At 43.8% G+C, this 45,803-nt stretch carries 37 protein-coding genes; 12 read left to right on the top strand and 25 right to left on the bottom strand.

Going from position 1 to position 45,803, the window contains the following annotated elements; translation table 11 throughout:
* Positions 1-140: 140 nt before the first annotated feature.
* Both sfsA and TY87_RS20980 read right to left on the bottom strand, forming a co-directional pair.
* On the bottom strand, positions 141-860 hold the full coding sequence (gene sfsA, locus TY87_RS20985) for a DNA/RNA nuclease SfsA (RefSeq protein WP_100188547.1): 720 nt from the start codon (positions 858-860) through the stop codon (positions 141-143).
* A 170-nt stretch (positions 861-1,030) separates the two neighbouring features.
* Positions 1,031-2,239 (bottom strand): MFS transporter, encoded by a 1,209-nt coding sequence (locus TY87_RS20980; protein ID WP_100188546.1) that lies wholly within the window; start codon positions 2,237-2,239, stop codon positions 1,031-1,033.
* Between the two features lie 101 nt (positions 2,240-2,340).
* Here TY87_RS20980 and TY87_RS20975 point away from each other — a divergent pair, with 101 nt between their 5' ends.
* Complete coding sequence (locus tag TY87_RS20975) at positions 2,341-3,300, top strand: AraC family transcriptional regulator (RefSeq protein WP_100188545.1); 960 nt, start codon at positions 2,341-2,343, stop codon at positions 3,298-3,300.
* 327 nt (positions 3,301-3,627) lie between these two features.
* Here TY87_RS20975 and guaA read toward each other — a convergent pair whose 3' ends face one another.
* Positions 3,628-5,205, bottom strand: a complete 1,578-nt coding sequence (gene guaA / locus TY87_RS20970) for a glutamine-hydrolyzing GMP synthase (RefSeq protein WP_100188544.1) — start codon at positions 5,203-5,205, stop codon at positions 3,628-3,630.
* Between the two features lie 128 nt (positions 5,206-5,333).
* Positions 5,334-6,800, bottom strand: coding sequence for an IMP dehydrogenase (gene guaB / locus TY87_RS20965; RefSeq protein WP_072841991.1), 1,467 nt, complete (start codon positions 6,798-6,800; stop codon positions 5,334-5,336).
* Positions 6,801-6,893: 93 nt separating this feature from the next.
* Between guaB and xseA the strand changes: the two genes are divergently transcribed.
* Positions 6,894-8,234, top strand: coding sequence for an exodeoxyribonuclease VII large subunit (gene xseA / locus TY87_RS20960; RefSeq protein ID WP_100188543.1), 1,341 nt, complete (start codon positions 6,894-6,896; stop codon positions 8,232-8,234).
* A gap of 283 nt (positions 8,235-8,517) precedes the next feature.
* Positions 8,518-9,813, top strand: a complete 1,296-nt coding sequence (locus TY87_RS20955) for an MFS transporter (protein WP_198432150.1) — start codon at positions 8,518-8,520, stop codon at positions 9,811-9,813.
* Positions 9,814-9,888: 75 nt separating this feature from the next.
* On the opposite strand, the gene TY87_RS20950 is transcribed toward TY87_RS20955, so the two are convergent.
* Together TY87_RS20950 and TY87_RS20945 are read right to left on the bottom strand one after the other, a co-directional pair.
* Entirely contained in the window at positions 9,889-10,674 is a 786-nt protein-coding gene (locus TY87_RS20950; protein WP_332835627.1) for a sulfite exporter TauE/SafE family protein, read from the bottom strand.
* Between the two features lie 97 nt (positions 10,675-10,771).
* Positions 10,772-12,175 (bottom strand): M20 family metallopeptidase, encoded by a 1,404-nt coding sequence (locus tag TY87_RS20945; RefSeq protein ID WP_100188542.1) that lies wholly within the window; start codon positions 12,173-12,175, stop codon positions 10,772-10,774.
* Positions 12,176-12,282: 107 nt separating this feature from the next.
* Here TY87_RS20945 and TY87_RS20940 point away from each other — a divergent pair, with 107 nt between their 5' ends.
* On the top strand, positions 12,283-13,182 hold the full coding sequence (locus TY87_RS20940) for a LysR family transcriptional regulator (RefSeq protein WP_100188541.1): 900 nt from the start codon (positions 12,283-12,285) through the stop codon (positions 13,180-13,182).
* Between the two features lie 66 nt (positions 13,183-13,248).
* Here the strand turns inward: TY87_RS20940 and TY87_RS20935 are convergent, their stop codons facing one another.
* From TY87_RS20935 to TY87_RS20925, 3 genes are all read right to left on the bottom strand, one after another.
* Entirely contained in the window at positions 13,249-15,177 is a 1,929-nt protein-coding gene (locus TY87_RS20935) for a methyl-accepting chemotaxis protein (RefSeq protein WP_100188540.1), read from the bottom strand.
* A 161-nt stretch (positions 15,178-15,338) separates the two neighbouring features.
* Entirely contained in the window at positions 15,339-16,703 is a 1,365-nt protein-coding gene (locus TY87_RS20930) for a sigma-54-dependent transcriptional regulator (protein ID WP_100188539.1), read from the bottom strand.
* Complete coding sequence (locus TY87_RS20925; RefSeq protein WP_232617204.1) at positions 16,690-18,606, bottom strand: sensor histidine kinase; 1,917 nt, start codon at positions 18,604-18,606, stop codon at positions 16,690-16,692. Before TY87_RS20925 ends, TY87_RS20930 begins: the two co-directional genes overlap by 14 nt.
* A gap of 350 nt (positions 18,607-18,956) precedes the next feature.
* On the opposite strand from TY87_RS20925, the gene TY87_RS20920 reads away from it, so the two are divergent.
* The 3 genes from TY87_RS20920 to TY87_RS22530 are packed head-to-tail and all read left to right on the top strand — an operon-like array spanning position 18,957 to position 21,558.
* The gene (locus tag TY87_RS20920) at positions 18,957-20,411 is read left to right on the top strand and encodes a cytochrome ubiquinol oxidase subunit I (RefSeq protein ID WP_100188537.1); all 1,455 of its coding nucleotides are present in this window, start codon (positions 18,957-18,959) and stop codon (positions 20,409-20,411) included.
* Positions 20,411-21,421 carry a cytochrome d ubiquinol oxidase subunit II gene (gene cydB, locus TY87_RS20915; RefSeq protein WP_072842007.1) on the top strand — a complete coding sequence of 337 codons (1,011 nt, stop codon included), beginning with the start codon at positions 20,411-20,413 and terminating at the stop codon, positions 21,419-21,421. The genes TY87_RS20920 and cydB overlap by 1 nt, the downstream gene beginning before the upstream one ends.
* Positions 21,421-21,558 carry a hypothetical protein gene (locus tag TY87_RS22530; protein ID WP_157789929.1) on the top strand — a complete coding sequence of 46 codons (138 nt, stop codon included), beginning with the start codon at positions 21,421-21,423 and terminating at the stop codon, positions 21,556-21,558. Before cydB ends, TY87_RS22530 begins: the two co-directional genes overlap by 1 nt.
* A gap of 98 nt (positions 21,559-21,656) precedes the next feature.
* On the opposite strand, the gene TY87_RS20910 is transcribed toward TY87_RS22530, so the two are convergent.
* The 5 genes from TY87_RS20910 to TY87_RS20890 form a co-directional block, all read right to left on the bottom strand.
* Positions 21,657-23,606 (bottom strand): TRAP transporter permease, encoded by a 1,950-nt coding sequence (locus TY87_RS20910; protein ID WP_100188536.1) that lies wholly within the window; start codon positions 23,604-23,606, stop codon positions 21,657-21,659.
* 10 nt (positions 23,607-23,616) lie between these two features.
* Entirely contained in the window at positions 23,617-24,555 is a 939-nt protein-coding gene (locus TY87_RS20905) for a TAXI family TRAP transporter solute-binding subunit (protein ID WP_100188535.1), read from the bottom strand.
* A 104-nt stretch (positions 24,556-24,659) separates the two neighbouring features.
* A complete protein-coding gene (locus TY87_RS20900; RefSeq protein WP_100188534.1) occupies positions 24,660-25,769 on the bottom strand; it encodes an ABC transporter substrate-binding protein in 1,110 nt (369 codons plus the stop codon).
* On the bottom strand, positions 25,759-27,189 hold the full coding sequence (locus tag TY87_RS20895; RefSeq protein ID WP_100188533.1) for a sensor histidine kinase: 1,431 nt from the start codon (positions 27,187-27,189) through the stop codon (positions 25,759-25,761). Before TY87_RS20895 ends, TY87_RS20900 begins: the two co-directional genes overlap by 11 nt.
* Positions 27,182-27,853, bottom strand: a complete 672-nt coding sequence (locus tag TY87_RS20890) for a response regulator transcription factor (protein ID WP_100188532.1) — start codon at positions 27,851-27,853, stop codon at positions 27,182-27,184. The genes TY87_RS20895 and TY87_RS20890 overlap by 8 nt, the downstream gene beginning before the upstream one ends.
* A 296-nt stretch (positions 27,854-28,149) precedes the next feature.
* On the opposite strand from TY87_RS20890, the gene TY87_RS20885 reads away from it, so the two are divergent.
* A complete protein-coding gene (locus TY87_RS20885) occupies positions 28,150-29,046 on the top strand; it encodes an EamA family transporter (protein WP_100188531.1) in 897 nt (298 codons plus the stop codon).
* A 25-nt stretch (positions 29,047-29,071) separates the two neighbouring features.
* Here the strand turns inward: TY87_RS20885 and TY87_RS20880 are convergent, their stop codons facing one another.
* The 10 genes from TY87_RS20880 to TY87_RS20835 all read right to left on the bottom strand — a co-directional run bounded on the left by TY87_RS20880 (position 29,072) and on the right by TY87_RS20835 (position 39,419).
* The gene (locus TY87_RS20880; protein WP_100188530.1) at positions 29,072-29,902 is read right to left on the bottom strand and encodes an ion transporter; all 831 of its coding nucleotides are present in this window, start codon (positions 29,900-29,902) and stop codon (positions 29,072-29,074) included.
* A 117-nt stretch (positions 29,903-30,019) separates the two neighbouring features.
* Positions 30,020-30,295, bottom strand: a complete 276-nt coding sequence (locus TY87_RS20875; RefSeq protein WP_072842024.1) for a hypothetical protein — start codon at positions 30,293-30,295, stop codon at positions 30,020-30,022.
* Between the two features lie 87 nt (positions 30,296-30,382).
* Positions 30,383-30,949: a mechanosensitive ion channel domain-containing protein gene (locus TY87_RS20870; protein ID WP_100188529.1), complete on the bottom strand. Its 567-nt coding sequence runs from the start codon at positions 30,947-30,949 to the stop codon at positions 30,383-30,385.
* Between the two features lie 21 nt (positions 30,950-30,970).
* The gene (locus TY87_RS20865; protein ID WP_072842028.1) at positions 30,971-31,858 is read right to left on the bottom strand and encodes an AEC family transporter; all 888 of its coding nucleotides are present in this window, start codon (positions 31,856-31,858) and stop codon (positions 30,971-30,973) included.
* A gap of 68 nt (positions 31,859-31,926) precedes the next feature.
* The gene (locus TY87_RS20860; protein WP_100188528.1) at positions 31,927-32,904 is read right to left on the bottom strand and encodes a substrate-binding domain-containing protein; all 978 of its coding nucleotides are present in this window, start codon (positions 32,902-32,904) and stop codon (positions 31,927-31,929) included.
* Between the two features lie 74 nt (positions 32,905-32,978).
* Positions 32,979-33,776 carry an ATP-binding cassette domain-containing protein gene (locus tag TY87_RS20855; protein WP_072842030.1) on the bottom strand — a complete coding sequence of 266 codons (798 nt, stop codon included), beginning with the start codon at positions 33,774-33,776 and terminating at the stop codon, positions 32,979-32,981.
* On the bottom strand, positions 33,776-34,858 hold the full coding sequence (locus TY87_RS20850) for an ABC transporter permease (protein ID WP_100188527.1): 1,083 nt from the start codon (positions 34,856-34,858) through the stop codon (positions 33,776-33,778). Before TY87_RS20850 ends, TY87_RS20855 begins: the two co-directional genes overlap by 1 nt.
* A 111-nt stretch (positions 34,859-34,969) precedes the next feature.
* Positions 34,970-36,001 carry a sugar ABC transporter substrate-binding protein gene (locus tag TY87_RS20845; RefSeq protein ID WP_100188526.1) on the bottom strand — a complete coding sequence of 344 codons (1,032 nt, stop codon included), beginning with the start codon at positions 35,999-36,001 and terminating at the stop codon, positions 34,970-34,972.
* A 154-nt stretch (positions 36,002-36,155) separates the two neighbouring features.
* The gene (locus TY87_RS20840; protein ID WP_100188525.1) at positions 36,156-38,684 is read right to left on the bottom strand and encodes a PAS-domain containing protein; all 2,529 of its coding nucleotides are present in this window, start codon (positions 38,682-38,684) and stop codon (positions 36,156-36,158) included.
* Positions 38,685-39,419 (bottom strand): response regulator, encoded by a 735-nt coding sequence (locus tag TY87_RS20835; protein WP_100188524.1) that lies wholly within the window; start codon positions 39,417-39,419, stop codon positions 38,685-38,687. It lies immediately after the preceding gene.
* A 122-nt stretch (positions 39,420-39,541) separates the two neighbouring features.
* Here TY87_RS20835 and TY87_RS20830 point away from each other — a divergent pair, with 122 nt between their 5' ends.
* On the top strand, positions 39,542-39,856 hold the full coding sequence (locus TY87_RS20830) for a 2Fe-2S iron-sulfur cluster-binding protein (protein ID WP_232617202.1): 315 nt from the start codon (positions 39,542-39,544) through the stop codon (positions 39,854-39,856).
* Between the two features lie 47 nt (positions 39,857-39,903).
* Positions 39,904-42,432 carry an ATP-dependent helicase HrpB gene (gene hrpB / locus TY87_RS20825; protein ID WP_100188523.1) on the top strand — a complete coding sequence of 843 codons (2,529 nt, stop codon included), beginning with the start codon at positions 39,904-39,906 and terminating at the stop codon, positions 42,430-42,432.
* Here hrpB and TY87_RS20820 read toward each other — a convergent pair.
* The gene (locus tag TY87_RS20820; RefSeq protein WP_100188522.1) at positions 42,418-43,419 is read right to left on the bottom strand and encodes an aminoglycoside phosphotransferase family protein; all 1,002 of its coding nucleotides are present in this window, start codon (positions 43,417-43,419) and stop codon (positions 42,418-42,420) included. The two genes, hrpB and TY87_RS20820, sit on opposite strands and share 15 nt — an antisense overlap.
* Positions 43,420-43,565: 146 nt before the next feature.
* Here TY87_RS20820 and TY87_RS20815 point away from each other — a divergent pair, with 146 nt between their 5' ends.
* Together TY87_RS20815 and TY87_RS22840 are read left to right on the top strand one after the other, a co-directional pair.
* The gene (locus TY87_RS20815) at positions 43,566-45,089 is read left to right on the top strand and encodes an AAA family ATPase (protein WP_100188521.1); all 1,524 of its coding nucleotides are present in this window, start codon (positions 43,566-43,568) and stop codon (positions 45,087-45,089) included.
* Positions 45,090-45,525: 436 nt separating this feature from the next.
* The coding region (locus TY87_RS22840) for a hypothetical protein (RefSeq protein WP_232617201.1) at positions 45,526-45,803 on the top strand (278 nt) is incomplete at its 3' end.

The following is a 45,803-nucleotide window of genomic DNA, read 5'->3' as shown; positions in this document are numbered from 1 at the left end:
TAAGGATCTACAGATTTTGTGCAACCCTTTTCGACATTTTCTTTCAATTTATTTTAAATAAAAGCGCATTCGTTCATAAAACCGTCAAAAACCACTCTTTTTGGTCATAAAGCAACCGCCCCAAGAAAATTCAAACGTAATTAATCTATCAATTCAGGCATAACCACAGGAACTGCACACACAACTTTCATCTCTTGAGAATCGATTGCAACCTGATAGGCAATTACCTCAACCCCTCTCCCGACCACTTCAACAAAAGCCTGCGCATACCTTTTATCGATGTGAGTTGCAGGCGTAACAGAATCAATCCCTGTGTGACTCACACAGAAGAACATTACTGCTCGATGACCCTCTTCGACCATCTTCGCCAACTCATATAGATGCTTACGCCCACGATCCGTCACTGCATCAGGAAAATACCCCAAACCATCTTCTTCTAATAAAGTGACACTCTTCACTTCAACATAGCACTTACGACCATCATTACCTGTAAGCAACCAATCAATACGGCTTTTTTCACCGTATTTCACTTCCGCTTTTTGTTCAGGGTAGTCTGCAAGCTCTTTCACCACCCCATTGGAAATGGCTTCACCAACTAATTTGTTCGGATAGCCAGTATTGATACAAGCCAAATACTTATTATCAACCTCAACTAACTCCCATGTATAAGTAAGCTTACGCTTCGGGTTATCGCTTTTAGATAACCACACACGAGCACCATCTTGTTGGCAGCGTTTCATTGATCCTGTATTTGGACAATGAGCAACAACGACCTCACCATTCGGCAATTCGATATCCGATAAAAAGCGCTTATAACGCTTAAGCAATTTCCCCTCTATTAAGGGAGTTGGAAATTTCACAACAACACTCCAAAACTATTTTAATATTCCATACAAACAAAAACGGCCATCTTTACTATTAAAGAGAGCCGCTTTATCAAGCAATTACCCTAAAGCAAACCAACAAGAGACAACCCTAAACATACTAATTCTAGCCATCTTTAAGCTTGCCTCACTGAGCTGCTGATAAGCTACCTTTCAAATAAATCAGTTCGAACTTGTAAACTTATGAAAAGAGCAGCAAGCAACATAATACTAGCAGCAGTAATAAAAACCCCCATCACACCATTCAGTCCAAAAATAAGCCCCCCTATGGCAGCACCCAATGCAATAGATGACTGCACAGCGGCAACCACCATTCCTCCAGCTGTTTCAGCTTGATCAGGAACGACTCGCGCAACCCAGTTTGACCACGCAACAGGAACACCACCAAATGCCAACCCCCAAAAAGCAACTAACGCCATCACCCCCGCTTCTTGAACAGGAAGCAAGACAATACCGAATGCCGCTATACCTACCAGTGCAGGCATAATGATCAAAGTAGCACGCAAACTACGCTCCATTAATCCACCAGCTAACAACGTCCCAAAGAAATTGGCCACGCCGAATCCTAAAAGCATCAAAGACAAACCGTCTACACTAATATTTGAAACGCTCTCTAAGGCAGGGCGAATATAGGTGAACAAGGCGTACTGACCTGTGTGAGCTAATACACACCCTAGCATTCCCATCGAGATACCCGGACGACCTAATAACTCTAGCACCGATTCACTCCGAACGATTTTACGCGGAGCCATACTCGGTAATGTGAAAAGCTGAAAGATTAGCGTTAACACCCCCACCGCAGCTGCGGCTAGGAAAGCACTCCGCCAACCATATAGTCCTCCTAGATAACTACCAAGAGGAACAGAAACCACAGTCCCAACAGCTATACCGCTGAAGATGATAGAAAGAGCACGGGGAACAAGTTTGGCTGGAACTAAGCGCATAGCAACAGCGGCCGCCATACACCAGAATCCTCCAAGAGCAAATCCTAGCAAGACACGCATTACAAGTAGGAACACTAGATTGGTAGATAAGGCTACCAGTAAATTAGAGGCTATCATCAATACAGTAAAGCCTAATAATACTACTCGCCTATCTAAACTGCGGGTTGGGCGTGGCACTAACAAACCAGCAAACAGAGCAACAACAGCGGTCACTGTAACAGCTTGACCTGCTAGTGCTTCTGAAACACTAAGATCAGATGCCATTGGTGTAAGCAGACTGGCAGGAAGATACTCAGCGGTCAACAAGCCAAACACCCCCATCGCCAAGGAAAATACCGCCATCCATGCTGGACTTGATGGCACTTCGTCAGCCATTCGCGTTGGCGCAGACTCCACCATTTCATTATTCATTTCAAGACTCCTAGACATTAAAAAAACACCTCGAGAGTCTAGAGTTAAAAAATCGGATGATCTATGATTGATAACACCTAATTTTTGACTGAAACCCCTAAATGAAAGAAAATAAACAATTTGCTATATCCTCTGAACTCATCAGCGAACTATTAACTGGCATGCGTTTGCGCGGCGTTCAATACCGTCGCATTCAGACTGGACCTACTTTTGGCTTAGCATTTAATTCAAAACAGGGGCATGCTTACTTTCACTATGTGGCTGTGGGCACAGCTTTACTCAGAACAAATGAAGGCACGCAACACGAACTATCGGCAGGCAGTGCTGTGTTCATACCTCAAGGGCTGGAGCATCAACTAATATCGAGCATACAAATCTCAAGCCAAGAGATCGGCGAGTTTACCTCTGCCCCATTAGGAGATGCCGTTAGTGGTGTAGATACATGCCCAAGCACCCACTCGACACCAAGCGCTATCATTTTCTACGGCTGTATGGAATTCGATCTAGGTGGCATGTATGAGCTCAGAAAACTCATGCCTGACGTGATGGTGGCAGATACACGTGGACAAAAATATCCAGACTTAGTGGGAATATTAGACGCTATGAAACGAGAAATTTGCTCTGGACGTATAGGCTTCGCTGGAATACTCGCCAGATTAGCCGAAGTGGGGGCATCAATGATCGTACGCGGGTGGGTTGAAAATGGCAGTGAGAATGCTTCAGGCCTTATCTGTGCACTACGCGACCCACGTCTCGCCCCTGCAATATTAGCACTACATCGCCAACCGGGTAGACAATGGACTGTTTCAGCGTTAGCAGCTGAGTCTCATATTTCACGATCGATCTTTGCACAACGATTCCAAGACACAATTGGCGTCCCACCGTTGCGCTACGCAACAACTCTACGAATGCACCTTGCCCACCAATGGTTAACTCGTGAAAAGATCTCCATCGACGTTGTAGCTCAACGTCTAGGCTATACTTCCCAAGCTGCTTTTAGTCGAGCTTTCAAACGCATTAATGGACACCCACCAGGCGCTAGTCGACATTTATCCGTATAAATTAAATAAAATCTGCAAATCCTCCACCTACTAACATAGTGACCTCTTAAACTATTAAAATCGTTACTCATACGGATCATAAAAAGTAAAAACGTCCCTACTATTTATCAACTATGGGCCTTATAAGACCTAGCAACAAAGCTAGCCATCTCCTCATTCCGTTTCTTTTTTCTTCTAGGCGTAGTCGAGACACCAAACGTATGCTTATTTGGAGAGCGAGCTTACCGCTCAAGCGCAGGCTTGACCGTTAGATAACAAAAAGCCCGCTAGAAAGCGGGCTTAGGAGAGTTTATTGCTGTTCAGTGCAAGGTGTTACCTAACGCTGAATCATTCCCACTCAATCGTCGCAGGTGGCTTAGACGATACATCGTAAGTCACGCGAGAGATGTGTTCGATTTCGTTGATAATGCGACCAGAAACTGTTTCTAGCAATTCGTAAGGAAGGTGAGCCCAACGAGCTGTCATGAAGTCGATGGTTTCAACGGCACGAAGCGCAACCACGTATTCGTAACGACGACCATCACCCACTACGCCAACAGATTTGACTGGCAAAAAGACAGCGAAAGCTTGGCTTGTTTTATCGTACCAACCAGAGCGACGTAACTCTTCAATGAAGATAGCATCCGCACGACGAAGAATGTCTGCGTATTCTTTTTTCACTTCACCCAAGATACGAACACCAAGACCTGGCCCTGGGAACGGATGACGGTAAACCATGTCGTAAGGAAGACCTAGCTCTAGACCTAACTTACGCACTTCGTCTTTAAACAATTCACGAAGTGGCTCAACCAACTCCATTTTCATATCATCAGGTAGACCACCAACATTGTGGTGGGACTTGATAACATGAGCCTTGCCAGTTTTTGAAGCCGCAGATTCGATTACGTCAGGGTAAATCGTGCCCTGAGCAAGGAAATCAATGCCATCTAATTTAGAAGACTCTTCATCGAAGATCTCGATAAAGGTATTACCAATAACCTTACGTTTTTTCTCAGGATCCGCTTCGCCAGCAAGCTTGCCAAGGAACAAATCTTCCGCATCAACACGGATCACTTTTACGCCCATGTTGTCTGCGAACATTTTCATCACTTGATCGCCTTCGTTCAAACGAAGTAAACCATTGTCTACGAACACACAAGTCAATTGATCGCCAATCGCTTTATGAAGCAAAGCAGCAACGACAGACGAATCCACACCACCAGACAAGGCTAACAATACTTTACGATCACCAACTTGCTCTTGCATACGCTCGATAGCGTCTTGCGCAATGTTCGCAGGGGTCCACAAAGTGTCACAACCACAAATATCCACGATAAAACGGGATAAAATACGGCCACCCTGTAGCGTATGAGTTACTTCTGGGTGAAATTGCACACCGTAAAATTTCTTCGCTTCATTCGCCATCGCCGCGATTGGGCAGCTGTCAGTCGACGCCATCAAGGCGAAATCTTCTGGCATGGCAATAACTTTATCACCGTGACTCATCCAAACATCAAGCAAAGCAACACCATTATTGGCGATATGATCTTGAATACCGTCAAACAACGAAGGACCTTTATGCTTGCGAATTTGTGCGTAACCAAACTCACGAATTTCAGAACCTTGAACTTTACCGCCCAACTGCTCTGCCATAGTCTGCATGCCGTAACAAATACCAAATACCGGCACGCCCAATGTAAATACTGCTTCTGGAGCACGAGGGGAACCTGGCTCAGGAACGGATTCAGGACCACCAGCAAGGATGATACCTTTTGGATTGAAGTCGATAACTTCTTGATTTTCCATATCAAAAGCACGAACTTCACAGTAAACACCGATTTCACGAACGCGACGCGCAATCAGCTGAGTATACTGAGAACCGAAATCAAGAATAAGAATTTTATGAGCGTGGATATCTTGCGACATTATTAGCCATTCCTTTCACTCTACTTAAGAGACAAATCTTTTCGTAGAAGTAATCAATAAATAGTAAGAGCAATAAATAAAGATGGGGCGTGTTGTACGCCCCATCTCAGTGTCAAATTATCTCGCGATTAACCGACGTGATAATTTGGCGCTTCTTTCGTAATAGTCACATCATGAACGTGACTTTCACGCATACCAGCACCCGTAATCTGAGAGAACTGAGTCTTAGTACGCATAGTTTCAATATCAGGTGATCCAGTGTAGCCCATAGAAGAACGAACACCACCCATCAACTGATGAACAACGGCTGCCATTGGGCCTTTTGATGGCACACGACCTTCAATACCTTCTGGAACCAATTTTTCAACACTGCTTGAATCTTGGAAGTAGCGATCGCTTGACCCCTGAGATTGAGACATCGCACCTAGCGAGCCCATGCCACGGTAAGCTTTAAATGAACGACCTTGGAAAAGTACCACTTCACCCGGCGCTTCATCCGTACCTGCAAGCAAGCCACCAACCATGATAACGCTCGCACCAGCTGCAATAGCTTTACTGATATCACCAGAAAAACGCACACCGCCGTCAGCGATAACGGGAATGCCACGAGCATTCATTACTTCAGCAACATTTGCCACCGCACTGATTTGTGGAACGCCCACACCAGCAACGATACGAGTTGTACAAATAGAACCTGGGCCGATACCTACTTTCACGCCATCAGCGCCTGCATCAGCAAGGGCAATCGCCGCATCCGCTGTCGCGATATTACCGCCGATAACTTGAATATGAGGGAAGTTTTCTTTTACCCAACGAACGCGATCAATAACGCCTTTAGAATGACCGTGAGCTGTATCAACAACAATGATATCAACACCAGCATCAGACAAAGCTTTTACTCGATCGCCAGTATCCGCGCCAGTACCAACAGCGGCACCAACACGTAAACGACCTTGATCATCTTTACATGCATTCGGGTAAGTCGTGGCTTTATTAAAATCGGTTACAGTAACCATGCCACGCAATTCAAATTGCTCATTCACAATCAACACTTTCTCAATGCGATTTTCATGTAGCAATTTGCGAATAGAACCAGATGATGCACCTTCAAGCGCTGTAACAAGGCGATCTTTTGGAGTCATAATGTCAGAGACTTTTTTATCGTAGTCTTTAACAAAGCGCACATCTCGACTTGTTACGATACCAACCAAATCAGAACCTTTAACAACAGGTACACTTGAGATGCTATTCGCGGCCGTCAAATCCATTAGCTCTTTAACGCTGGCTTCAGGATTGATGGTAACAAGATCACGAACAATGCCGCTTTCGAATTTTTTAACACGACGCACTTCACGAGCTTGTTCTTCAATGGTCAAGTTTTTGTGCACAATGCCTATGCCACCTTCTTGAGCCAGAGCAATCGCCATGCGATGTTCAGTAACGGTATCCATCGCTGAAGACGTAAGCGGAATATTTAACTCAATATCTTTAGTGATTTTCGTTTTGAGGCTAACATCCTTAGGAAGAACTTCGGAATAGCCGGGGATAAGCAATACGTCGTCAAACGTTAAAGCTTCTTGCACGATTCGTAACATAATGGGGAGTTTCCAATGCCAACAAGGGTGTTAAGATGGCAAGTAATTCTACTCCAATAGTTGCATTCGGTAAATCAAAACCACGAGAGATTGATGAAAAAATTTACAACTTCTGTGTCACAAGAAACGGCTTTTACCGTATCGCAGCTAAATAGACAGATACAACAACTACTTGAAGCCAGTTTACCGTGGATTCTTGTAGAAGGAGAAATATCCAATCTAGCCAAACCGAGTTCAGGACATTGGTATTTTTCTCTTAAAGATGACAAGGCACAAATTCGCTGCGCCATGTTTAAAGGCAAGAACGCGGCTGTACGCTTCAAACCCAAAGATGGTGATATGGTTCGTTTGCGTGCTCGCGTCACTTTTTATGGCCCAAGAGGCGACTGCCAACTCAGCGTCGAAGGCATGGAATCCGCTGGCGAAGGCGCATTACAACAAGCGTTTGAGCGACTAAAAAACAACTTACAAGCCGAAGGCCTGTTCGCACCTGAACACAAAAAACCACTACCAACAAAACCAGAACGTATCGCCATTATCACTTCACCGGTCGGCGCTGCGGTTCGAGATATGATTATTGCCTTTCGTCGACGTTTTCCGTTAACCGAACTAACGATTCTACCCTCTTTGGTACAAGGCCAAGATGCCGCCAAGAACATCTTAAGACAATTACAGCGAGCCGATGGCAGCGGACACTTTGACGCGATTATTCTTGGTCGTGGCGGCGGCTCATTAGAAGATTTATGGAGTTTCAATGACGAAACATTGGCGCGAGCTATTTTCGCAGCCAATACACCTATTGTTTCTGCAGTGGGTCATGAAACAGACTTTACCATTTCTGACTTTGTCGCCGATGTTCGCGCAGCAACACCAACGGCTGCTGCCGAGCTTTTAAGCCCAGATCGCAATCAATTAATTCGACAAATCGAGCAGCAAGAGAAGCAACTCGTTCGACGCATGTCTCGCATTCTCGAACAATGCCAACAACAGCTCGACTTCATGACCAAACGTATTCGCCACCCAAAAGAGCGAATAGAGCAACAACAGAATCAACTTGAACAACTCAAACGCCGTTTGCAACAAAGCATGCAGCGCAAGGTGTTGGAGAAACAAGCCCAAACCGCGAATTTGGCCCATCGACTTGAAAGAAACAGCCCGACTCGCCGTATCGATCAGGACAGACAAAAGCTAAAAGACATCGACGCGCGACTTGCTCGTGCATTAAGCAACACCCTAACCAACAAGCAAACCGCCTTTGCTCGTATTATCGACAAACTGAACCTCGTCAGCCCCCTTAATACCTTAGCTAGAGGTTACGCCATTGCCTCCAAAGACAAGCAAGTGATTCGTTCCATTAAGGACGTTAAAAAAGGTGATGCTATTTCGGTAAGAGTTCAGGATGGCATCATTTCGTGTGATGTAACCGATCGTTAACAGCCCTAAACCAATCAAGTACGATAATGTATCGTGCTTGATTGTACAGCCAAAATATTGGCTTCCTTCTTATAAGAATCTAATGCCAACGCGAAGCATAAATCCCCAAAACTCCCTTTAAAAAAACGCCAACTATCCACCTTTGCCCCAAAACGGACGCTCTGAGCTTTCGAAAAAAAGCAAAGAAGTTTTAATAAATGAATAATTGTGCAAAATCTCATCATTCCCTAGTATCGATTGGAGAGTTACTAGCAAGATAAAAAATACAACGGAGCCACATTAAATGTCGGACACTTATAAGATGGAGAGCACTACAGCCTCCACAAAAAAACTAGCAGATAAAAAATTACTAAAGCTCATTGTTGCCTCCTCTATTGGCAACGCATTGGAATGGTTTGACTTAATCGTCTACGCCTTCTTTGCTCGTACTATTTCAAAATTGTTCTTCCCTACTGATAATGAAACGCTGTCACTTATGCTCGCGCTCTTCACTTTCGCGATGTCATATCTTATTCGCCCGATTGGCGCGATCGTTATCGGCAGCTACGCGGACAAAATCGGCCGCAAAGCTGCAATGCTACTAACGATTTGGCTAATGATGGCAGGAACCTTTTTGATTGCGGCAATGCCAACCTACGAAACCATCGGTTTACTAGCGCCGTTAGGGATTTTGCTCGCTCGACTGTTACAAGGTTTTTCTGCTGGCGGAGAGTTTGGTAGCGCCACTGCAATGCTGGTTGAACATCACCCAGAACGTAAAGGCTTTATCTCTAGCTTCATGTTTGCAAGCCAAGGGCTAAGCGGTTTATTAGGAGCAGGATTTGGCTTGTTGCTGACGACCACATTAACCACGGATCAGCTAGAAAGCTGGGGATGGCGCATTCCTTTCATCTTCGGTTTATTGATTGGTCCTGTGGGTTTATACATCCGCCGACACATTGAAGAGACGGGTGAATTTACCGCATCGAAAGAAGAGAAAGTGCCATTAGTAGAATTGTTTGCGAATAACAAACTCGGCATCCTGTTCAATATCGGCGCCATGATACTGTCTACATCAGTAACCTATTCAATTATTTTCATGCCAACTTATGCCACAAAATATCTAGGCTTAAGTAACTCCATTGGTTACGGCGGCACTCTAATCAGCTATACAGTGCTAATGTTATTAACACCATTTGTTGGGATTTTATCCGACCGTATTGGTCGCACTCGTTTAATGATCGCCGCAGGCGTACTTTTCTTCATTACGGTTTGGCCCGCCTTTTTCATATTGTCTCACCACCCAACATTAATCATGCTGGCCAGCGTTCTATTTTGGTTGAGCGTATTAAAATCCATGTATTTTGGTGGTTTGCCAGCACTGATGTCTGAAATGTTCCCTACTCGTGTTCGAGCTACGGGGATGGCGCTAAGCTACAACATCAGTACGACCTTGTTTGGTAGCTTCACTCCGTTCCTATTAGTCTGGACCATCAGCTCTACAGGTGATCAATTGGCTCCAAGTTATTACCTATTGCTGACCAGTTTGATCAGCTTGCTCGCCCTGTTTGGAATCCGTAGGCACTTCAAGATCAACTAATAAAAGAGCTTATATGACCATATCAAAACGCCGCTTTACGCGGCGTTTTTTTATCTTAAATTTTCATAAATGCCATCAAACTAAGAAGTTCACTCCCACTACAAATAGCAGCAAAGCAAATAGTCGTCTTAACATTATGGGATTCAAACGGTGTGCTAGTTGAGCACCAAAACGAGCAGAAAACATGCTCATCAAGGCGATACCTGCTAACGCAGGTAAATACACAAAACCGATACTGTTAGGTGGTAAATCTAAGTGATTCCAACCAATCACCATAAAGGAAATAGTGCCTGACAAAGCAATAGGTAATCCGCACGCCGCTGAGGTCGCTACCGCTTTTTTGATATCAATTCCCTTCCAAGATAAAAATGGCACCATCAAAGATCCACCACCAATGCCAAAGATTGCCGACACCCAACCAATGACTACGCCAGCCACAGACATCAGCGGTTTCGTTAAGCCTGAGCCTTGGCCTTTAGGGTGCCAATTCGCCGCCATTTGTAGTGACATCAGCAAGGAAAATACACCAATAATTTGCTGCAGATTCGCACCTGGGATATAAGACGCAGTCACGCCACCCAACGCGCTACCAAACAAAATCCCAGCGCTAAGCCAGATAACCATTCGCCATTCTACCGCGCCTTTTTTATGGTGCGCCATCACCGAATTAATCGATGTAAAGAAAATGGCACTGAGTGATGTTCCTACTGCAAGATGCGTCAAAATCTCAGTCGATATGCCTTGTAAGGTAAAACTAAATACCAGCACAGGCACAATAATCAGCCCACCGCCGATACCAAACAGTCCTGCCAATAGTCCAGAGCAGGAACCCAACACTAGGTACAAAAGAAAATCCATCATAGAGTTTATTCACAAAAAATTAGGTCATCATGGACCAATACAAAGAAAAACGGTGGCCTCATTGGGCCACCGTTTCAGACGTAAAAAAACCGCGCCATTATTCAGGCCAATGTTCACCTAAATCCCAAAGCAAACCAGCAGCAGCCAGAAGCCCTTGCTCCACTACGCTTTCAAGAAGATGCTCATCAGGCGCGTGCTGTTTACAGGATGGATAAGAATGTGGCATCCATACCGTAGGCAGCGCCAACACATCTGCGAAACAATGATTTGGAATAGTACCACCTAAATTAGGTAGAACGGTCACCGTTTGCTCTAACGAGGTTTCCATAGAACGCTTAACAAATCCAACCCAAGGATGAGTCGGGTCTAAACGCGTCGCACTGTAACCACCCTCAAAAATCACCTTAACATCACCTAAACCTTTCTCTTCTAAAAAGGTTGATAGGTTAGCAACCAGATTATGCCAGTCTGTTCCCGGCACAATACGCAAGTGACATACAGCTTCAGCAACATCAGGGATCGCACCAATAGGCTTTTGAATATCTCCTGCACCAAGAGCGATTACTTCGAGGGTATTACAACCAAACAATCGCTCGCCAGCGGTAAGCTCTTTCTCGCCCCATTGGTCATTCAATGTTGGATCACCAGCATAACCACCAACCGTTAATTCACGCATCATTTCAGCAGTCAAACCACTTGGCAAAGGCGCTCGTAAGCACTCAGCAGTGATTCGCCCATCGGCTGTCGTCAAGCTAGAAAGAGCATGTTGTAAGCGAGTCACTGGATTAGTGATAACTCCCCCCCAGTTGCCAGAATGGCGTACACCGTTGCCGGTTTCACAACGCAAGCGAAACTGGCAAACGCCACGAGAACCTAAAAAAATAGTCGGCGTTTGAGCATTTAATCTAGGACCATCAGATGCTAAAAACAAATCAGCTTTTAACGATTCTTTTTGCTCATGACAAAAAAGCTCTAACCCTTTAGAGCCAACTTCTTCACTCATTTCGAATAAGATTTTAACGTTGTAACCCAGCTTCCCCTCACGAGCGTTTAATACCGATTCTAGCGCTAGCAGGTTAATCGTGTGCTGCCCTTTGTTATCTGCGGTACCACGGCCAAAAATTTTCTCGCCAATCTGAGACAATTCCCAAGGATGAGTACCTTCTTGCCATAATTCAGCTTGCCCATTGGTGACATCACCATGACCATAAGTTAATAGTGTCGGTAAAGATTCATCTTCAATGCGTTTTGCAATTAATAACGGCGGGCAAGACGCCATCGGATTTGCAAATATCTCACATTCAAAACCCAGCTTAACTAACGTTGGCTGAATTTCATCGGTTAGATACTTCATTAGTTCAGCACTGGCGCTTGGGTTTTGACTTTCACTAGCAAACGCCACGCGACGCGTTAGAGTTTCGATAAACTGACCGTTTTTAATGGTCGAAACGGCCTGTTGTAAGGCTGCTTGACGGCCACTTTGACTCGTTGCTTGGGACATAATCTCTCCAAAATACGCGAATTTATTATGTCATTTAGCTTAAGATGTAATAAGCTTTACAACAATTATCAATTACACAATAAAACCTTCTATAAAATAGAAAGCTTATGAATGATATCTCGTTAAAATACTTTCATGCTGTTGCGAAAACAGGCTCTTTGTCTGCCGCTTCGGAAGAACTCCACGTCGCGGTTTCGGCTATCAGTCGACAAATAACCCAGTTAGAGGAAAAACTTCAGCTAACGTTGTTCGAACGCAAAGCCAGAGGCATGTCTCTAACACCAGCAGGCGATATTCTTTATACCTATTCGCTGCGTAATACGTTGGAATTTAAAAACGTGATGTCAGAAATGAAAGGCATCAGTAATATCCAGCAGCAATCTATCGCTCTGGCTTGCCCGGAAGGCATGGCTTGGGACTTTCTCCCGCATGTAATCGCAAAATTCCGCTTGGAATACCCAAGTGCTCGCTTTTCACTACAAGTTGTCGACTCAAGCAGAGCAACTCAACTGGTTAGAGAAGGCCGAGTAGATGCTGCGTTTACCTTCAATTTGCAACCTGAGCAAGGCGTTGAAGTGTCGCTGCAAGTGCCTTCTCCGATCGTCGCCTTATTATCCAAAAATCACCCGCTAGCCAGCCAGCAAGACATTAGCGTAAGGGATTTAACCGAATACCCTATTGCCACATCCGGATCAGGAACAACACTCAGTTACTTATTTGATATAGCTTGTCATATTGAAGGTGTACAAATCATCCCAGCCTTGTCTAGCGACTCTGCGGGTTCTATTTATACCTTTGCGAGCGAAAGTGAAAACGCTATCGCCCTTTGTGGGGAGTTAACGGTTGCGAGACGGGCAAAACGAGATGGTCTAGTTATACGGCCAATGCGCGAACCGTCGTTAGCTCAGCGCAGCCTGCAGGTGCAAATTATGTCGAGAAGAAAGCTCCCTGTTATCGTAAGGTATTTTCTAACTCACCTCACCGAGTCACTTAAAAACCAAGGCTAGCGCCACGCATAAGTAAATTGGAACCAAACCTAATAAACTAGGCTTGGTTCCAATCATTAGCTTGCATCACGTTACTTTGAACAGCTCTACTTTATCTTTCAAATGTCTCATTTCATCGCCAATGGCATTAGTTGCCGCTCGACTTTGATGGAACAATTCTACTGTCTGCTCACTTTGTGCAGCCAACATAGAGAGATGCTGGTTGATATCCTCAACGGAAGCATTCTGGATTCCGGCACGTTCAGCCACTTGCTCGTTCATATCAAACAATTGCTGCAAGAATGCATCAAGCGCGATGACTTTTTCCGATACCAATTTTTGACTGCCTAACGTCTGAATGCTTTTTTCACACGCCACGTCCATTTGTGAGGTGACTTGAGTCGATGCGGCTCGCAACTGCGAAATAATGCTTTGAATTTCATTAGTCGATTCACTCGTACGCTGGGAAAGCATGCGAACCTCATCAGATACAACGGCGAAACCTCGGCCATGTTCGCCAGCACGAGCGGCTTCTATGGCAGCATTTAGAGCTAATAAATTAGTTTGTTCTGATATGGAACTAATAACATTCAATACTGAAACAATCTTCTCAATATTTCCGTTTAGCTCAGTTAGGCTCGTTTTGCTTTGCATCATATCGACTTCTAAAGCTTCTAAGAAAACTAAGCTACTCTGAACTTCTTTGTTGGCTTGCTGAAGTTCGGCATTACTCAGATCCGACATTTCTCCCGCTCTTGTTGCCAAATCTTTTACCTGAGCACTTTGCTCAGTAATATCTTGAGTAGAAATAAAGATCTGCTCTACTGATTGTTTCTCAGCCTCAGAGGCCTGGGAAAGCTCGTCCACTTGCTGATTCAAGCCTTCAATCGCGCTATCAGTTGTCTTAACCGCATCATTCACGGTAATCAGAGAGCCTTTTAATGTCAGTAGTAAAGAGTTAATCGCATCGGCTAATGCACCGATTTCAGCCTTATCAGAGCTCTTAATTTGATAGTTGAGATCCAAATTATCCGATACATAACGAACATCCTTGCCAATAGCGACAATAGGACGAGTCAGAGAGCCAATCACGAAATGAAGAATGAGCAGAGAAATTAAAATAAAAACGATAGAGTAGAGAAACGCATTCTGTAGCTGCGTATAAATCGGCGCCATAATTTGCTGTTTCGGCACGGCTAGCATGATAAATCTATCTAACACTGGCACCCACAATGAGCCAAGGTAATAAACCTGCCCATTAATCGTTATATCATCAATGACAACGTCGGTTTTATTGCTAAGCAAGCTAGAAATATGGCTTTTATCGATTATCTCCATAAATGCAGAATCACCTTTTGCTTGAATCACGCCATCACTTGTTACCAACATGGCACGACCTTGCTGACCAACATTTAGCTTCTTAATCATATTAATAAGCTTATCAGCTTTAATCCCTAAACCCGCTACCGAAAAAGGTTTATTGGTATTCGGATCCATAGCATCACTACGATAGTTAATAAACAGCATTTGATGCTCGTACTGTAAATTCAGCTCATAATCGTGACCTGTGGCCAAAAAATTCGGATAGAACTCTTTGTACGGATAGTCTTTTAACAAGGTTTTAAAAAATGCTTTTTCATAACCAAAATATTCCAGCCCATTTTCACCATTTACAACATAAAAGGTCGAATCACTGCCCGCGATTTCCTTAACGGATTTCAATTTGTTTTCGATGAAAGAAAGCTGATTATCAGCTGCACCATTACGAACCCAATCTTCAACGAAGTTGTCGTTTGTCATGAGATGAGAGGCTGTAATTAAAGGGGTAATTTCTGTACTGATTTGCGAGGCTAGATTACTGAGATGGGTTGGTAAAACTTCTTTTTTTAACTGCTCTAGCTCTGTGTCCAGTGTGGAAAGAGCCTGAGTACTGACTGAGACAACTGTGCTGGCAACAAGCAACACAGCAAGAACAGAGAACATGCGACTTCTAATGGATAGACTTTGCCACTTCATAATAACATCCTTATTATTCTTTCTTATTGTAAATTTATCGTCAGATACTACACCGCAGTTAATGACAAAAACAAAACAATTTTCTTACTATAAATAACAAAGCTATTAATAATCGAAAACATTGATAGTCATCAAGAAAAACAAAATTCATCTTTGAGGCCTCACAAGCCATATCTCTCAATTTTTTTAATCAGCCCTTGCCGAGAAATACCCAGTTGCTTGGCGGCTTGGGTGCGGTTGCCTTGGCTTTTTTCTAAGGCTTGGTTAATTAATCGAATTTCAAGGTCTCGAACTTGTTCATCTAATGAGGCGTCGCTCGTTAGTAAGCTTGCCATGGTTTGACGAACAGGTTCTCCACTTGGGTATAACAGCTGGATATCTTCCATGGTGATTCGGCCTTGTGGACAAATAGATGCGACGCTTTCTAGGGCGTTTTTCAATTCACGCACGTTACCCGGCCATGACTGATCTCGGAACCATTGCACAGCTTCCGGACTGAGTTGTAATTGTTTAGCTTGCTGACTTTGCAAACGCTGTAGAAATGACTGTAGCAATACGGGGACGTCTTCTAGCCGTTCAGCAAGGGATTGCGTTTCAATGTTCACGCCCTTAATTCGATAATACAAATCTTCTCGGAAGCTACCTTCTCGGACTTTTTCAAGTAAGTCGGCGTTGGTCGCGGAAATCACACGGATGTCGATGTATTTCTGCTCTCGGCCACCGACAGGGAAGAAGGTGCCCTCTTGCAGCACTCGCAGCAGTTTCACCTGCATCGCCAACGGCATTTCGCCGATTTCATCCAAGAACAAGGTGCCGCCATCGGCTAAACTTAATAGACCAACTTTGTCTTTTTCCGCCCCAGTAAAAGCGCCTTTCACGTAACCAAACAACTCGCTTTCCAATAAATCCGCAGGAATAGCGCCGCAATGCACAGAAACAAACGGCTTGGCAGCGCGATGACTCAAGTCGTGCAAGGTGCGAGAAATGACTTCTTTACCGGTTCCCGATGGGCCAGTAACCAAGACCCGTACATCCGTCGGTGCGATTCGTTCCACCAGCGCCCTGACCTTTTGCGAACTCATCGAATGACCGATATACGCAGACGCACCTTGGGAGGAATTACTAACTTGTTTTAGCTGAGTGAGCTCTCGCTCTAAGGTGGTTTTGGTGATTGCTCGACGCACCACAACCGCTAACATATCTGGATCAATCGGCTTAGCAATAAAATCCCATGCGCCAAGTTCAATGGCTTTAAGTGCTAAATCCCGATCCGCATGACCAGTAATAATAATCACCGGACGACCAGCAAAATCGTCCATAGCATCCAAGGTTACTTGCGGATCAAAATGCGGCGGCATGGACAAGTCTAATAACACCAAATCCGCATCAAACGACGCCAACGCTTTTCGCGCTTCGTCTAGGCTACCTGCTGTTTTGACATGGTAATCTTGATTCGCTAACCAGCGGCTAGCCAATTCACGAAAAGCTGGTTCGTCGTCAACCAGTAATATTTTATTTTGTGTCATGAAATTCTCTATTTGAAATCGCAGCGCCAGAAAAGTGGCGAGGTAAAATAAGCTCGAAGGTCACTGGCCAAGCCGAATCAGACAGATGTCTAATCTTTCCGTCATGAGCATCGACAATACGACGCACAATCGCTAAACCAAGACCACTGCCGCCTGCTCGCTTAGTCACAAATGGTTGGAACAAAGCCTCACCTTGCAGACTGGAGTCGATTGCTGGCCCGTTGTTATGCACTTGGATGACTATCTGTTGATCTTGTTCTTTGGCTTCAATGGATAACTTTCCATCTGGCATATTGCGCAAAAAAGATACGGCGTTATCGATCAGATTAATAAACACCTGTTGTAATCGTTGTGGGTCTGCATCCAGTTCTATCGTTTCATCGATATCAAGTTCAAACGCCACGCCTTCTAGCTGAGCTTGCGCCAGAATACTCGCTATTAAAGATCGCAACGGCGTGGCGACAACTTGCAAAGTCAAGCCACCGGAATACACCAACATATCACTCACCAAACGATCCGCACGTTTTAGCTGAGTCTGAATATGCTGACGCGTCTCGGCTGGTGCGTCATAGGCGGCCATAGAAATAATGTTCAGAGGATTACGCAACTCGTGAGCCATCGCCGCAGACAAACTGCCCAGTTCGACCAGATGCTGTTCGTCCATGCGTTTTCGTTCCGCCACCGCCAAGGCCAACGACCTTTCAAGCAAACCACAGCTGGTCGAAAACAAGGAAGCAAACACTTCCGCTGTTAAACGCATACCAGGACTGGCATCTTCCCAACCGATCAAAACAAAGTGCCAATCAGAATCTGATCGAGATACTCGAATTGCCAAAGCGTCATTCTGTTCCTTAACGGGATAAGCAGAACTTTTCAGTTGTATTGCCACGCTACGTCTAATTTGTAGCGAAAGTAAGCGTTCACCAATAGCAATCAGTTGCGGCCAATCTTGCGCTTCTTTTAATTGCGTTGACCACGTATCCAACACAGCTTCATTCAAGGAGGCTCCGGGATAAATAAGACGTGACACCAAGCGACTCAGAGGCTGATAAATGACAGCTGCGACAACCAAGATAAACAAGGAATACAACCAAAGCTGCCAACTGGGAACATTTGCTAACGCCTGTAAACCTATGCGTCCAGACACAACGCTGATCACCGCGATGACACAGAGAATCACCAGCATCATGGCAACCCAAAGTAAGGCCCGATTGGCGAACGCATTCACCGATAAAATCTGATAGCGCACCACCGCGTAGACCAACAACAGCAAATAAGTTGGCAGCAGTAACATAGGGTAAGGAAACCAACTTATGCCAAATGAGGGAAATACAAAGCTGGTCGCCAACAACAAGCCCCAAGCTCCAACACCAAACATGGCGAGAATGGAGCGTTTCTTGTTACCAGAATGTCGATACCAACCAAATAACAGCACGCCATGAGCCAGCATGCCGATCAACACTGTATAGGCGAGGTTCCATGTCCCCGCCTCGGTAAAGATAAAAAATGAACGCGTGTCGAGCGTACTGATAGCATCGCCCGCACCAATCCACCAGCTCTGTAAAACCACCGCAAAACTGGTCAGATAAAACCAAGGTACCGCTTGATATAAGCGTTCTAGCATCGGCTCTTTAACCGAGCCAGAGTTCACAAAACGAATCGCAAAGTGTAAGAAGAAGGTCGGCATAAACGGGTTAGCAAGAATGATATGAATACCAATTTGCTCGTAGCCTTGGAACAAAACCACATGCCCGAAGCACCAAATCGCCATCATGATGGCGAAACCTGCCAAGGCTTGCAGATCACTTTGCTTTCTCGCTCGCCACAATAACCAAACAGCTACCAATACGCCGCACACGCTCGTCACCAGCATGGCAACTTCAAACATCAATGAAAGCGTCAAAATCGTAAACCTCGTTTACACCTAAAAGTGAGAAAATCGTAAACCTTTTTTACACCTCAAGCAAAGATATAATTTTTTCCTTTAAAATCAAATACATAAATCCCATTAATAGTTGGCCTGTCCTTTGCTCTACTAAAAGCAATCTTTGATCCATATCAAACTATTATCAACTTATAGGACAAGCATCATGAATACTGGCTTTTTAATGACCGAAATCATCGCGCTTTTTAGCATTGTAGGCTTAGCGCTACTACCTCTGGCTTTGCAGCAAATGCGTACGCTAAGAGTTAAGAGAAACGCCTAACCTTATCTATATCTCTTAACGCTTATTGATACCCAAGGGAGCCATTATGGACCTCGACGTCGCCATCTTATCTCGCATACAGTTTGCTTTTACTGTGAGCTTTCACATTATTTTCCCCAGCATCACCATTGGTTTGGCGACGCTGATTGCCATTTGGGAAGGCTTATGGCTTAAAACCCACAACCCTTACTATTTGCAGCTAGCCAAGTTTTGGATCAAACCCTTTGCGATTACATTCGGCATGGGCGTGGTTTCTGGCATCGTCTTGTCCTATGAATTTGGTACCAACTTCTCCAAATTCTCGGAGATTACCGGCGCGGTGCTTGGGCCATTGATGGCCTACGAAGTACTGACCGCTTTCTTTATGGAAGCCGGTTTTCTTGGCGTCATGCTGTTCGGTTGGCAACGTGTTGGTCGCAAGCTGCATTTCTTCGCGACGCTCACCGTTATGATAGGTACTTGGATTTCAGCGTTTTGGATCATTGTGGCGAACTCTTGGATGCAAACACCAACAGGCTACAAGATCATCAATGGCAAGTTTGAAGTCGAAAGCTGGATGGAAGTGATCTTCAATCCATCTATGCCATATCGCCTTACTCACATGGTAGTTGCGTCATTAATTACCGCGACTTTCGTGGTCGCTGGTATTAGTGCTTATTACTTATTGAAAAAGAAAAACATTCCTTTTGCGAAAAAAGGCTTGTCCATGTGCATGTGGTTTGCCTTGGTACTAACACCACTACAAGCCTGGATTGGTGATATGCATGGTTTGAACGTAAGAGAACATCAGCCAACTAAATTGGCGGCGATGGAAGGTATTTGGCCAGCGGAAGAAGAAAACGTTCCGTTATTGTTATTCGCTATGCCGAATATGCAAACCGAGTCGAACGATTATGAAGTCGGTATTCCAAACCTAGGTAGCTTGATCCTGACTCACTCTTGGGATGGCGCTGTGCAAGGCTTAAAAGCCGTACCACCAGAAGACAGACCGAATGTACCGTTAGTGTTTTGGTCTTTCCGTGTCATGGTGGGTATTGGATTTGGCATGATGGGTATCGCGGCACTAGCGCTCTTGTTACGCCGTAAAGGCCGCCTATATGAAAACAAAGCCTTCCTGTCTCTCGTAACATTATTTACACCTATGGGTGTCATTGCAGTACTGGCAGGTTGGTATGTGGTCGAAATCGGTCGTCAGCCTTGGATTGTCTACAACCTTGTTAGAACATCCGAGATTGTATCGCCACTTCCTCCAGAACGTGTGCTGTTTACCTTAACCATGTTTGTCATCATTTACAGTCTGCTGATCGGTGTTTATCTCTACTTCATGCGTAAGCTGATTAAGAAAGGACCGCCATCAATGGAAACACTAGAGCAGCAACTTATTGGTATGAAAGCGCCGGGCTATGCATTGGCTTGGGTGAAGTCGCTGAAAACGAAAGAACAGCATTCGACAGAACCGAAAGCAAAATATCAACCAACAATAGAACAAGGAGATAAATGATGGATTTGGCTCTTTTCTACTTCCTTGTCTTAGGCTTTGCCATTTTTATGTACGTGTTACTCGATGGCTTCGACCTAGGGATTGGCATTCTCTACCCTTGGTTTAACCAAGAAGGCGAGCGTGATCATTTAATGCGCTCTATTTCACACGTATGGGATGGTAACGAAACTTGGTTAGTCTTTGGTGGTGTAGTGTTGTTTGCCGCGTTTCCAGCCGCTTATGCAGGTATTACCTCAACCTTTTACTTGCCTATCATGCTCATGCTGTTTGCTTTGATCTTTCGTGGCGTGGCGTTCGAGTATCGCTTTAAGTCCGATACGTCTCGGCCTTATTGGGATTTCGCTTTTAGTGCAGGGTCTGCCATCGCGGCATTTTGCCAAGGCATGTTGCTAGGCTCAATCGTTCAAGGCGTTCCAGTCGGTGTCGACAGCTTATCCAGCCTACATTGGCTAACGCCTTTTTCTATATTAACTGGCTTTGCCGTAATGGCTGGTTATGCTCTATTAGCCGCTTGTTATTTGTTTATGAAAAGTCGTGGCCGCATTCAAGATCACGCAGCTAAGTTAGGCAAACGCCTCTTGCTGATCACCATTTTAGCCATGGTAATAGTGAGCTTGTGGACAGTGGCAAATCAAGTAGACATTCGTCAGCGTTGGTTCTCTGGTTTGAATTTCTTGTGGTTATCGCCCTTACCTATTATCACCTTGGTGGTCGCGGTTTTGGCCTGGAGAGATCTAAACAGTCACGCTACAGGAACCGTTCATCATGAAGGTCGACCTTTTTGGTATGCCGCAACGCTGTTCTTACTGGGCTTCGCAGGTCTTGTTGTCGGTTTGTTTCCATATCTGATACCAAGACAATTAACCTTTATGGAAGCTGCATCGCCAGACAGCAGCTTACTCTTCTTGCTACCAGGTATATGCATTTTCGTACCATTGATTTGTGCCTACACTTTATGGGGCTATCGCGTTTTTGCTGGTAAGGTGGAAGATTATCAGGAGGGGTACTAATGCTGTTAAAAAGCCTGAAAGAAAAAGCCGCCAAACTCAAATCGTGGCAATGGTTTTTGCTCTTATACGGTGTCGGTTTTATTGCAGTATTAACCGCGTCTTACGGCATTAAGCTGCTGATGACTGGGTTGCCTTAAAAAGGCGTAGTTACCAAGAAAATTGATTAAAAGAAGCGCATATTTCATTTATAGAAATATGCGCTTTTTTAGTATTGGTTGTTTAGTATCCTAGACTATTAAGCTTCAGCTTTCATGGTATTGGGCTTTGTTTGAATGCTTGCTTTGAACAGTAATCCAGCAAATAACACAATACCGATAACGCGAGCGCCCAACACAGCAATAGACGTGTCCGTTGCCGCTGCAGGCCATGCAATTAATACCGCTGCGACCACATAGGCTAACCGAGTAGGCCAAGATAAGTTCTCACGTAACCAGCCAGAAAAGCCGATACTCATTGATGAGGTTGCCAAAGTCGCAAACGAGATCGCTGCGATAACACTAGCAGTTGTTCCTATCAACAAAACCCCCGGCATAGTGACGAACAAAAATGGCACTAAGAGTTTTACAAAACCCAAACGCATAGATTCAATCGCTGTCTCATTAGGATCTGCTCCGGAAATAGTAGAAGCAGCGTAAGCAGCCAATGCGACAGGAGGAGTAATCGCTGATACCAAACCAAAGTAAAAAATAAACATATGCGCAGACAAGGTTTCCATACCTAACTGAGTCATCGCCGGAGCAACCAATACCGCGAGCAATAAATACGCTGCCGATGTCGGTAATCCCATTCCTAAGACAAAAGACGCCAACGCAGTGAGCAACAAGACAGCCCACAAATTGCCGTCGCCTAGTTCAATGATCAAACCTGACAACATCAAGCCCATACCAGTTAAATTCAATATCCCGATAATAACGCCTGCCGCCGCCACAGCTGCAACGATTGGTAAGGTTGAAGACAATGTCTCTTTACAAGCAGCGATGAGATCTAGCGCATTTATGCGAGTAGCTTTTTTCCAAGGACAAACTAACAAACCAGCTAGAATCCCCATAACAGCGGCTTGAGTTGGTGACTTGCCTGAAATCATCAGGCCGATCAAAACCACCAATGGAAGCAGAAGATAGCTCTTCGTTCTAAGAGTTCTTAGTAACAGCTGTAAGCCAGCTTCTGTATCTCTTGCTAAGTTAAGACGTCCTGCCTCAAGGCGAACCGAAATCATCAAGGCTAAAATATACAAAAGAGCGGGAACCAAGGCCGCCATTGCAACTTCAGCATAAGGAATCCCTATCATTTCCGCCATCAAGAAAGCAGCTGCGCCCATAACCGGCGGCATAATTTGCCCAGCCGAAGACGCAGCGGCTTCAATCGCACCAGCCAATTTCGCGCTGTAGCCGACACGCTTCATTAATGGAATGGTAAAGGTACCTGTGGTCACTACGTTCGCGACGGCACTACCGTTAAGCGAACCAAGCAATGCACTAGACAAAGCAGCAGACAATCCAGGACCACCTTGCACACGCCCTGTCAAACCACGGGCTAAATCAACAAAAACCTCACCAGTGCCAATCTTAGTTAAGATGGCACCAAACAAACCAAATAGGAAAATATACTCAACGGCGACGCCCATTGGCACACCATAAACCCCTTCTGTTGATAACATCAGAGTTGAGGTAAAACGACTAATATCATAGCCGCCGTGACCATATTTACCGGGGATCAAATAGCCAAAATATGCGTAGAGGAAAGCGAGGGTCATTAAGGTAATCAATGCCCAGCCTACCGCGATACGAACAAAGACAAACACCACAACAATGAGAGCAATAAAGATCAACCTATCTTGCTCAACCGACATAGCGCCACGCATGACAATATCAATATAGTAATGCCACAAATAAGGTCCCGGAATTAACGCCAATAGAGCCAATAGATAAAACGCTCCACGACCCGCAACACTTTTGTATCTAAGCGCATAAAACAGCATGGCAGCCGCCGCGACTAAAGAGAAAAACGACGATCTCAATAACAACGCGGTAATGCCGCCATAATACGCGCCATAAAGTACAAGACCGGCGATTCCAGCGGCGATCACACTAAATAATAAAGAGACTGCTAGACGTTCCTTGCCACCAGCGAATTTTGATTCAAGGAGCAAGCTTTGAAAGCCATTGCTGGAACCTGAGTTCAACATAATGACGCTCCTATTTTCCGTTTACTTCGTCATAATATTTTTTCGCACCTGGGTGCAAAGCAATAGGAGTACGTTTCGCCGTTTCTAACGAAATTGCTTTTGCCTGCGGGTGAATTTGACCTAGTTCATCTAGATGAGAAAAAATAGTTTTGGTGATGTTATAAATTTTGCTCTGATCTTCTTTACCGCTCGTAAACAAAATCGCTGGATCGTTAATCATCAAGACTTGTTCGTTCTGATCTGGATAAGTGCCTGCTGGCAAAGAGAAAGCTTGATAGAAAGGATATTTCTGAATCAAACTATCTAGTTTCTCAATACTGGCAGACAAAAGCTTCATATCTGTCTGTGAATCTAGGTCAATCAAAGAAGAAGTTGGTGCACCAGCCAAAACCACAGTAGCGTCAACTTGACCGTTCACCAGTGCTTTTACACCTTCATTGTATGAAAGAAAACGTGGTGTGATATCGTCAAAGACACCGTATTCTTGCAACAAGCGAGTTGCTAATACAGCAGCATTACTTCCTGGAGGTCCCATGCTGACACGCTTGCCTTTTAACTGTTCAAAAGAGTCAACTCCATTTCCGGAAATCGTCGCAACTTGCAATACGGCTGGATATAAATAGGCAATACCGGCAACATCCAATGGCCCACTTACTTTAAATGGGCCTTCGCCATTCTTAGCTTCAAACAGTGTAGAAGATGATGAAAGCCCTAGCGTCATTTGACCCGCTGCAACTCGGTGATTGTTTTCAACAGATGCACCAGTTACTTCAGCTCGTGCCGTGGTATTTTCCATATATTTGTTAAGTGTTTCAGAAATGCCCGCGCCAATCACATAAAACAAACCACCGGTTCCGCCGGTACCAATGGATACGCGCTCAGCAGCTTGTAAAGGGCTATTTACTAAGGTCGCACACAAAGCGCTCGCTATAAGCAGTTTTTTAAACATAGTATTCTCCAACTTATTTTTGTTTTGTTATTGCCTAGAACACTTTAGCGAGGAAACCTTTCATGAACCTTTCATGGGCCTTTAATAACCCATAAAAATTAAATCTACGGTAATGCCGAAGAATCGTTAGGAACAGTAAACATAGCATTATCCCACTCATGATAAATGAGCTGTTTTTTGGCATCATCTGTTTGAATCAGTAGTTCAAGGCCTAGAGGAATTGGGCGAAAAATCCCATGCGGTAACTTACTCAACTCATCACGACTATATGGACCTTTTACCTTGGTACTAATTGGCGTAATGCCAGATTGATTAGCAAGTATATGCTGCCCTTCTGGGGACAATAAAAGATCGATAAAACGCTTCGCTAATGTCGGCTGTTGAGCATCACGAGGAATAAACGCCGTGCGCATAATGATTGTCGTATAATCCGTCGGCATGATGGTTTTTATCCATGCATACTTTTGTGACCACTGATATGAATAAGCACCAACAAGATTATAGGCGATAAATATCTGACCTTTTAATAGCGCATTAAGCATCGACGAAGTATCTGTATAAAGCCGAGCTTGATGCGTACCAAAAGCTTCTAACAATCGTCCATAACTGCGAGATTGTTGTCCATCATAGGCCCACGCCAAATAACCTAAACCTGACTGCTGAATATCAAATAAGCCGATTTTATCGTCTAGAAGGTGATTTTTACTACGAATCAAATTCAATAACTGCTCGCGACTCAGCGGCAAAGCCTCTCCAGCCAAAATATCGCTATTTAGCGCCGTTACGATAGGTTCGTAGGTAAACCCAAACAGCTCATTTCGCCAATGTGAATCCTTGGGGACATTACTAAGCTCTGGCGAATCATAAGCCAATGCGTAACCATCGTTTGCCAATTTAAATTGAAGATCCATCGCGGGACTAAGCATCACATCCGGCCTAACATTAGGTTGCGAGATAAATTGCTCGTATAAATGACGAGTATTCGATTCAGTGTAATGAATTGCTACATTCGGGTATTTTTCTTGATATGCCTTAAACAAAGGCGAGATCGCCTGATGATTTATAGCGCCATAAATAGCCAGTACATCTTCTTGATACTTTGGCTGTTTATTCAAACTTGGAAAAGTAATATATGTAGTTTGTTGCACCGCATCAGCGAATACCATACGACTAACCAAGATTAAACAAAGTCCCAGCACGTAACTAACTTTCATAAGAAAGTCCTTTTCGTTGGGGAAAAATAACTTCCACAATCAATCCGGTTGGCTGGTTGTCTTTTAAATGGAATCTGGCGTCATGATGCTCTGCGACTTCTTTGGCAATGGATAAACCAATCCCAGAACCAGAGGCAAAGTTGTCTGGACTACGATAAAAATACTCAAAAATATGCTCTTTATCCTGGTCAGGAACGCCAATACCTTGATCTCGAATTTGCAACACTACTGAAGTCTCAGATAGCTCATCCATCACCATTAGCTCAACTTCAACAACGCTGCCCTTCGGACTGTATTTAATGGCATTTTCAATGATATTTTGCAGCATCTGCTTTAGTGCGAATTCATCACCGTTAATAGTAACTTGGATGTCTCCTAAATATTCAATTTCAACCTGTTGTTCTAGTGCCCAAACCACCAGCTCGCGACAAGTCTCTTTGGTCACATGATCCAAAGACACCGGACTAAAAGGATGACTCTGATAACGATGTGTCAACGTAGCGCGACTAAGAAGTTGGTTGACCGTGTTAGTCAATACATTACTGCTTTCTAAAATATGTTGTAGTTGCTTTTGACGTAACACTTCATCGGTTTCATCTAGAGCGTTTTGCGCCTGTGAATTCAAACCAGCCAAGGGTGTTCGTATCTGATGGGCGGCTTCTGCCGTGAAGCGTTTTAAACGGCTTAATGTATTATCCAACTGAGCCATAAAGTAATTAATGCTCTTTAATAAAGGCGCTATTTCGCTGGGTACATTGGCTTCTAAAGGCGATAATTCTTGAGGGGAACGTTCGGTTATGGCTTGCTTGATCGCTTGTAAAGGCTGCAATACCCGCCAAATAACAAAGAGTAGTAAGAGCAAGGTAATAAAGAAAAATAAGGTAACAAACTGCAATGCCATTTGGCTGATTTCAGTCGCGGCTGCGCGTCGTGCGTCCAATGTTTGCCCGACAATAATAAAAACATCGTTCACACTATCCGCTTCTAGCAAGCGTTTTCCCAACGCAACAAAACGCACCGTCTCACCGTGATACATGGCTTCATAATAAATAGGAATAAATTTTTCTTTCTCGCTGGATTGCTGAAGTAACTGGGTAAACGGAATATTGGGAAGATCTTTATAACCTGTCAGCACCTGATATTGTCCATTCATAATAGAATAGAAGGCACGATCAGAGGTAGATAACGCCAAGGTTTCAAAAGCGGAAACGGGCAAATCGATAAAAAACTGCGAATCCAAAATATTAATGTTTTCGGCCATCTGTAAAGCTGAACCATATAAAAGTCGGTCATAAGACTCTTTTGCCGCTCTATTCGCGTAGATATGTGCGCTCCAAAGAGCCACAACGTTAATAACGATCAGCACCGTCGCAACCATTAGGATCAATTGCCGACGAATCGACGTGGTCGCCTTAGCCATGATGTTTTTCCAACAAATAACCAAGACCACGAATGGTTCTGATATTGATATCACTGTCTTGCAGGGATTTCCGTAGGCGTGCTACGTAGATTTCAATCACGCTTGAGTTTGGATTTTCATTAAAGTTATAAATATGTTCGATCAATGCCTCTTTGCTTAAAACCCGCCCAGTGTGACTGATAAACACCTCTAATAAACGAAACTCTCGTTGTTTTAGGTCAATTAGATTACCGTCAACGGTTACCGAACATGCTTGAAGATCTAAACTGACATTTCCATATTCTATGGTGTTTTGCGCTTGTCCTTGGCTACGACGCAGTAAGGCACGACAACGAGCCTCAAGCTCTCCAAAGTCCACTGGCTTAGTCATATAGTCATCTGCACCTAAATCCAATAACTCAATGCGATCTTTAATTTCGTCACGCGCAGTTAGCACAATCACAGGCGTATTAAAGTGTTTTTTTCGCAGAGTTTGTAAAATTTGATTGCCTGTCATATCCGGCAAATTTAGATCTAGTAGCATGAGATCGTATTCTTGCAAGGCCAACATCTGATTTGCCTGTAAACCGGTCTGAGCAAGATCAAGACCATGCCCCATTCGACTGATTCTTTGGCTAATGGCTTCGCCTAAAATACGGTCATCTTCCACTACTAAAATACGCATAATACTGATGCTCTTGTGACGTCTTTATTTTTATAAGGCAAATTGAATGTGTGTGATATTCAGTTTCTTACTCGGAACTTTGTCAATTTAGCCTATATTCCGGCGTGAAAGAATGGGCTATCTCTTCTATCAATACATGAAATGGAAAATGAATACGGAGCCTTTTGCAATTAAAGGGACCATTCTCGGTCTGTGTCCTTCATTCTTTTGTTATCTGTCCATGTGCAAACTTATCGAAAACACGTAAAGTGATTGGCTTATTTTTCGCCTCACTATTGTACGGCTAAGGACTCAACATGATTCGCAAAGATATGTTTTTGGCGCTGATTATTATCGTCGCATGGGGCTTTAACTTTATCGTTATGCGTTGGGGTTTGGACGAGCTAACACCGATGATGTTAGGTGGCTTACGCTTCCTGGTCATCGGTATGATTGGCTGTTTCTTCTTCTCTCGCCCCAATACACCGCTGCTTTGGTGCATTGGCTACGCCTTGTCATTGAATTTCGGGCAATTTGCGTTTTTATTCAGCGCCATGTCGTTTGGTATGCCTGCGGGACTTGCGTCTTTGGTGCTGCAATCTCAGGCGATTTTTACGCTCGTGTTCGCTATTTTATTGTTGAAAGAAACCGTACGTCCTTATCAAGTGTTCGCTATCGGCATTGCGATTGGTGGCTTGGCGGTCATCGGATTGGACAATGACGACACCACCATGACAGCGCTGGGCTTTGGATTAACTTTAGCTGCTGGTTCAAGCTGGGCATTAGGCAATATTTTTACTAAAGTCATCAGCCGAAAAGGCTACGATGCCAATCTCAACCTTATTGTTTGGTCTAGCTGGGTTCCGCCTGTGCCTTTCTTTCTGTGTGCTTACTTCATTGATGGCGGCGACGTTATGTGGAGTAACATCGTTAATTTGAACTTCAAATCCCTTGCATCACTGGCTTATTTGTCAGTCTTTGCAACATTCATCGGCTACGGTTTATGGAGCCATTTGCTGTCTCGCTATCCAGCAGCAACTGTCGCACCGCTAACCTTGGGCGTTCCGGTTGTTGGCCTAACATCAGCAGAAATCTTTTTGTCTGAAACAGTTAGTACTATGCAATGGGTGGGGATTTTAATAGTGTTGATTGGATTGATGCTGAACACATTCGGCGGGCGCTGGCTAAAGAAGGTCAGCCAGCACGCCGCTTAAAAACGGTTAGGAAATAAAAGACTGGTTAATCTTTTCGATCCTGTTGCGCGTCGATTTTATCCGCGAGGCGTGCAACCTGAGCCTGTAGCTCTGAAATCTGCGTCACCAAAGCCTGATGGTGATTTTCTTGGTTCTCATGTTCTTCTAGTGCTGTTTCGCGAGTCATCACATCCAATACTACACCGACCATCATGTTTAAAAACACAAACGCGGTTAAAAAAATGAAGATGATGTAGAAGATCCAGCTAAACGGATACACTTCCATGGTTTCGTACATAACGTCCGTCCAATCTTCGAACGTAGCCACACGAAACAATGTCAGCATAGAGATAGCAATATCGCCCCAAAGTGTTTCATTTACTTGATGGAAAAAGATCGAGCCAACCGCCGCAAAGATGTAAAAGATGATAAACATCAGCAAGGCAATGTAACCCATTTTCGGAATGGCTTTGAGCAAAGCATTAATCAGGAAGCGCAGATCAGGGATAATAGACACCAGACGCAAAACTCGGAACACTCGTAACAAACGTGCGACAAGAATCATCTCGGTCTCAGAAATCGGCATCAAACTACCGACAACAATAACAGTATCGAAAATATTCCAAGGGTCTGTAAAGAAGCGGCGCTTATCATCACAAGCAATAAAGCGCAGGGAGAGTTCAATCAGAAAGAAGACGGTAATGAAGTTATCTAAGTAATTAATGGCTTTATCGATGCCATAAGGTAAGGAATAGGTTTTTGCACCAACCGTTAATGCTGCAACCACAATGATGCTAATAATAAAACCTTGGAACCACGCACTGCGCTCAATGCGCTTCATCGTAGTAAACCAACTTCCAGAACGACTCATTCCCATGCTTTTCTACACCTAATATGCAATATTAAAAACCTGAAATAAAGACAGGTGGCGCCATATTAAGTTCATATCATGCAGAAGAAAAGCAGAAGCGAGTTAAGTTGTAGCGCTTGATGATTAAGTTCGTTTTACTCTCACAACCTTCATGATCTCAACAGGAATTCCCGCGACCATTTCTTGTGTAGGGTAATAGGTTAGGTTAACGCGAGCACCGCGCAAAGTGCGATATTTGCCTTGGCGTTTGAAACGAAAAGGCACGTCGTAACCTTCTATCATTAAGGTGTGCAGCACCCAATCTTCTTGAGGGCGTTGAGCATGAGATTTCACTTTCAGCGCATCTGAATGAATAAGCGCATCATTGTTTTTTAACAAAGACTCAGGATCGGATTTCACAAGAGACTTCCTTTCTTAAAGATGAAAGCCTCTTAGTATGACACAAATATCTGAGATCTTAAAAAATTGATTGTTTTTCACTCAACGTTAAGAAGAAGTACTTTGGTCCTCAACTTTATTAGTTGAGGTACTAGATGCTGTAAATTGACTCATTGCCTGCGCTGCTTCTCGACTTTCAAAGCGTATAACCGCTTTTTGTAGAATCAAACTGTTTGGATAAGTCACTACATCGCCTGACAACCGATGAATAATTACATGGAAGGTCGATATTTCTAACACTTGCCCTAAGATCTCATCGTCTTTATCTACAACCTTGACCCAATCCCCCACTCGATAAGGAAAACCAAAGAAGATAATCAAGCTAGCGGTAATGTTGCTTAAAATGGACCATTGAGCAAACAACGCCACACCAACGACGGCAAACACAGACGAGAAAAAAATCGCTAGCTGGCCATACCCAATACCAAGAACTAAACAAATCAATAAAATAAAAATCGCAGTAAAGCCAAGGTTTAGCATTTTCGAGACATAGGTTATTCGCACTTCGTTCGCGAATTTCTTTTGCCCTAATAATGTGACACTGGATTTCAAGATGCGAGAAACAATGATGTAAGCCACCACCAATAAAGCGATTAAGCCAATTTGCACCATCATGCTTTTTCTCCTAATACGGATTTATAAAACATAAAACAACACACAAGGGATGATACCTACACTCATCAAATTACTAATCAACACAATCGACGCCACTTTATGTGGCTCTTGTTGGTATAACTCCGCCACCATGTAATTCAACACGGCAGGCGGTAAACAGGCAAAGATCAACAAATAGGCGAAATTTTCTGGCGACATGCCAACAACATAATACCAAATAGCAGCAATAATCAGACCGCTTAACGGACATAAAAAGCCGCTGATAACACCAAGCTTCCACTCACTAAAGTCCACATTCGTCATACGAACACCAAGCGCAAATAGCATCAGAGGAATGGCTATTTGCCCCATCATATCCACAGACACCTTCACTGCAGGGATTACCGTCCAACCTTGTAAACTCCAAACTAAACCAAGTATCGTCGCGATGATCATCGGCATTTTTAGCACATTAAGGAGGTTGGTTTTTGGATTGAGCAAATACATGCCAACAGTAAAATGCAGCAAATTTTCGGTGAGAAACAGCACTACAGCGATAGGCAAAGCGGATTCACCAAACGCAAGCACGATCAATGGAATACCTAAGTTACCACTGTTATTAAACATCATTGGCGGAACCAATGTCTTTGGCGAGATTTTTAGCCACTTGCAAAGAGGCCAAACGAGTAATCCTGAGCCTAAAACAACAACTGTGGCCGCGATAATCAGATCGACATATTGAGCTATGTGGAAATCTTTCGACGCCATAACTGAAAAAATCAGCGCAGGACAAAAGACACTAATATTAATACGATTCGCCACCGTCATGTCCGTGGGGCGAACTCGTGCATATAAAAATGCCACCAGCACTATGCTGGCCAAAGGGAAGACTGTATTAAAAATTTGTAAGAATAACGTCGAAGTGTCCATTCATAGCCTCTTTCACGAAGGCCACTAGCTTAACGTCCTTGTAATAAAAGACCAAGATGGAATAGAGATTAGTTTTTCTCAATTAACGTTGAAGGAATCAAAATAAAACGCTGAGTAACGTCTTTACCTTTTAATAGATCCATACCAATTTCGATGGCTTTTTCCGCCATTGGAATAGGACGCTGGACAGCCGTAGCAATCCAAGGGTTACCCTTTTGCTTAATAAGCTCGGCAGCAAATGGCGCACCGTCAATCGACGCCAATACGAATTCATTACGATTCGCTTGTTGAGCAGCACGCAAAGCACCAAATGCTGTTGGATCATTAATAGTAAATACAGCATCGATGTGATGGTATTCTTCCATTAAATACGTCATGGCTTCCATTCCGCCCTCTACGCTGCCTGTACCGTTCATTCGATCGCTTAACAGCGTGATATCTGGGTATTTATTTAATGCGGATTTACAACCAGCGACTCGCTCAATAACAGACGATACTAAGACGCCATTAATAATGACAAAGTCACCTTGGTAGCCAATTTTCTCCGCCAATTTTTCACATGCTATAGCGCCAGCCTGTACATTATCTGTCGTAATAGTCGCGTCTGCACCTTGGGCATTCACATCCACCGCGATCACTTTAATACCAGCTCGTTGAGCTTTTGCGACGACGGCAGCGACCTTATATTCGTCCGCTGCGGTTAATATGATCAAATCAACTTTTTGCTCAATAAAGTCATTGATTTGACCTATTTGGCGTTGCCAATCATACGCATCTGAACGAATAAGCATTTTTACTGGCTCACCCGCCAGCTCTTCCGCTTTTGATGAAACCGTGTCCACGAGCTGGACAAAGTAAGGATTGCCCAAATCAGCAACACTAATACCAATCGATTTAAGTGGCTGAGGCTCTGAGGATTGTGAAGCCAAAGGGGAAAGTGAAACAGCGACAATAGAAACCGCCAATAGGCTTGGCATCAGGCGATAGCCCTTCCAAAGCTGTCGCACTTTATAAAAACGCGATATTGACTGTTTAATTAGGCTCATTTTGTTTCCCCTGATGAAAGGCCGCTATTTTGCCCTACCTGACGGCAGATAAAAATAGCGACTGGGCTTTTATCTTAGGCCGCTTCTTCCTCTGACTCACTAACTTCCATCGCACCTGTCATAATGGCAACGGCATCGGACATAGTATGAGACTGAGGCGTGACAATCGCCGCTCGCTTACCCAAACGATGGATGTGGATACGATCCGCGACTTCAAACACATGCGGCATGTTATGGCTAATCAAGATAATTGGTAATCCGCGATCACGAACCTCTTTGATCAAGTTCAACACTCGACGCGATTCTTTTACACCAAGCGCTGCGGTTGGCTCATCCATTATCACCACTTTGCTACCAAACAAGGCAGAACGAGCAACCGCTACACCCTGACGCTGACCACCCGAAAGTGACTCAACCGCTTGGCTGATATTTTGAATAGTCATTAAGCCCAGCTCGGTCATTTTATCCTTAGCGCGGCGCTCCATTTCTTTCTTATCAAGCATGCGGAACACCGAACCCAAAATACCTGGCTTACGCAGCTCTCTTCCCAAGAATAAATTGTCCGCAATGTTTAATGCTGGTGATACCGCTAAATTTTGATAAACGGTTTCGATGCCTAATGCGCGAGCTTCCATTGGTGAAGAGAAATGCACAGGTTTGCCATCTAATAAAATTTCGCCTTCGTCTGGAATCAAAGCGCCAGACAAGGCTTTGATCAAAGATGATTTACCTGCACCGTTATCACCAATCACCGCTAATATTTCACCTGGGTAGAGTTCAAAGTCAGCATGATCAATGGCTGTCACACTGCCATAGCGTTTGACCAAATTCTTTGTTTGTAACACTGGAGTTTTATCGTATTGTGCAGTCATTATGCTGTCCCTCTTCGAATCCACTGATCAATGCCCACAGCCGAAATAATCAAAATACCGACAGTAAACTCTTGCCATAGCACATCAACACCAGCAAGCGCTAAACCATTTCGGAAGACACCAACAACCAAGGCGCCAATAAGCGTCCCATAAATAGAACCTCGCCCACCAAATAGACTACAGCCACCAATAACCACCGCAGTAATACTGTCGAGGTTTGTCATAGTGCCGGCTTGTGGACTGACCGAACCAATACGACCAATAAGTACCCATGCACCGATAGCACATACCACGCCAGCCAAGACATAGACAGACATCAAAATACGAGTGGTACGAATGCCTGCTAATTTCGCTGCTTCTGGATCATCACCCGTGGCGTAAACATGACGCCCCCATGCTGTCCAATTTAGGGCGTACCAAATAAGAAAGAAAATCCCCAACATCAACAGGGACCCATAAGTCAGTCTTGCCCCGAAGAAATCAATTGTTTGGCCTGTCCATTGCAACAATGGCGCAATATTACTGATGTCCTGCGAGCGAATGGTTTCACTTTTTGAGTACCAAAGATTCAGCGCAAAGAACACATTCCAAGAACCCAAAGTTGCAATAAAAGGCGGTATTTTTAAGCGCGTTATCAATAAACCATTAATAAAACCGGCTAAAGCACCAACCCCGATACCTATCAAAATCGACAAACTTGGATCAATACCATGGTTTACCGCCATCCGCCCCATAACAACGGAGGTCAGAACCATAATGGCACCTACAGACAAGTCAATGCCTGCGGTTAAGATAATCAATGTCTGCGCTACACCAATCACGCCAATAATAGTCACTTGCTGTAGCACTAATGACAAATTAAATGGGTGCAAAAAACGGTCACCGACAATGACACTAAAACTGATAACAGCCAACAGCAACACAATCAAAGGCGCAGCAATTGGATAATGATGAAGAAACTTCTTGAAGCGCTGCAAAGGGGTTTCTCGGCGCTCAAATTGTGCCACATAAGACTGTGCCTGATCTGCGACTTTATCGTGATCAAGTACCGCTGTGGACGGTTTTGTGTTGGTAGAACTCATAGACTACTCCAGACAGGAAACATTGCGCTAGACAGAAAAAGTGCCGTTAGCCAAACTCCCGGCTAACGGCAAATAAGGGCACCTTCACACCCATCTATCACAAGAGATTGATTAGCCCCAACACATCGCTAAACCAGTTGTAGAGCTAACAGAGTTAACACCTTTCACTGGTTCATCAGTAATTAACTGAACGCCTGTATCGAAGAAATCTAGACCATTTGACGCAGAAGGACGTGAGCCAGATTTAGCAAACTCAACAATCGCTGTTACACCTTCAGAGGCCATTTTAAGAGGGAATTGCATAGAAGTAGCGCCGATAACGCCATCTTTGATATTACGAACACCTGGGCAACCACCATCAACAGAAACGATCAATACGTCTTTTTCAAGTCCGAAAGATTTCAATGCTTCATACGCACCAGCAGCAGCGGGTTCGTTAATGGTATAAACCAAGTTAATTTCTGGATCTTTTTGAAGTAGGTTTTCCATCGCACGACGGCCGCCTTCTTCAGAACCTTGAGTCACATCGTTGCCAACAATACGTGGGTCTGTTTCATCGCCCATGCGATTGGGATTTTTAAGATCGATACCAAAACCTTGCAAGAAACCTTGGTCACGCGCAACGTCTACAGTAATTTGGCTTGTGCTCAAATCTAACATGGCAATTTTAGCGTCTTTGGCTTTATCGCCCATTTTCGCTTTTGCCCACATACCAATCATTTCACCGGCTTTAAAGTTATCCGTTGCAAATGTCATGTCTGCTGCACTAGCAGGACTAAGGGCGGTATCTAACGCGATAACAAGCAAACCTGCATCACGTGCTTTTTGAATAGTGGGTACAATAGCTGCGGTATCGCTAGGTGTAATAAGAATACCTTTAGCACCAGCGGCAATTAGATTTTCGATTGCTTGAACCTGAGTTTCGTTGTCGCCATCGTAGCGACCCGCGAAGGTACGCAATTCAACACCAAGCTCAGTGGCTTTTTGCTGTGCGCCTTCTTTCATTTTTACGAAAAATGGGTTGGTATTAGTTTTGGTGATAAGACCGATAATTGGTGCTTCAGCCATAGCCACGGTTGACAGTGTGCCAGCAGCAACTAGACAAGCCAATTTTTTGTACGGAATAAGATGCATGAATTTCATTGTTTTTATAACTCCAATTTTTGTTTTTATTATTGGCAGCGATGCCATTCAAAAACAGATCCAGCCCCGACTCTGCTTTGATAAAACACTATGAAGATAAAAAACTAATGAATAATTTCATCATTTAATCTTTTTTTGTAATATTTGTAACAATTCAATATTCGATCTGAAATATTCCACTTAACTCCTTGATGGTAAAAGGTTTTGAAATAAACAAATCGTCATCTTTTAATTGATATTTTTGTTTCAATTCGTCTCTTGGCAAACCAGACATCAGTAATATTGGTCCGGTAAAGCCAAACGAATCGGAATTCAGGCTGTGCGCCAGCTCAACACCATTCATGGTTCCTGCTAGGTTTACATCCGAAACAATGGCATCAGGAACAATCGCCTTACTTAATGCGTTCATCACAGCTTCGGCACAATCAAAGGTTTGAACCATAAAGCCCATTTTTTCCAATTGCTCGCGCATCACTCGACACACTTCTTCATCATCTTCCACCAACCACACTAAACTAAACTCCGGTAAAAGAATGATGTCTTGTTTGCTCGCTTTTTCTTCGAATACCCTTTTATCTTCTGCTAAAAGATCAATCGATGTAATTTGTTGAGGTAAGAACAGGCAAACACGCGTCCATTTGCCTTTTTCAGAGGTCACTTTGATTTCACCTCCGCTTTGTTTCACAAAACCATAAATCATACTCAAACCCAAACCACTGCCCTTGCCGACTGGTTTAGTGGTAAAGAAAGGCTCAAAAATGCGACCAATCACTTCATCGTCAATACCTTCGCCTGAATCTTCTACTCGAATACGAATCGCAGGAACCTCACTGTCTGGCAAAGTACATAACTTAGTTGAAAAGGCTAAACGGCCGCCGTCAGGCATAGCACTGGAGCTATTCAAGGATAAATTCAATAAGGCATTTTCTAGCTGGGACGGATCAATCAGACTCACCACATCAGGACATTGTAAATCACTCTCGACAACAATATGCGAGCCAACGCTGTATTCGACCAAATCCAGCATACCTTCGATCAAGTCATCTATTGCAATCGACACTGGGAAAAGCTGCTGACGACGACTAAAAGCCAATAAACGCTGCACTAGGTTGCTACTTTTTTCCGAAACAACAAGTGCTCGCTCTATGTAACGGGCTTGATCGGTGGTCTGTGGACGCGAGTCAGACAGCATTTGTAGATTCCCCATGATCGCTGCCAAGAGATTATTAAAGTCATGGGCAACGCCACCAGTCAGTTGCCCTAACATCTCCATTTTTTGCGCCTGACGTAACTGACTTTCAACACTCTTACGCTCAGTTAAATCCGTATATAAGGTAACAAAACCACCTTCAGGCATCGGCTTGGAACGAAACTCGATAATTTTTCCCGAATCAAAATGGCGCTCGAAACTTTGAAAACGTAAATGACGAGAGACATTCACTTCTTCCATATGAACTTGCTGGTTCTCTAGATTTAGGTTTTTATGCTGTCCTTGGTTTATTAAGTTTTGCACTTGGTCAATGGACATGCCGACACTCAAATCATCATCCGATAAATCAAACAATTTCTGATAACCCGAGTTCCAAGCAATCAGAGTGCCTTTTGAGGAAAACACGCTCAGGCCATCATTCATGTTATCGAAGATGGTTTCAAGCAAGCGTTTTTGTTCCGACAATTCGGCGGTGACTTCCAAACGCCTTAAAGCATCACGGCGGAATACCTCGAACGTGTCGGCTAACGTGCCTATTTCGTCATTACGACGTATTCCTGTGTGTTTTGAATCAACACGACCTAAGGAAAGCTGCTCCATATCGTTAGTAACAACACCTAAATCTTTGGTCATCCGCTGGCTATACCAATACAAACGAGTCAGACCCAACAAGAGAAACACGGATATACCAATAATCCAGTTTTGACCACGAGCAACAAACGAAGACACAGCTTGTCGCTGACGACTCACTTTCTTTTGCAATCCGCCCACAAAATCACTGACTTGTTTACTCAGCTGCTCGGATTTAGCTCGAATAGAAATCAGTAGGTAATTTTTACGCTCTTGGATTTGATTCAAACGTCGATGTGCCATCAGTAAGTCTTCTGCAATGCTTGCAACTTGCTCGTTTTGCTCTGATAACTTTAAGTTTTTCAGTATGCTTTCAGGCACTAAACTAGGCGATTCTAATAATTGCAATAACCAGACCAAACCCTGCTGGCTGTTTACGCTGGCAGCATCATCATTAAGAGGTAACTGACGAATACGAAATTGCTGAGCCAAACTGTCTTCGCGCAAGTACAGCTCTTCTCGCACCAAGGCAACAAGCTCTTCAAGCGTGGTTTGTAGATCGTCTAATCGCTCGTCGATATCACGTTGAAAAACAGAATCCGTCAAACTGTCTGCAACACCACGAAGTTCAAGAATACGTCGATGAATACGTTCAGATTCTGTTTGTAATTGAAACGGACGCCCAGAACCTGCGGTATAAGGCGCGATAGCGGCCAACTGAGCAACACCTTCGGCTAAGGTTAAAGACGTGCTGATTTCAGGTAGGGTTTCTGATTCGAATTCTGACAAAGAGGCTTCACTGACTCGCATGGATTGCCAGCCGATACCAACCATAAAAAATGCCACTAAGCTAATCGCTAAGATAGACAAAGAAGCTTTTTGACGGATACTGGTAAAGCGCATCTAATTAATCCGCACTGGGCCTTGGAAAAAATAACCGAGTCCACGTTGCGTTTTAATGAACTCCGGCGTTTTAGGGTTCGCCTCTATCTTTCGTCTTAGGCGTAGAATCAATACATCAACGGTTCGATCAAACACCTCGGTTTCTAAGCCTCGGCTTTGCTCTATTAATTGTTCACGAGAAAAAATACGATCTGGATGCCGAGCCAACACTTCCAACAAAGAAAACTCACCCAAGGTTAAGGTCACCAGCTTGCCGTTTGGATCATGCAAAAGACGCGCGGTTAAATCCAACGTCCAGCTACCAAATTTTAAACAGTCGTGATCTTGATTAATCGTACTTCCCGTCGTTGGTGGCACTTGGTAAGAACGACGCAACAAAGCATGAATTCGCGCCGTGAGTTCACGTAAATTAAACGGCTTCATCATGTAATCGTCTGCGGCTAACTCTAGACCTAAGATTCGATCTGTTTCGTCACCTTTGCCGGTTAACATCATGATTGGCATCACAAAACGCTCTCGAATATCACGAGCGAGATTCAAACCATCTTCTTCGCGCAGATATAAATCCATCAGCACCAAATCCACGGGCTCCGCCTCAAGGTGAAGCCACATCTGGATACCGTTTTCTGCTTCCAGTACTTTGTAACCTTTTTGCGATAAGGCGTCACAAAGCAACTGACGAATATCTTGATCGTCATCCACTACCAATAAGGTCTTTTTATGTTGTTCTGTCATTGTCTGGGTTGGGATCCATTATCGTTGTTATTAGACGCACACCAAGCTAGAGAAGCGGCTATTATTGCGCTATTAATATCATGTTAAAGTTAATAGACAATTAACAAAAGGAAAAGCTTCTCGTGCAGCAAAAACTCATCCCTCAGAAGAAACAGATCCATCTCGCTTTTGTAGATCCTGAGCAGTCCATTCTAGTCGAGAAGGATGAAATCGTGCTAACTGCGTTAGTGTCTGCAGGTATCCCGATTAAGCAAGCATGCACCAATGGTGTTTGCGGTGTTTGTCTGACGCCGTTGTTATCCGGTGAAATTGATTACGCCAATCGACAACCTCACGGCTTAAACGAAAAAGAAAAGCAGAATGGCTACTTTCTACCTTGCATTGCCACATGCAAAAGCGATATCTCCATCGACAGGCCTAAAGTGAGACTGCGCTAACTGCCTAAAAACGTTATCATGAGCGCAGCGAATTAATGAGCCGTCTTATGTCCAGCGAACTGCCAATTTACCAACTGATTCCTCAGCTAAAGCACCAACTATTGCATCACCACGAAGCGATATTAGAAGCCGCTCCCGGTGCAGGTAAAACCACGGTAGTGCCGATTGCCTTAATGGAAGAAGTTTGGCTTAAAAGTCGCAAGATCATCATGTTAGAACCAAGACGCTTAGCAGCCAAAGCGGCGGCAAAGCGCCTTGCAGATACTTTGAAAGAACCGCTTGGACAACGCATTGGTTATCGCATTCGCCATGAAGGAAAAGAAAGCCCACAGACGAAAGTGCTGGTTGTCACCGAAGGCGTGTTAACCCGCATGTTGCATGACGATCCAAGTTTAGATGACATTGCCTTGGTCATCTTTGATGAATTTCACGAGCGTAACCTGCATTCGGATTTAGCCTTTGCCTTGTGCCTACAAGCACGAGAACTGTATCGCGACGAAGACCCACTCAAACTCTTGGTCATGTCCGCGACACTAGATACTGAAGCACTCGAAACACGACTTGGCTGTCCGACGCTCACCAGTCAAGGTCGAAGCTTTCCTATCACTACGCATTACAGTAATAAATCACTCAAGGCATTTCAAATCACCGACGAAGTTGTGCGTCTCACTTGCCAAGCCTTTTACGAAGAGTCTGGCAGCCTATTAGTTTTCCTGCCAGGCCAAAAAGAAATTCGTCAGGCGGCAAGCCAGCTTCAACAACGCTTAGGCCATGAAGCTCATTTAAGCATTTTGCCTTTGTATGGAGAATTAAGCTTAAAAGAACAAGAAGCGGTGATTGAACCCTCTATCGCACCCAATCGTAAAATCGTACTCGCCACAGCTATCGCGCAAACCAGCTTAACCATTGATGGCATTCGTGTGGTGATCGACAGCGGTCTAAGTCGCGAAGCTCGCTTTGATGCCAGTACCGCCACCACACGATTACACACTCGTCGAGCGACACAAGCAGAAACTATTCAACGCATGGGACGAGCTGGACGTACCGAGGAAGGCATTTGCTATCGTTGGTGGAGTGAAGGTCAGCAACATCAGCTCGCACTCCAGGCGCAGCCTCAGATAGAGATCAGTGACCTCAGTAGTTTGGTGATGGATTTAGCAAAATGGGGCGTACAAGAACGCCTTGAATTAGATTGGATTACGCCGCCACCGAACAGCCACTGGCAACAATCGATCGACTTGCTAACCAACTTGCAAGCTCTTGAACAGAATCAAACGTCACAGCCATTCTTAGTATTAAGCGCACTCGGTGAGCAAATGAGTAGCCTCGGTATTGAACCTAGACTTGCTCGATTATTATTGGATGGCAAACAAAACCACAACAGCGATTCAGCCAGCGCTATCTGCACTATTTTGTCGGAAGGCGATCCGTTTGCGAATTATCATAGCGATTTGTCTGATCGATTAAATTGGTTAGCAGGCCACAATCAGGCGCAGAGCAAACGCCCGAGACAGAACTATTTAAATGCTCGACAACAGTGGCACAGACGCAGTCAGCAGATCAGTATTCAACAAGCTTCATTAGATAATAAAAACGATATCGCCTTTTTACTGATTCGAGCTTTTGCGGATAGAATTGCTCAACGCGTTGAACAAGACCATGACAAAACGCGTTACAAACTAGCGAATGGGCGAATGGCAAGCCTGTCGTCTCTTGATCCTTGCGCACAAAGTGAGTGGCTTATTGCACTGGATATCGGCGGCCATCATGGTCAAGAAGAGGATCGTATTTTCCTCGCTTACCCAATTCAGCTCGCCATGCTAACGCAAGACTTTGCGGACTTACTTAGTATTAAGAATCATCTCGCGTGGTCAAAAAAAGACGCGCGTTTATTAAGTGAATCACAACGCTGGATAGGCAAACTTTGTATTGATAAGCAAAAGCTCAGCAAACCTTCTGAAGCCGACATCTGCCAAGCGATTTGCCAATATATTCGCCAAGAAGGTCTTTCCGTTCTACCTTGGAACGAATCCAGTGATCAACTACGAGCGCGTATGCAATTCGCCTTTATACACGATAAGCAAAACCTCTGGCCAGATTGTTCTGACGACGCCTTATTAAATGAGCTAGAAGAATGGCTCGGACCTTATCTTGGCAAAGTGACCAATCAACAAGCCATGAGCAAGCTCGCACTAAACGATATATTGTTAAGTAGATTAGATTGGAACCTACAGCAATTTCTTAATCGAAAAGTGCCCGCTCGAATAACTGTGCCATCTGGGTCGAGTCATGCGATTGATTACTGTGAGCAACAGCCAACCCTAAGAGTGAAACTTCAAGAAATGTTTGGCTACACAAATAGCCCAACCGTGCTCAATCAAATCGTACGTATAGAACTGCTCTCACCGGGACAGCGACCGCTTGCGGTAACACAAGATTTGGCTTTCTTTTGGCGTGAAGCTTACCCAGAAGTACGTAAAGAAATGCGGGGGAGATATCCGAAACATCCTTGGCCAGAAGATCCTATAAGTGCACAAGCCACCGCGAAAACCAATCGAGCGCTAAGATCGTCTTAATTGACTTAGTGCTTGCTCGGTGATTTTCTGGCTAAAAGGCGTGTTCTTAGGATGAGTTGGTGACCAACCCATAATAAAGCGATGAAAATCTGCCCAAGCGATAGGGAACAGATATTGCCACTCTTCAATAACCTCTTGGGCAAAAGCCTGTGATTCCCCTTGCGCCATTAGTTCACGCCCCAATTCCGAAAAATAATGCTCCAGCAAGTAATCTATATTCTCAGTCAACTCAGATCCAGACAAAGCACTTCCTAAAAGATACGCTAAGTCTTGAACGCCAACACCACCACCGGCATATTGAAAATCAACAGCGGCAACCTGATTATCAAGCGGAGAAAAGCAAAAATTAGCCACTTTAGCATCGCCATGAACTAGGGTCTTAAAGCAAGCCTGATCAAGATATTTAGCAAGCTCAGCCGCAGAAGATTTCAATTCTCCCTCAGCCATTGCAGACCATTCTTCTTGTCGAGTATCGAAGTGCCAATAAGTCCCCTTTTTCCATAAATCATGCGGCCACTCTAAAGGAGGCGTTTGGTAAATAAAGCCTGCATGCAACGCAGCTAACCAGTTAATACAAGAGATTAAATAATCACTATTATGGGCATTGTATCGGTCTGAATAACCAGCAGCGTCTAAATCTTCCAATAAGGTTAATCGCTGTCCAGTATGTTTATCATAAAAATCGCCATAACAGAGTGCGACACGAGCCGATATGTGGCATCGTGACGCCCAATTTCGATACCAATTCTGTTCTACTTCATATGAACGAACTTTACGTTGGTGCCCATGATTAGAATGCCAGCCTTTAGGGTGATCTACCTCTAAAGGTATCAAACAGTGCTTAGCAATAACAAAAGAGACAGAATCATTCCCCGTCAATGAATAGCGAATCACTGCGCCATAACCACTCCATAAAGATTGAATCACTTCTTCACGCTTAACGGTACGGGCTTTGCATTGTCGTTTAATAAAAATATCAGGTGTCATAAATTTCGTTCACTGCAATGACTTACATAAAGTAACAAAAGTTAAATACATTTCGAATCCAGTCACAGTTTTTGTCATGTATATCTAACACTCACATGATTAAATTTGTAAAAATCAGCTTACTGTACGGGAAATCATTTCTAACCATGGAATCAAACAATAAACTCTCAAATCACAAACTCTTTAATATCGGCGTTAGGCTGGTAAAATTTGCCTGGGTTGTGGAAATACTCGCCGTCAGCATCGGCTTTCTTATTTCCATCATCGTATCATTTTCTGTCTATGCTGAACTTGATAAAATGGATAGAACCCTCAACTTTGGCGACTACAGCAGCATATTAGTTGCGGCGTTACCTTTCGTACTAGTAGCAGTAGTTGAAGCCTCTAAAATTCCTGTGGCTACAGCTATGATGTATGCAAAGCATACTTCTTGGCGCATCCTCTTCTTTATTGGCCTAGTTCTGCTTGCCTCTATCACCTTTGAAACCATGCTCAATGGCTTTGAACGTAACTTTTCTGGTTTGAATATTGCCATCGACGATAAAAAGAATGCCTCCTTATTACTACAAGGAAAAATCGATGATTTTAATCGTCGTAAAAAAGATATTGATATTATTGATCCTCTGGAAGTAGATAATAATTACCAAAACAGTATTCAAAATGCGAACTCAGCATATTATCAAACCTTAGAAAAAGAACGAGAATACATCAATCGTCAAATTACCAAGCTCAGCTCAGATAACGAAGCAATTCGAGGTTATCAAACAGAAATTACTGAGCTTAATCAAAAAGAACGTGAAATTTATGACGCTTGGGATGTAGAAAGAAGCGCCTTACAAAAGCGCTTACGCGGCTTATTAAATAGCTATGTTGCAGGTTCAGAAAACGATAAAGAAAAACTACAAAGAGAGCTAGACAAACTTAAAGCAGAAATGCAGCAAGAAATGGACGATGCTAACTTCTTTACACGCCCAACTGTTGAGAAAAAATATCGCCAACTAATCACCGAAAAAGAAAATCGTCTGTACACAGTAGCAGATCGGACTATTGGCGATGATGCACTTGCTAAACAAACCAAAAGTGAACAGCAGCTTCAGGATCAACTACAAGTACTCGGACAAGATTATCAGAAGCGTATCGATTTAGGGCGTCAGCGCATGGCTTATTTAGAAGAGCAAATTTTATCTCAAACAAAAGGGCTTGAAGAAAAACGCGATAGCTATAGAACCAACTACGATAAAGTTGCTCAGCAAGCTGCTCAAAACCGTAATGGAACAGTTTCGCGATCAGCCAGCGAAAAAGACTCTCAGCTAGCACAATATGATGAAATTCAAATAGAAGTGAGAGCCATTGATAATCAAATTTATGGTCTTAAACAAGAACAAACATTACTGAAAAATGATATTAACCGCTTGGTTAACTCAAACCAAATCTATCGTCTTGCGGCTTACGTCAGTAATAAAGAGCAAGCGATTGACGTTCCTAAGTCAACTGTTGGATTAGTTGCTTTGGTATGGTTTGCCTCATTGGCCTTTATTAGTGCAGTAACGGGGGTTTTCCTTGCGATTGCAGGTATTTATATGCAACGTATCTATGCGAAAGATGACGAGTACGAAACACACTCACACTATAACGCTTTGAGCACCAGTCAAAATAACAATAACGAGTAGGCAGTCAACTCATCATTGTTAGATAAAACCAGTGTAGGTTCTCTACTCTGGTTTTTTTTCGTTTAACAAATAACAGAACAATATCAAAAGTTATGAAAAAATACTTCAATCCAAGCGACAAATAGCATTAAAGAATACTTGGATCAAAAATATAATATAAAAAATTGTGCATAACAATAACGCTTATCCCCACAATCATTTAGCATATCCGTCACTAGGTATTAAAAAATATCTCACACACGAACTAAACAAACGCTATATCTACTTGCTAATTACATCACTTCTATAACTTCTTCCTGACCTCTTTCTCTAAACAAAAACATTCTGCTTCATAAAAATAGATGAGCAAGTTTATGCGGTTAATAATGATCAAAATATAAGGCATGAGAAAGCAGGCGTTATTCATTCGCCTTTGTCTTAAATTCGCGCCGACGCGATGCGGAACGAAACAGGCGCAAACGAATTGAATGGCATAGTTAGCACTACGAAGCAGCTAAGCCTCTTGGGAGAAGAGTCATACTCTTTTAGGGCTTTTATGGGAATAAATGACGTTAACTCTACATTCTTTGGAATGGCAGGACGTAGACCTATACTTATTCCTTTGCAGCACACGATGATGATGCTCACTTCTGAATGCCTGTGGCAAATAGAAGAAAGATGGGGCGGTGAGTCAACGCCTCATCCCCTTCGGACATCGGTTTCTACCTTTGTGGT

Origin of the sequence: Marinomonas sp. BSi20584 (assembly GCF_002792415.1) — a bacterium.
GTDB lineage: Bacteria > Pseudomonadota > Gammaproteobacteria > Pseudomonadales > Marinomonadaceae > Marinomonas > Marinomonas polaris.
The sequence above is the reverse complement of the archived record's forward strand: the minus strand, read 5'-3'. Positions and strand labels throughout refer to the sequence as shown.

What these genes read in the sequence shown, in the direction of transcription:
- TY87_RS20955 (WP_198432150.1), top strand. Translation starts at nt 8,518, where the DNA reads ATGTCGGACACTTATAAGATGGAGAGCACTACAGCCTCCACAAAAAAA.
- TY87_RS20870 (WP_100188529.1), bottom strand. Translation starts at nt 30,949, where the DNA reads ATGATGGTGCAAATTGGCTTAATCGCTTTATTGGTGGTGGCTTACATC.
- TY87_RS20905 (WP_100188535.1), bottom strand. Translation starts at nt 24,555, where the DNA reads ATGTTTAAAAAACTGCTTATAGCGAGCGCTTTGTGTGCGACCTTAGTA.
- TY87_RS20885 (WP_100188531.1), top strand. Translation starts at nt 28,150, where the DNA reads ATGATTCGCAAAGATATGTTTTTGGCGCTGATTATTATCGTCGCATGG.
- TY87_RS20935 (WP_100188540.1), bottom strand. Translation starts at nt 15,177, where the DNA reads ATGAAGTGGCAAAGTCTATCCATTAGAAGTCGCATGTTCTCTGTTCTT.
- TY87_RS20815 (WP_100188521.1), top strand. Translation starts at nt 43,566, where the DNA reads ATGGAATCAAACAATAAACTCTCAAATCACAAACTCTTTAATATCGGC.
- TY87_RS20975 (WP_100188545.1), top strand. Translation starts at nt 2,341, where the DNA reads ATGAAAGAAAATAAACAATTTGCTATATCCTCTGAACTCATCAGCGAA.
- guaB (WP_072841991.1), bottom strand. Translation starts at nt 6,800, where the DNA reads ATGTTACGAATCGTGCAAGAAGCTTTAACGTTTGACGACGTATTGCTT.
- hrpB (WP_100188523.1), top strand. Translation starts at nt 39,904, where the DNA reads ATGTCCAGCGAACTGCCAATTTACCAACTGATTCCTCAGCTAAAGCAC.
- TY87_RS20855 (WP_072842030.1), bottom strand. Translation starts at nt 33,776, where the DNA reads ATGACTGCACAATACGATAAAACTCCAGTGTTACAAACAAAGAATTTG.
- guaA (WP_100188544.1), bottom strand. Translation starts at nt 5,205, where the DNA reads ATGTCGCAAGATATCCACGCTCATAAAATTCTTATTCTTGATTTCGGT.
- xseA (WP_100188543.1), top strand. Translation starts at nt 6,894, where the DNA reads ATGAAAAAATTTACAACTTCTGTGTCACAAGAAACGGCTTTTACCGTA.
- TY87_RS20910 (WP_100188536.1), bottom strand. Translation starts at nt 23,606, where the DNA reads ATGTTGAACTCAGGTTCCAGCAATGGCTTTCAAAGCTTGCTCCTTGAA.
- TY87_RS20895 (WP_100188533.1), bottom strand. Translation starts at nt 27,189, where the DNA reads ATGGCTAAGGCGACCACGTCGATTCGTCGGCAATTGATCCTAATGGTT.
- cydB (WP_072842007.1), top strand. Translation starts at nt 20,411, where the DNA reads ATGGATTTGGCTCTTTTCTACTTCCTTGTCTTAGGCTTTGCCATTTTT.
- TY87_RS20860 (WP_100188528.1), bottom strand. Translation starts at nt 32,904, where the DNA reads ATGAGCCTAATTAAACAGTCAATATCGCGTTTTTATAAAGTGCGACAG.
- TY87_RS20835 (WP_100188524.1), bottom strand. Translation starts at nt 39,419, where the DNA reads ATGACAGAACAACATAAAAAGACCTTATTGGTAGTGGATGACGATCAA.
- TY87_RS20850 (WP_100188527.1), bottom strand. Translation starts at nt 34,858, where the DNA reads ATGAGTTCTACCAACACAAAACCGTCCACAGCGGTACTTGATCACGAT.
- TY87_RS20980 (WP_100188546.1), bottom strand. Translation starts at nt 2,239, where the DNA reads ATGAATAATGAAATGGTGGAGTCTGCGCCAACGCGAATGGCTGACGAA.
- TY87_RS20900 (WP_100188534.1), bottom strand. Translation starts at nt 25,769, where the DNA reads ATGAAAGTTAGTTACGTGCTGGGACTTTGTTTAATCTTGGTTAGTCGT.
- TY87_RS20945 (WP_100188542.1), bottom strand. Translation starts at nt 12,175, where the DNA reads ATGTCCCAAGCAACGAGTCAAAGTGGCCGTCAAGCAGCCTTACAACAG.
- TY87_RS20865 (WP_072842028.1), bottom strand. Translation starts at nt 31,858, where the DNA reads ATGGACACTTCGACGTTATTCTTACAAATTTTTAATACAGTCTTCCCT.
- TY87_RS20950 (WP_332835627.1), bottom strand. Translation starts at nt 10,674, where the DNA reads ATGATGGATTTTCTTTTGTACCTAGTGTTGGGTTCCTGCTCTGGACTA.
- TY87_RS20930 (WP_100188539.1), bottom strand. Translation starts at nt 16,703, where the DNA reads ATGACACAAAATAAAATATTACTGGTTGACGACGAACCAGCTTTTCGT.
- TY87_RS20840 (WP_100188525.1), bottom strand. Translation starts at nt 38,684, where the DNA reads ATGCGCTTTACCAGTATCCGTCAAAAAGCTTCTTTGTCTATCTTAGCG.
- TY87_RS20845 (WP_100188526.1), bottom strand. Translation starts at nt 36,001, where the DNA reads ATGAAATTCATGCATCTTATTCCGTACAAAAAATTGGCTTGTCTAGTT.
- TY87_RS20940 (WP_100188541.1), top strand. Translation starts at nt 12,283, where the DNA reads ATGAATGATATCTCGTTAAAATACTTTCATGCTGTTGCGAAAACAGGC.
- TY87_RS20880 (WP_100188530.1), bottom strand. Translation starts at nt 29,902, where the DNA reads ATGGGAATGAGTCGTTCTGGAAGTTGGTTTACTACGATGAAGCGCATT.
- TY87_RS20920 (WP_100188537.1), top strand. Translation starts at nt 18,957, where the DNA reads ATGGACCTCGACGTCGCCATCTTATCTCGCATACAGTTTGCTTTTACT.
- TY87_RS22530 (WP_157789929.1), top strand. Translation starts at nt 21,421, where the DNA reads ATGCTGTTAAAAAGCCTGAAAGAAAAAGCCGCCAAACTCAAATCGTGG.
- TY87_RS20820 (WP_100188522.1), bottom strand. Translation starts at nt 43,419, where the DNA reads ATGACACCTGATATTTTTATTAAACGACAATGCAAAGCCCGTACCGTT.
- TY87_RS20890 (WP_100188532.1), bottom strand. Translation starts at nt 27,853, where the DNA reads ATGCGTATTTTAGTAGTGGAAGATGACCGTATTTTAGGCGAAGCCATT.